54 protein-coding genes and 1 other RNA gene (2 of these 55 running past the window's edge) are annotated in these 56,836 nt (G+C 56.6%); 21 read left to right on the top strand and 34 right to left on the bottom strand.

The genetic code is table 11. From position 1 onward, the window contains the following. On the bottom strand, positions 1 to 1,997 hold the 5' portion of the coding sequence (locus F8562_RS13090) for a penicillin-binding protein activator (protein ID WP_014226965.1). Its footprint begins 85 nt before the window's first position; only the first 1,997 of its 2,082 coding nucleotides appear in the window; its start codon is at positions 1,995 to 1,997; its stop codon lies beyond the left edge, outside the window. 63 nt (positions 1,998 to 2,060) lie between these two features. On the opposite strand from F8562_RS13090, the gene rsmI reads away from it, so the two are divergent. Further along, positions 2,061 to 2,924: a 16S rRNA (cytidine(1402)-2'-O)-methyltransferase gene (rsmI, locus tag F8562_RS13085; RefSeq protein ID WP_014226964.1), complete on the top strand. Its 864-nt coding sequence runs from the start codon at positions 2,061 to 2,063 to the stop codon at positions 2,922 to 2,924. 4 nt (positions 2,925 to 2,928) lie between these two features. After that, positions 2,929 to 3,918, top strand: a complete 990-nt coding sequence (locus F8562_RS13080) for a Fic family protein (RefSeq protein ID WP_014226963.1) — start codon at positions 2,929 to 2,931, stop codon at positions 3,916 to 3,918. A gap of 64 nt (positions 3,919 to 3,982) precedes the next feature. Here the strand turns inward: F8562_RS13080 and F8562_RS13075 are convergent, their stop codons facing one another. The 10 genes from F8562_RS13075 to F8562_RS13030 all read right to left on the bottom strand — a co-directional run bounded on the left by F8562_RS13075 (position 3,983) and on the right by F8562_RS13030 (position 13,618). Continuing rightward, on the bottom strand, positions 3,983 to 4,756 hold the full coding sequence (locus F8562_RS13075) for a DeoR/GlpR family DNA-binding transcription regulator (protein WP_014226962.1): 774 nt from the start codon (positions 4,754 to 4,756) through the stop codon (positions 3,983 to 3,985). A 110-nt stretch (positions 4,757 to 4,866) separates the two neighbouring features. After that, the gene (gatD, locus tag F8562_RS13070; protein ID WP_014226961.1) at positions 4,867 to 5,910 is read right to left on the bottom strand and encodes a galactitol-1-phosphate 5-dehydrogenase; all 1,044 of its coding nucleotides are present in this window, start codon (positions 5,908 to 5,910) and stop codon (positions 4,867 to 4,869) included. Positions 5,911 to 5,955: 45 nt separating this feature from the next. Further along, positions 5,956 to 7,329 (bottom strand): galactitol-specific PTS transporter subunit IIC, encoded by a 1,374-nt coding sequence (locus tag F8562_RS13065; RefSeq protein ID WP_014226960.1) that lies wholly within the window; start codon positions 7,327 to 7,329, stop codon positions 5,956 to 5,958. A 5-nt stretch (positions 7,330 to 7,334) separates the two neighbouring features. Then, positions 7,335 to 7,619 (bottom strand): PTS galactitol transporter subunit IIB, encoded by a 285-nt coding sequence (gene gatB / locus F8562_RS13060; protein WP_004106023.1) that lies wholly within the window; start codon positions 7,617 to 7,619, stop codon positions 7,335 to 7,337. A 26-nt stretch (positions 7,620 to 7,645) separates the two neighbouring features. After that, complete coding sequence (gene gatA / locus F8562_RS13055; RefSeq protein ID WP_014226959.1) at positions 7,646 to 8,113, bottom strand: PTS galactitol transporter subunit IIA; 468 nt, start codon at positions 8,111 to 8,113, stop codon at positions 7,646 to 7,648. 14 nt (positions 8,114 to 8,127) lie between these two features. Next, positions 8,128 to 9,399 carry a tagatose-bisphosphate aldolase subunit GatZ gene (gene gatZ / locus F8562_RS13050; RefSeq protein WP_014226958.1) on the bottom strand — a complete coding sequence of 424 codons (1,272 nt, stop codon included), beginning with the start codon at positions 9,397 to 9,399 and terminating at the stop codon, positions 8,128 to 8,130. 176 nt (positions 9,400 to 9,575) lie between these two features. Then, positions 9,576 to 10,391: an HPr family phosphocarrier protein gene (locus F8562_RS13045; protein WP_014226957.1), complete on the bottom strand. Its 816-nt coding sequence runs from the start codon at positions 10,389 to 10,391 to the stop codon at positions 9,576 to 9,578. Between the two features lie 10 nt (positions 10,392 to 10,401). After that, complete coding sequence (locus F8562_RS13040; protein WP_014226956.1) at positions 10,402 to 11,814, bottom strand: PTS fructose transporter subunit IIC; 1,413 nt, start codon at positions 11,812 to 11,814, stop codon at positions 10,402 to 10,404. Between the two features lie 10 nt (positions 11,815 to 11,824). Next, the gene (pfkB, locus tag F8562_RS13035) at positions 11,825 to 12,739 is read right to left on the bottom strand and encodes a 1-phosphofructokinase (protein ID WP_014226955.1); all 915 of its coding nucleotides are present in this window, start codon (positions 12,737 to 12,739) and stop codon (positions 11,825 to 11,827) included. A 24-nt stretch (positions 12,740 to 12,763) separates the two neighbouring features. Continuing rightward, positions 12,764 to 13,618 (bottom strand): tagatose bisphosphate family class II aldolase, encoded by an 855-nt coding sequence (locus tag F8562_RS13030; RefSeq protein ID WP_014839619.1) that lies wholly within the window; start codon positions 13,616 to 13,618, stop codon positions 12,764 to 12,766. A gap of 352 nt (positions 13,619 to 13,970) precedes the next feature. Here F8562_RS13030 and F8562_RS13025 point away from each other — a divergent pair, with 352 nt between their 5' ends. Continuing rightward, positions 13,971 to 14,765, top strand: a complete 795-nt coding sequence (locus F8562_RS13025) for a DeoR/GlpR family DNA-binding transcription regulator (protein WP_162097181.1) — start codon at positions 13,971 to 13,973, stop codon at positions 14,763 to 14,765. Positions 14,766 to 14,775: 10 nt separating this feature from the next. After that, positions 14,776 to 15,723, top strand: coding sequence for a sugar kinase (locus F8562_RS13020; protein WP_014226952.1), 948 nt, complete (start codon positions 14,776 to 14,778; stop codon positions 15,721 to 15,723). Between the two features lie 50 nt (positions 15,724 to 15,773). Here F8562_RS13020 and garD read toward each other — a convergent pair whose 3' ends face one another. Further along, a complete protein-coding gene (gene garD, locus F8562_RS13015) occupies positions 15,774 to 17,345 on the bottom strand; it encodes a galactarate dehydratase (RefSeq protein ID WP_014226951.1) in 1,572 nt (523 codons plus the stop codon). Between the two features lie 518 nt (positions 17,346 to 17,863). Here garD and garP point away from each other — a divergent pair. The 6 genes from garP (at position 17,864) to F8562_RS12985 (ending at position 23,290) form a co-directional block, all read left to right on the top strand. After that, positions 17,864 to 19,198 carry a galactarate/glucarate/glycerate transporter GarP gene (gene garP, locus F8562_RS13010; protein ID WP_014839617.1) on the top strand — a complete coding sequence of 445 codons (1,335 nt, stop codon included), beginning with the start codon at positions 17,864 to 17,866 and terminating at the stop codon, positions 19,196 to 19,198. A gap of 28 nt (positions 19,199 to 19,226) precedes the next feature. Continuing rightward, positions 19,227 to 19,997 carry a 2-dehydro-3-deoxyglucarate aldolase gene (gene garL, locus F8562_RS13005; RefSeq protein WP_094909419.1) on the top strand — a complete coding sequence of 257 codons (771 nt, stop codon included), beginning with the start codon at positions 19,227 to 19,229 and terminating at the stop codon, positions 19,995 to 19,997. Between the two features lie 28 nt (positions 19,998 to 20,025). After that, positions 20,026 to 20,916, top strand: a complete 891-nt coding sequence (gene garR / locus F8562_RS13000) for a 2-hydroxy-3-oxopropionate reductase (RefSeq protein WP_004105999.1) — start codon at positions 20,026 to 20,028, stop codon at positions 20,914 to 20,916. Positions 20,917 to 20,981: 65 nt separating this feature from the next. Further along, entirely contained in the window at positions 20,982 to 22,127 is a 1,146-nt protein-coding gene (gene garK / locus F8562_RS12995) for a glycerate 2-kinase (protein ID WP_014226948.1), read from the top strand. Positions 22,128 to 22,159: 32 nt separating this feature from the next. Further along, positions 22,160 to 22,538, top strand: an RNA gene (gene rnpB / locus F8562_RS12990) — RNase P RNA component class A. Between the two features lie 341 nt (positions 22,539 to 22,879). Then, positions 22,880 to 23,290, top strand: coding sequence for a Spy/CpxP family protein refolding chaperone (locus F8562_RS12985; protein WP_014226947.1), 411 nt, complete (start codon positions 22,880 to 22,882; stop codon positions 23,288 to 23,290). A gap of 33 nt (positions 23,291 to 23,323) precedes the next feature. Here F8562_RS12985 and F8562_RS29280 read toward each other — a convergent pair whose 3' ends face one another. Both F8562_RS29280 and F8562_RS12980 read right to left on the bottom strand, forming a co-directional pair. Then, positions 23,324 to 23,485 (bottom strand): hypothetical protein, encoded by a 162-nt coding sequence (locus F8562_RS29280; protein ID WP_014226946.1) that lies wholly within the window; start codon positions 23,483 to 23,485, stop codon positions 23,324 to 23,326. A gap of 24 nt (positions 23,486 to 23,509) precedes the next feature. After that, entirely contained in the window at positions 23,510 to 24,211 is a 702-nt protein-coding gene (locus tag F8562_RS12980; RefSeq protein ID WP_014226945.1) for a pirin family protein, read from the bottom strand. Between the two features lie 104 nt (positions 24,212 to 24,315). On the opposite strand from F8562_RS12980, the gene F8562_RS12975 reads away from it, so the two are divergent. Beyond that, positions 24,316 to 25,212 carry a LysR family transcriptional regulator gene (locus F8562_RS12975; protein ID WP_014226944.1) on the top strand — a complete coding sequence of 299 codons (897 nt, stop codon included), beginning with the start codon at positions 24,316 to 24,318 and terminating at the stop codon, positions 25,210 to 25,212. Between the two features lie 36 nt (positions 25,213 to 25,248). Here F8562_RS12975 and F8562_RS12970 read toward each other — a convergent pair whose 3' ends face one another. The 11 genes from F8562_RS12970 to F8562_RS12920 form a co-directional block, all read right to left on the bottom strand. Then, positions 25,249 to 25,617 (bottom strand): DUF805 domain-containing protein, encoded by a 369-nt coding sequence (locus F8562_RS12970; RefSeq protein WP_004105984.1) that lies wholly within the window; start codon positions 25,615 to 25,617, stop codon positions 25,249 to 25,251. A 126-nt stretch (positions 25,618 to 25,743) separates the two neighbouring features. Beyond that, the gene (locus tag F8562_RS12965; RefSeq protein WP_014226943.1) at positions 25,744 to 26,730 is read right to left on the bottom strand and encodes a glutathione S-transferase family protein; all 987 of its coding nucleotides are present in this window, start codon (positions 26,728 to 26,730) and stop codon (positions 25,744 to 25,746) included. Positions 26,731 to 26,799: 69 nt separating this feature from the next. Beyond that, entirely contained in the window at positions 26,800 to 27,192 is a 393-nt protein-coding gene (locus F8562_RS12960; protein ID WP_004125512.1) for a DoxX family protein, read from the bottom strand. Positions 27,193 to 27,536: 344 nt separating this feature from the next. Then, the gene (locus tag F8562_RS12955) at positions 27,537 to 27,836 is read right to left on the bottom strand and encodes a YqjK-like family protein (RefSeq protein ID WP_014226942.1); all 300 of its coding nucleotides are present in this window, start codon (positions 27,834 to 27,836) and stop codon (positions 27,537 to 27,539) included. Further along, a complete protein-coding gene (locus F8562_RS12950) occupies positions 27,833 to 28,231 on the bottom strand; it encodes a phage holin family protein (protein WP_004854455.1) in 399 nt (132 codons plus the stop codon). The genes F8562_RS12955 and F8562_RS12950 overlap by 4 nt, the downstream gene beginning before the upstream one ends. A 2-nt stretch (positions 28,232 to 28,233) precedes the next feature. After that, entirely contained in the window at positions 28,234 to 28,539 is a 306-nt protein-coding gene (locus F8562_RS12945) for a DUF883 family protein (RefSeq protein ID WP_014226940.1), read from the bottom strand. 45 nt (positions 28,540 to 28,584) lie between these two features. Beyond that, the gene (locus F8562_RS12940) at positions 28,585 to 28,953 is read right to left on the bottom strand and encodes a DUF1090 domain-containing protein (protein ID WP_014226939.1); all 369 of its coding nucleotides are present in this window, start codon (positions 28,951 to 28,953) and stop codon (positions 28,585 to 28,587) included. A 149-nt stretch (positions 28,954 to 29,102) separates the two neighbouring features. Continuing rightward, positions 29,103 to 29,480: an EnvZ/OmpR regulon moderator MzrA gene (gene mzrA / locus F8562_RS12935; RefSeq protein ID WP_161506366.1), complete on the bottom strand. Its 378-nt coding sequence runs from the start codon at positions 29,478 to 29,480 to the stop codon at positions 29,103 to 29,105. A gap of 8 nt (positions 29,481 to 29,488) precedes the next feature. Continuing rightward, complete coding sequence (gene yqjA / locus F8562_RS12930) at positions 29,489 to 30,151, bottom strand: DedA family general envelope maintenance protein YqjA (protein ID WP_014226938.1); 663 nt, start codon at positions 30,149 to 30,151, stop codon at positions 29,489 to 29,491. Positions 30,152 to 30,487: 336 nt separating this feature from the next. Continuing rightward, positions 30,488 to 31,264 carry a transcriptional regulator ExuR gene (exuR, locus tag F8562_RS12925; RefSeq protein ID WP_004854448.1) on the bottom strand — a complete coding sequence of 259 codons (777 nt, stop codon included), beginning with the start codon at positions 31,262 to 31,264 and terminating at the stop codon, positions 30,488 to 30,490. Between the two features lie 127 nt (positions 31,265 to 31,391). After that, a complete protein-coding gene (locus F8562_RS12920; RefSeq protein WP_014226937.1) occupies positions 31,392 to 32,693 on the bottom strand; it encodes an MFS transporter in 1,302 nt (433 codons plus the stop codon). A 481-nt stretch (positions 32,694 to 33,174) separates the two neighbouring features. On the opposite strand from F8562_RS12920, the gene uxaC reads away from it, so the two are divergent. The 3 genes from uxaC to F8562_RS12905 all read left to right on the top strand — a co-directional run bounded on the left by uxaC (position 33,175) and on the right by F8562_RS12905 (position 36,892). Next, complete coding sequence (gene uxaC / locus F8562_RS12915; RefSeq protein ID WP_014226936.1) at positions 33,175 to 34,587, top strand: glucuronate isomerase; 1,413 nt, start codon at positions 33,175 to 33,177, stop codon at positions 34,585 to 34,587. Positions 34,588 to 34,605: 18 nt separating this feature from the next. Then, a complete protein-coding gene (locus tag F8562_RS12910) occupies positions 34,606 to 36,093 on the top strand; it encodes a UxaA family hydrolase (protein ID WP_014226935.1) in 1,488 nt (495 codons plus the stop codon). A gap of 244 nt (positions 36,094 to 36,337) precedes the next feature. After that, positions 36,338 to 36,892, top strand: coding sequence for a YgjV family protein (locus F8562_RS12905; RefSeq protein WP_014226934.1), 555 nt, complete (start codon positions 36,338 to 36,340; stop codon positions 36,890 to 36,892). A gap of 18 nt (positions 36,893 to 36,910) precedes the next feature. On the opposite strand, the gene sstT is transcribed toward F8562_RS12905, so the two are convergent. From sstT to F8562_RS12875, 6 genes are all read right to left on the bottom strand, one after another. Beyond that, positions 36,911 to 38,158 (bottom strand): serine/threonine transporter SstT, encoded by a 1,248-nt coding sequence (sstT, locus tag F8562_RS12900; RefSeq protein ID WP_014839615.1) that lies wholly within the window; start codon positions 38,156 to 38,158, stop codon positions 36,911 to 36,913. Between the two features lie 254 nt (positions 38,159 to 38,412). Beyond that, positions 38,413 to 39,381 (bottom strand): TerC family protein, encoded by a 969-nt coding sequence (locus tag F8562_RS12895; protein ID WP_014839614.1) that lies wholly within the window; start codon positions 39,379 to 39,381, stop codon positions 38,413 to 38,415. A 250-nt stretch (positions 39,382 to 39,631) separates the two neighbouring features. Continuing rightward, the gene (locus F8562_RS12890; RefSeq protein WP_014839613.1) at positions 39,632 to 40,621 is read right to left on the bottom strand and encodes a Gfo/Idh/MocA family protein; all 990 of its coding nucleotides are present in this window, start codon (positions 40,619 to 40,621) and stop codon (positions 39,632 to 39,634) included. 69 nt (positions 40,622 to 40,690) lie between these two features. Then, the gene (locus tag F8562_RS12885; RefSeq protein ID WP_014839612.1) at positions 40,691 to 41,194 is read right to left on the bottom strand and encodes a M48 family metallopeptidase; all 504 of its coding nucleotides are present in this window, start codon (positions 41,192 to 41,194) and stop codon (positions 40,691 to 40,693) included. Positions 41,195 to 41,272: 78 nt separating this feature from the next. Then, positions 41,273 to 42,916: a glycoside hydrolase family 43 protein gene (locus F8562_RS12880; protein WP_014839611.1), complete on the bottom strand. Its 1,644-nt coding sequence runs from the start codon at positions 42,914 to 42,916 to the stop codon at positions 41,273 to 41,275. A 128-nt stretch (positions 42,917 to 43,044) separates the two neighbouring features. Beyond that, positions 43,045 to 43,911, bottom strand: coding sequence for a helix-turn-helix domain-containing protein (locus tag F8562_RS12875; protein ID WP_038423701.1), 867 nt, complete (start codon positions 43,909 to 43,911; stop codon positions 43,045 to 43,047). A gap of 107 nt (positions 43,912 to 44,018) precedes the next feature. Here F8562_RS12875 and F8562_RS12870 point away from each other — a divergent pair, with 107 nt between their 5' ends. Continuing rightward, complete coding sequence (locus F8562_RS12870; protein WP_094909420.1) at positions 44,019 to 45,347, top strand: glycoside-pentoside-hexuronide (GPH):cation symporter; 1,329 nt, start codon at positions 44,019 to 44,021, stop codon at positions 45,345 to 45,347. A gap of 104 nt (positions 45,348 to 45,451) precedes the next feature. Continuing rightward, a complete protein-coding gene (gene rlmG, locus F8562_RS12865; protein ID WP_014839608.1) occupies positions 45,452 to 46,582 on the top strand; it encodes a 23S rRNA (guanine(1835)-N(2))-methyltransferase RlmG in 1,131 nt (376 codons plus the stop codon). Between the two features lie 186 nt (positions 46,583 to 46,768). On the opposite strand, the gene F8562_RS12860 is transcribed toward rlmG, so the two are convergent. From F8562_RS12860 to lsrR, 3 genes are all read right to left on the bottom strand, one after another. Further along, positions 46,769 to 48,790 carry an NADPH-dependent 2,4-dienoyl-CoA reductase gene (locus tag F8562_RS12860; RefSeq protein ID WP_014839607.1) on the bottom strand — a complete coding sequence of 674 codons (2,022 nt, stop codon included), beginning with the start codon at positions 48,788 to 48,790 and terminating at the stop codon, positions 46,769 to 46,771. Positions 48,791 to 49,013: 223 nt separating this feature from the next. Further along, on the bottom strand, positions 49,014 to 50,606 hold the full coding sequence (lsrK, locus tag F8562_RS12855; protein ID WP_014839606.1) for an autoinducer-2 kinase: 1,593 nt from the start codon (positions 50,604 to 50,606) through the stop codon (positions 49,014 to 49,016). Between the two features lie 37 nt (positions 50,607 to 50,643). Next, entirely contained in the window at positions 50,644 to 51,615 is a 972-nt protein-coding gene (lsrR, locus tag F8562_RS12850; protein WP_004105944.1) for a transcriptional regulator LsrR, read from the bottom strand. A 219-nt stretch (positions 51,616 to 51,834) separates the two neighbouring features. On the opposite strand from lsrR, the gene lsrA reads away from it, so the two are divergent. The 5 genes in view from lsrA to lsrF are tightly spaced (at most 11 nt apart) and all read left to right on the top strand, a layout consistent with a single transcriptional unit that may run on beyond the window. Continuing rightward, on the top strand, positions 51,835 to 53,322 hold the full coding sequence (gene lsrA, locus F8562_RS12845) for an autoinducer 2 ABC transporter ATP-binding protein LsrA (protein ID WP_014839605.1): 1,488 nt from the start codon (positions 51,835 to 51,837) through the stop codon (positions 53,320 to 53,322). Next, positions 53,319 to 54,353, top strand: coding sequence for an autoinducer 2 ABC transporter permease LsrC (gene lsrC, locus F8562_RS12840; RefSeq protein ID WP_014226924.1), 1,035 nt, complete (start codon positions 53,319 to 53,321; stop codon positions 54,351 to 54,353). Before lsrA ends, lsrC begins: the two co-directional genes overlap by 4 nt. Continuing rightward, positions 54,354 to 55,346, top strand: coding sequence for an autoinducer 2 ABC transporter permease LsrD (lsrD, locus tag F8562_RS12835; protein WP_014226923.1), 993 nt, complete (start codon positions 54,354 to 54,356; stop codon positions 55,344 to 55,346). It abuts the gene before it with no gap. Between the two features lies 1 nt (position 55,347). Beyond that, the gene (lsrB, locus tag F8562_RS12830; protein WP_014839604.1) at positions 55,348 to 56,349 is read left to right on the top strand and encodes an autoinducer 2 ABC transporter substrate-binding protein LsrB; all 1,002 of its coding nucleotides are present in this window, start codon (positions 55,348 to 55,350) and stop codon (positions 56,347 to 56,349) included. A gap of 11 nt (positions 56,350 to 56,360) precedes the next feature. Then, on the top strand, positions 56,361 to 56,836 hold the 5' portion of the coding sequence (lsrF, locus tag F8562_RS12825; RefSeq protein WP_014839603.1) for a 3-hydroxy-5-phosphonooxypentane-2,4-dione thiolase. Its footprint extends 412 nt past the window's final position; 476 of the gene's 888 nt are visible here — the first part of the coding sequence; it begins with the start codon at positions 56,361 to 56,363; the stop codon falls past the right edge of the window.

Below are 56,836 nucleotides of genomic sequence, written 5' to 3'. Positions count from 1 at the left end.
TCGCCGGTATTGCCGTTCAGCTCAAAGCCGGGAACCTGGCGCATCTGCGAGAAATGGTTGGCAAGGGACCAGGCGTCGGCGCCCATGGCGTACAGGCGCGCCAGCGAGTAGTCGTTACGAACGGCGGCCAGCGCCTGCTGCTGCAGGGCAGGGTTACTTCCCGCCAGCATCGGGATCTCGCTATATTGCAGACCTTCCATCTCCAGACGGAAGTCCGGTCCGGAAGTCCCCTGGGCGCTGCGGGAGCTGGCGTAGAGCGTTACGCCGCTCTGGCTGCCGTTACGCAGGGCGATCATCGGTTTGATGTAAGCGATTTGTTCCGGCGTGGCCAGGATATACGCGGCGTCGACGCCGCCGGTGCTGCTGACCGGCACATCGCTCGGGCTACCCAGGGCGCTGTCCTGCGCTGACGGCAGGGTTGAGACCGGCGTACCGCTTAGCGAAATACCGCTGTTGACGCTGCCGCGCAGCTCGGCGGTGGAGCCCAGGCGCTGTTGCAGGACGGTACCGCCCCCCAGCTTCAGCCACTCGTTGGCGAAGGCGGTAACCACCCGATCGCCCAGGGCGCCGCGAGGCACCAGCAGCAGCGGAGTCTGTTTGCCCTGATCGTGAATGTGATGCGCCGCGTCGCGGGCTTCGTCTTCCGGCGAGAGGGCGAAATAGCAGATATTGGCCCGGCTTTCGACTTTTTCCGGCTGATTGAGCGCCAGCACGTTCAGCGAGGTATTGCTCTTGATGACATCTTCGACATTATCTTTCAGCAGCGGGCCGACGACGATGGTCGCGCCATCCTGCTGTACCTGGGCCAGCAGCTGGCTCATTGGCTGAGTGGTGGTGTCGTAGATTTTCAGTTCTGCGGAAGGGTTGGCTGGCGTTGCGGCGACTGCCTGAGCCTGCGGCGCTTCCGCCGGCTGGCTGGTGGCCTCCGGCGTCGGGGCTTGTACTGCCGCCGGCGCGGTGACCGGCGCCGCGGTTTGCGCCTGGTCGGCCGCTGGCGCCTGTACCGGGGTCTGAGCGTTATTGGTGGTCGTCAGATCGGTGACCTCCGCCTGCGATGGGCTGACTACGGCGCTTTCGGCAACGTTCGCCGCCTGGGCGACCTGGGCGGGTACTGCGCTTCCTGCAACGGCAGGCGCGCCGTTCTTCGCCGCTTCAAAGCCCTGCTGGATCGTGCGGCCAAAAATCGCCGCCTGGCCGTTTAACGGCAGCAGCAGGGCGATTTTATTGGTCGATGCGGCCTGGTAGTTCTGCATATTCACTAGCTGCGTCGGCAGCATTTTCGCCCCCGGGTTTTGCGGGTAGCGAGTCTGCCAGTCTTTCACTCCCGCCTTGAGCATCGTCGGATCGCTGCGGTTATCAAACCACATGCGCTGCAGATCCAGCCAGCCCTGCAGGACGTTCTCATCGGCGTTAATGACCAGCGCGTTGGCCTGATCTTTGGTCATGGCGGTGAGCGCTTTCCAGGTCGCGTCGATGTTTTTCTGCTTTTGCGCAGGCAGGCTTAACAGCGACTGTTGGGCAATCAGGGCCCGCAGCAGGTTCAGCGAGGGTTGACCCTGGCTGGCGTCAATTTGCGCCTGCCAGTAGCGGGGCAGTTGGTTCTCCTCAAGGCTTGCCGGGTCGAGCTTGCTGAGCAGTGTCTGCGCGCCCTGGAAATCGTTCTGCGCCAGCTTCACTTCCACCGCCAGCAGCGACCTTTCGCGGCTTTGCGCACCGTTGAGATTAGACGGTAGCTGGTTGAACAGGTCGATCGCCTGCGGTTTCTTACCTTCCTTCAGCAGTGCACGAATGGCGAGTAATTGCCAGTTGGTCTTGCTATCATTCGTGCTTTGCTGCATCTGTTGCAGATAGTAACTGGAGTCTGCCTGAGCCGTACCCTGCAAATACGCCGTACTTTGATCCGGAGTATGGGTACCGCAGCCGGCAAAGATCAGCGCGGCCAGCAGTACGGGCAGACAACGCACGGGTTTAGAACGAAGAAATGTTGACGGTACCATATGTGTCCAGTGATATTTTTTTGGCTCAATGCTCAATATTAATTCGGCAATACGGACGAGACAATGAAACAACACGAATCAGCAGATAATTCTCAGGGACAGCTCTATATTGTGCCCACTCCGATAGGGAATCTGTCTGATATCACGCAACGCGCGCTGGAAGTGTTGCAAGCCGTTGATTTAGTTGCAGCGGAAGATACCCGCCATACCGGTTTGCTGCTGCAGCATTTTGCGATCAACGCCCGTTTATTCGCGCTTCATGACCACAACGAGCAGCAAAAGGCGGAAACGCTGGTGGCGAAGCTTAAAGCGGGGCAAAACATCGCGCTGGTTTCCGACGCCGGAACGCCGCTGATTAACGATCCCGGCTATCATCTGGTGCGCACCTGCCGTGAAGCTAATATTCGCGTGGTGCCTCTGCCCGGCCCCTGTGCGGCGATTGCGGCGCTGAGCGCGGCGGGTCTGCCTTCGGATCGCTTCTGCTATGAAGGCTTTCTGCCTGCCAAATCCAAAGGGCGTCGTGACACGCTGAAGGCGCTGGAAGAAGAGCCGCGGACGATTATTTTTTATGAGTCTACCCACCGCCTGCTGGAAAGCCTGGAGGATATCTGCGCTGTGCTGGGGGAGTCCCGCTACGTGGTGCTGGCACGTGAGCTGACCAAAACCTGGGAATCGATTCACGGAGCGCCGATCGGCGAGCTGCTGGCATGGGTGAAAGAGGACGAAAATCGCCGTAAAGGCGAGATGGTGCTGATCGTAGAAGGTTTTAAAGCGCAGGAAGAGGCGCTGCCGGCGGTAGCGCTGCGTACGCTGGCCCTGCTGCAGGCTGAGCTGCCGCTGAAAAAAGCCGCCGCGCTGGCTGCGGAAATCCACGGCGTGAAGAAAAACGCCCTGTATAAGTATGCCCTGGAGCAGCAGGGAGACTAATCTCATGAGTCATTACCAGCCGCCGTTTAGCATTACTCCTGCCATTCTCAATCTGGTTGTTGAGATTGGTGAGCTGTTAGGGCACTGGTCAGCTCAAACGGGACGAGCCTCCCCCCTTCTGCGAAAAGAGAATCGTATTCGTACGATTCAGGCGTCTTTGGCGATAGAGCATAACAGCCTGAGTACCGATCAGGTCACTGCGCTAGTGGAGGGTAAACGTGTTCTTGCGCCAGCAAAAGATATTCAGGAAGTGAGAAACGCTCTTCTGGCATATGAAAAAATGCCTACATGGAAAAGCCACCGGTTAACCGATCTTTTGACCGCCCACCGGACGCTGATGATAGGGCTGGTTGATAACCCCGGCCAGCTGCGTGACGGTGATTTAGGGATCTTCCGGGATACCAGACTGGTTCATATGGCTCCCCCCGCCTCTCAGGTCGAGCGTTTGATAAACGAGTTGCTGCTATGGCTGAAAGTCACTGACATTCATCCGCTTATCGCTGGAGCTGTCTTCCACTACGAATTTGAGTTTATCCATCCATTTGCCGATGGTAATGGCCGAATGGGACGCCTGTGGCAAACCTTAATTCTTAGCCAATGGCGCGCGGAGCTTGCCTGGCTACCAGTTGAAACGTTGATGCATTATCAGCAGGAGCGCTATTACCAGGTTTTAGGGATGTGTGATAGCCAGAGTGACAGCACGCCGTTTATTGAATTTATGCTGGAAAATATGGTTATCGCGTTGAAAGATGGCATAGGACAAACAGCTTCTCTGTCGGAAGAAATGTCGGAAGAAAAAGTGGAAATGCTGGCGGCCGTTGAGGAACGGATCCTCAAGCTTTTGTCTAAAGAACCCACGCGCACCGCGAAAGACATGGCTCAGGAAATAGATGTTTCTGCCAGAACCGTTGAGCGGTATCTGAAGACGCTGCAGCAAAAGGGAAGATTACAGCGGACCGGCGCAAAAAAAAGGGGAGCCTGGCGCATTCTTTAGCGGGTTATCAGCGTACAAAACGTGATGGTCAATAGGGCAGATGTCACCGCATCTGCCTTATTTTCTATACGATGTGTAACTCAATCCCGGTACTTTTTAATGCCTTCCGATGTTCTTCATTTATTTCGCTGTCGGTAATCACGCAGTTTATTTTCTCCATCGGTAGAACTTGATTGAACCCGCGGCGATTGAATTTGCTGGCGTCCAGCACGGCAATGACCTTATGTGCCGCGGCGGCCATGACGCCGCTGATGGAGTAACCTTCGTTGAAGGTGGTGATGCCGTTGGTGGTATCGATGCCGTCTGCGCCGACGAACATCAGATCGGCGCTGATGCCCTGAAGAGAACGTTCGGCGATGGTACCGTGCATGGAGTGTGTTTTGTGGCGTACGGTGCCGCCGCAGACCACCAGGGTGATATCTTTGTTTTCGGATAGCGTAAACGCCGCGGGCAGGCTGTTGGTAATCACCGTGATATTGGTCATACGTACCAGCGCCTCGGCAATCAGTAGGGTAGTGCTGCCGCTATCCAGGATCACCGTCATGCCTTCGCTAATCATCGCCGCCGCGGCCTGGGCTATCCGTTTTTTCGGATCGCTGGCCAACTGATAACGATCTTCAAGCACCACTTCCAGATTATCTCCTTCGGTCAAATTGCTGCCGGGCCTTGCGGCACCGCCGTGAAAGCGGGTGAGTAACCCTTTTTCTTCCAGTAAACGGAGATCGGCCCGGATTGTCACTTCGGAGATGCCAAAGAGATTCGAAAGGTCCAGCACCAATACGCTACCCTGCGCATTGACCATTTCGACAATTTTATTCCTTCGCTCGAATGAGTTCATATTAATTTGCCTGATAATTAACTGATCTTAGTGTAATCGAAGGGTAATGAAAGTTGAACGATAATTTTCGAAAGGTTATGTGAGCCAGCTCTGATTGCTGGCTCAGTTGGTCAGGAGAGTTTAAGCAGGATTTTCCCCTGCATCGGCGCACCGTTGAGCGCCTGGACTTCGCGGGCAAAGCTTTCGGCATCGCCGATGTGGGTGATAAGCGGGGCAAGCTGAATGCGTTTTTCCGTCAGCAGGCGAACCGCCGTTTGCCACTCTTTTCCAGGCCACGGGCCCGAGTAGTTCATCCAGCTGCCGACAATAGTCAGCTCTTTTCGAAGAATCTGGCCAAAGGTGGCGAAAGGCAGCGTTAAGTCATGGTGCAAGGTACCCACCAGCGCCAGCTGCGCGCGCGGTCCGGCGACCTCAATGCCCAGCGCCACGGTTTGCGGCGTACCGGCGGTTTCCAGCACCAGCTGGTCGAACTGAATCTCTTCCAGCGCCGTTTGAATCTGTTTGCCGCTCATCTCCTTGCTGTTAAAGACGTGCGTTGCGCCGAGCGTTTTTGCCAGCGCCAGCTTCTGCGGGTTGATATCGATTGCCGTAATGCTTTTGGCGCCCAGTTCGCGGGCGCACTGCAACGCCAGCAAACCGATTGTGCCTGCGCCAATAATAATGACGTTTTTCCCTTCGCAGCCCTGAGCCAGATGGAAGGCGTGCAGGCCGACGGTCATCGGTTCAATAAACGCGCCGTCATCAATCGGCATCTGGTCCGGCAGACGGAACAGGTTGGCGCGTTTGACCACCACGTACTGCGCATTTCCGCCTTCGCTGCGCGAACCGACAAACTGGTACTGTTTGCAGAGAGAGAAGTATTCGCGCTGGCACTGGGGGCAGTTAAAGCAGGGGAGCAGAGGCACGCAGGCTACCGCGTCGCCCGGCTGCAGGTCGGTCACCGCTGAGCCGTAAGATTCAACATAGCCGCTGAACTCATGACCCAGGGTGATGGGATAGTAGTGGGCGCCTTTGGCGAAGATGCGCGGAATATCGGAACCGCACAATCCGGAGCTGACGACTTTGACCAGGACATCGTTTTCCGTTTGTAGAGTCGGTATCGGGCGTTCTTCAACGCGCACTGTCCCCTCAGCATGGATAACCACTGATTGCATAATATTCTCCAGAAATGTCCGGGGAGCGGATGCTCCCCCTTGAGATTAAGAAACGCCCGGGCTTTGTTGCGCGACGGCGGCTTTCTCTGCGGCGGCGAAGCTGCGCGCCCGACGCCACGTCAACAGCACGCCGGCAACATAGATGACGCCGATAACCACAAAACCCACCACGTTTTGCCAGGTGAAGAGCTGAATGAGCAGCCAGGTAACCGGTGAACCGCCCTGGTCCATAGAGGCCACAAGGCCGCCCGTCTTCAGAGCCCCGGCGTTAGCCGCCAGCTGGGTATGCAGGCCGATGGTCTGCGTGGCAATCCATAGCGTTATCCCCATCAGGATGATCCCGGAAATCAGCGTGCGGAACAGGTTCCCCTGGTGTACCGCCACCGCCATGGCGACAAAGAATCCAATGGTCGCGAGATCGCCGAACGGCAGGACCTGGTTGCCCGGCACCACAACCGCGATCAGAATAGTTAGCGGAATAAAGATCAGGCTGGCCGATACGACCGAGGTATGACCAAGCAGCAGCGCCGGATCGAGACCAATCAGGAAATCCTGGCCGCCAAACTTCGCCTGCAGACGTTTACGCGCCTGTTTGGCAATCGGGTTCAGGCCATCCATGATAGGTTTGATGACGCGCGGCATCAGCAGCATGACGGCCGCGGTTTTCACCGCCAGCTGGAGGATGCCCTTCAGGTCGTAGCCCGCCAGCGCGCCGATGACCAGACCCATTACAAAACCGACGGTGACCGGTTCGCCAAACGGACCGAAGCGTTTCTGGATGTCGTCAGCGCTGAAGTGGATGCGGTTCAGGCCGGGAATTTTTTCGATAATCGTATCGACCAGCACCGCTATCGGCCCTAAATACGCCGAGCTACCGTGCGGAATAGCAATACCATCGAGGCCGAAAAAGTCGCGGGTATCCTTCGCAAACCAGTCGCCGAGCTTGTAGACGAAAGCCGCATGCACCACTACGCCAAGAATCCCAATCCAGTAAGAACCGGTCGCGATATGCAGCATTGCGCCGGTAAAGGTCATATGCCAGATGTTCCAGATGTCGACGTTCACGACGCGAGTCATTCGGGTGACCAGCATGAAAATGTTGACCGCGATGGCGATGGGAATCGCCACCAGCGCGATTTGCGAGGCCCAGGTCATCGGCGACGACCCCGGCCAGCCAATATCAATCACGTGCAGGTTAATCTGGAAATGCTCCGCCATCGCTTTCGCCGCCGGGCCGATGGAGTCGAGCATCAGGCCGATAACCAGGCCGATACCGACGAAACCAATCCCGATGTGCAGGCCTGATTTAAAACAGTCCCCGAGCTTCATCCCCAGTATTTTGGAGAAGATGATGATCACGATCGGCAGCATCACCGTTGGACCAAGGTCGAGGATATAACGCATGATTTCGCTAAACATGGGCGTTACTCCGTCAGGATGTTCAGGATTTTTTGCTGCAGTTCTTCAATGCCTACGCCAGAAATGAAAGGCATACCGTGAACCACCGGAATGTCGCCAAAGGTTCTGTCAACCCGGGCGGTGGTGCAGATGAGGTGCGCGCCGTCCATATAGGTTTCGATTTCATTCACCCGACACTGCACCAGGTCCAGCTCGATGCTGTGGTCCGCGCACAGATCTTTGATCTCTTCTGCGGCCATGGTCGAGGTGGCGACAGCGCCGCCACAGGCGACGATTACTTTACGTTTCATAGGGTACCCCTTTTATTATCAGTCTGTTATAAAGCCTGAGCGCTGGGCTCTGACTCAAGGATAGAGTGCCGAAACAGCTCGGGCAGCTGCTCCTGTGAGGCAGCCAGCAATGCTTCAAGCGTGTTCGGGTTCTGTAGCTCACTAAATAACCGGCGCAGCAGCTGTAGCTGTGCAGTCGGATTTTCTACAATCAGCGCGATGATTAACGAAACGTCGATTTCGCCGTCGTCGTCAGCTCGCTGAAAAGGGACCGGGTTGTCCGGGCGAATCAGGTAGATAGCCGGAGACTTCGCATGTACCGCCTCGCAGTGGGGAATCGCGACCGCGTGCTGCTCCAGCGCAATGCCGGTGGGGAAAGTTGCTTCTCGTTCGAGCAGCGCCAGTGGATAGCTGTCGTGCACAACGCCGCGCGCCAGCATCTCTTCGCCAATGTGCTCCAGCGCCTGCCGGCTGGAACTAAAATGAATGCCGGTACGAACAAACAATTGACTCATAAATCCTCTTTACTTCAGGCGATTTCGGATGAACAGCCGTAACGGTAGGCACGCAGCACATCCTGAATTTTGTCGAGGATGAGGTCGTGCGGCACGGCGGCGAGTTCGTTTAACGACAGTCGTTCAAACTGCACGGGCATATACTGGCTGATAAGGCCCAGCGGCAGCTTAGTTTCGGTCAGGTTTGCAATTAACTTTTCCACGCTCTGGCGAATACGCGGATGCGGCCAGTAGTAGCGAATGCGATCGGACAGGCTGAAGTGGATATCCACCATTGCCTGGCTCCAGGTCGGGCGGTAGTACTTCTTCCAGTAGCCCGGCTCGTTAAGCATTACTTCATCAATCACTTCCATCACGCGGCTGCGGGATTCCGGAGCGATCAGCTCATTTTCCATTTGCGCGAGGGCAAAAATGGCTTCGCGCAGCGCGAAGGTTAGCGCCGGGCCAACTTTCAGGATGGCGTAATGGTCGCGCACCAGCGCCCGGTAGGCCTGACGAGACTGGTAATCAGTCGAGTGCGCTTCGTAGACCATCGGCGTGCCTTCGATCCACGCGGAGAGCGCTTTGGCGGCCTCTGGCTGGTAATGAATAATTTGCGTATGGTCGAACTCAACGCCGGGCTGTACCACGATAGCGATGACGCGTTCCAGCGCTGCGTTAAGACCCAGCTTGCGGAAAGCGGCTTCATGGGTTTCCAGCGTTGCCGCCGCATCCTGGGCGCGGGTTACGTGGACGCTGCCGATGGTGCTGGCTTCGCCGCCGGGAACCGGAACTTCGGTGCCGATGACGTAGGTCAGATGGCGTTTCTGCGCGTCGGTTGCCGTCTCTTCCGCGGCCTGGCACAGGCGAGCGGCACGTTCGGCGACGACGGCCGGGTCCAGCGGTACCGGATCGTCAGCGCAGGACATTGAGGCATCGAGATGGATTTTGCTGAAGCCCGCGGCGACGTAGGCTTTAATCAGATCGACCGATTTTTCCATCGCTTCGGCGGCGGGTTCGCCCTGCCAGCAGTTTGGCCCGAGATGGTCGCCGCCAAGGATGATGCGATCTGACGGGAAACCGACTTCGTGGGCAATTTTATTCACGAAATCACGGAAGTCCGCAGGCTGCATTCCGGTGTAGCCGCCAAACTGGTTAACCTGATTAGAGGTTGCTTCGATAAGAACCTTGTTGTTGGTATGCAGATCGAAACGTAACGCGGCTTCGATAACCAGCGGATGCGCGGAACAAACTGAGCAGATGCCGATGTGTTCGCCAGCTTTGTGGCGGGAAATAATATCTTTCATTTAAAACCTCCGTTTTCTTTCGAATATATTCGTTATGTTTTGTTTTGCCCGCAAACTCCTTTGTTTTGATTTGTGATCAATCTCGAAAAAAAGAAAGATAAAACGTAATGTTACGAAAGTTAAAGATAAAAAAACGCTCTGGCGATGACGGCAGAGCGTTTTTAATTTATTGAAATTTAACTAAATATTCGTGAAATCCAGCTCCGTTTAGGCTTTTCTGCTGGCTGAACGACCTGCTGCGGTTGAGCGGCAATTTCGCCTAATCCGGCATTAAAGGCCGTACCGATAGCCTCCAGCGCCTGATGGGCATCTTCCCCGCTGGCCATAAAGTGCAGCCGATGTCCCTGTTTTGCGCCGAGAGAAACCACCCGCATCAGATTTTTGGCGTCAACAATAGCGGAACGGGTGTCGAGATTTTCCACCCGAATTTGCGATCGCCACTGCTTCACCGCTTTCACCAGTACAGCGCTTGGCCGCGCGTGCAGTCCATGGGGATTGCGCAGGGTAAAAGTCGCCTCTTCATCGAACGCCGGGGGCGGTTCCATCTCTTCCCCTTCGGCCGGGAAGATATTGCCGGCCAGAATCTCCAGCACCGCCTGCGGACTCTCAGCGCGCGATAGCGCAGCAGGTACGCGTTCGTCGCTCAGGGCGTGGGTAAGCTGGCGAAGAATATCAAGGTGTTCGTTGTCCTGCGCGGCGATCCCCACAATCAGATAAGCCGCTTGTTCTTCTCCCCAATCCACCCCCTGCGGGCAAGCCAGTACTTTGACACCGGTTTTCAGTACCGCATCGCGGCTCTGCGGCGTGCCGTGAGGAATGGCAATACCGTTGCCAAGATACGTGCTGATTTGTCCTTCGCGTTCGCGCATGCCGTTCAGATAAGCGGGCGTGGTATGCCCGGCTTCGGTTAATCTGCCAACGACGCGTTGCAGCGCTTCATCTTTCGTTTTGATCGCGCGATCGAAATGGATATCTGCGCAAGTCAGTTGCATAAATAGCTCCTTATTTAATGGCACCGGCAAGCGTCGCTGCTTCCTGGGTCCGTTTTTGCCATAGCCTCCAGCATCCCAGCATGACCGCGCCGCAGGCGGAACCGGCGAGAATACACAGCACCCACATTAGCGGTTTACTTACCAGCGGCAGGATCAGGAAGCCGCCGTGCGGAGCAGGAACCTGGATTTGCAGGCTATAGCTGAGAATCGCAGAGATGGAAGAGGCGATCATCATCATGGGGATGACGCGTAAAGGATCTTTCGCGGCGAATGGAATAGCGCCTTCAGTAATATGGGTGCAGCCGAGGATATAGTTGACCATCCCGGCGGCGCGCTCTTCTTCACTGAAGCCTTTCGGGAAGAAGGTTGTCGCCAGCGCGATAACCAGCGGCGGCGTAATACAGGCGGCGGAAACCCCGGCCATAAAGAAGTAGTTCCCCTGGCCAAGCAGCAGCGTACCGGTGACGTAGGCGGCTTTATTCACCGGACCGCCGAAGTCGAAGGAGCACATCGCGCCTACCACAATGCCCAGCAGAATCGGGTTTGCTTCCTGTAATGAACTCAGCCAGTTCATCATCGCGTTGTTGATGGCGGCGACAGGTTGACCCAGCAGCACCATCATCACGCCTATTACCAGCACGCCAACGAGCGGCATAATGAAGATCGATTTCAGCCCTTCATACTGACGCGGCAGGCCGTTGAGCATATTGCGGATCAGCAACATAAAATAACCGGCGGCGAAACCAGCGATAATCCCGCCGAGAAAGCCTGCGCCGGTCGCGTTGGCCAGTAAGCCGCCGACGAAGCCCGCAACCATACCGGGGCGGCCGGAAATAGACCAGGCGATATAAGCGGTAAAAATCGGCACCATGATTGAGAAGGCCTGCTGGCCTACTTTCATCAGCGTCGCGGCAATAACGTTATACTGCGGCGAGTTCGGATCGGCTGAGTAGATACCCCACAGGAAGGAGATGGCAATTAAAATCCCCCCGGCAACCACAAACGGCAGCATGTTGGACACGCCGCTCATCAGGTGCTTATAAACCTGGCGTCCGAAAGACTCTTGCGCGTATTTCTCCGGTGACTCCGGCGAGGAAGAAATACCCTGACGGCGCGACGCCTGGCCGCCGATCACTTTATTAATTAAATCGACCGGATGATGAATGGCTTCTTTAACCGGAACCTCAATGACCGGCAGACCATTAAATCGCTCGGCGTTAACGTCTTTATCGGCGGCAATAATTACACCATAAATATCTTCTAAATCCGCGGGGGTAATGGCATTTTCAACGCCGGAAGCCCCGTTGGTTTCCACTTTAATGTCGACATTTAATTTCTTCGCTGCGGTTTTTAAGGCTTCTTCAGCCATAAAAGTATGCGCAATACCCGTAGGGCAGCCGGTAACTGCAATAATTTTTTTCATAATCGGACCTTTATAATTGAACGACCTGAATTTGCTGTAATAATTCTTCTGTGCGTTGTAAATTTCCTAATCCGGCGGAACCGGCGACGTCGGCGCCGGTCGCGCTGGCTAGTGCCAGGGCGTGAGCGACATCGTCTTCGTTAATCCATTTACTGAGAAAGGCGCCCAGCGCGGCGTCGCCGGCGCAGGCGGAGCTGACCAGTTCAATTTTCGGTGCGGAGCAAAACCACACGCTTGCGCCATCGGAAAAGTAAAGGCCCTCCGCGCCCATCGTCAGCAGCACGTTGCGAGCGCCCAACTGATGCAGGGTACGCATAGCTTCGCGTACCTGCTGATGGTTGCTGACGTCGAGACCAAATATTTCCCGCAGCTCGTCATCGTTGGGTTTGATCAACAATGGCCGTAATTCCAGCAGCTGGCGCAGAACCGGATGGCTGATATCGAGGATAATCTCGCAGCCTTTCTGCTGACATAATTCAATGATCTCGCTATAGAACCGGCTTTCAATTCCCGGCGGCAGGCTGCCGCTGATCGCTAAATAATCCCCGGAGGTGACGCATTGCAGATGATGAATAACCTGCTGTTTACACTCGTCATCAATTTTTGCACCGGGGTTAACGAGCTTATATTCCTCTGCGCCGTCATTTATAAAAATATTAATTCGGGTTGGCTCAGATACCCATGTCGGCGTCACTTTAATTTTTTTCTGACGTAACTCTTCCACGATATAACGGCCAGTGAAACCACCGAAAATACCCATAATGTGAGTGGGTTGCTGATAGTGATTTAATATCAGCGAAACGTTCACTCCTTTGCCATTCGGGCAATATTCGGTGTGCCGGGTTCGGTTCACTGCCGACGGCTTCAGCGGATCGCAAAAGATATTCATATCGATTGCCGTATTGAGTGTCAGGGTATGGATCACGACATTGCTCCTTCGATCCGAAAATTACAGTTGTCCTTCACAGCCACAAACGTGAATGACTTTGCGTACGATATCCTTCATCGCCGCTTTGGCCGGTTTCATGTAATGACGCGGATCGTTAGCGTCCGGATTTTCCTCGAAGTACTGCTTCAGGGCATCGGAGAACGCGATTTTCAGCTCGGTAGCGACGTTGACTTTGCACACGCCCAGAGAGATTGCCCGGCGGATATCGCTATCGGCCAGCCCGGATGCGCCATGAAGAACCAGAGGGACGTCAACGCGATCGCGAATGGCGGCGAGGCGCTCAAAATCGAGTTTGGGTTCTGCGGCGTACATGCCGTGCGCCGTACCGATAGCCACCGCCAGCGAGTCGATGCCGGTGCGGGTGACAAATTCGCGCGCCTGTTCCGGGTTGGTATACAGCGCATCTTTTGCATCGACCACCAAATCATCCTCCACGCCGCCCAGACGGCCGAGTTCGGCTTCAACGCTGGCATCATAGCGATGGCTCAGTTCAACCACGCTCTTGACTAACGCGACGTTTTCTTCAAAAGGCGAGTGTGAACCGTCGATCATGACCGAGCGGATACCGGCCTGCACTTTATGCGTGATATCGGTCAGATCTTCATGGTGATCGAGGTGGACCGCTAAGGGAAGATCCCAGTATTTAGCCAGATCGCGAGCGATCGCCACCACGTTCCCGGTTCCTGCATAGCTATAAGTTCCCGGGGTGCCGGCAAGGATCAGCGGAGAACGCAGTTCGGCGGCGGTTTCTACCACCACCTGCATCGTTTCCAGGTTGTGGATATTAAAGGCGGGAACGGCATAGCCGTGGCGCTGAGCTTTCAACAGCATGTTTTTACTCGAAATAATGTACATTCGTTCTCCTTTACTTTCATGTTGTAAGTACTTTTGTGTTTTGAATCTTCATTTTGAAAGTAATGTAGCGATCGTCTCGGCGTATTGTTGTGATCAATCGCACACAACAGTGATGTAATTTTAAAAATGAAAGTTATATAGTCTTGTTTGTTTTCTTTTTTAAAAGTATCTTAAATGACAATGTTTTATGTAACTTACTGAATTAAATGTTTTTAAATCGACGTGAAACAGGTATGGAAGGCCTTGCGTTTGACAATGCAGCGGGGAAATTTAAAAATGAAAGTTATTCTGGGAGAAAATAAGAAGGCACAACACTGTGGCAAAACCGTCTACAAGTCTGCTGAAAAGGCGCCTGGACATCGCGGAGATCGTGCGCAAGAACGGAGAGATCAAAGTCGACGATCTGGCTGAAATGCTGGCTGTATCTGGGGTAACGATCCGTAATGACCTGAACTACCTTGAACAGCAGGGCTACCTTAAGCGCTCGTTTGGCGGCGCAATTTACACTTCCCAGGCCGGCGCTCCGGTCGCCCTGGCTCAGGAAGCCCCGGTTGCCACGGACAAAGCGCTGGAGACCGAAATGGCGCGCCAGATCGCTGCGCAGATCGAAGATAGCGAAACGCTGTTCCTGGGGCAGGGATCAATCTTACGCAAAGTGATCCCTTTCCTTGCCGGTTATGACGAGCTCTGCCTGCTATTAAACGACCTGGCGCATGTGCCGCTGGCGCAGGAGTTCCTGAATGGAGAAACCGTGCTGCTCGGCGGTGTGTTGGGGAGTAGCGGCAAAATAGTCGAAGGCGATCTGGCGCTGAGCGCGCTGGGTCATTATCGTCCCTCGCGAGCGCTGATCGCTGTCGACCACATTGCTGAAGATGGCACCTTAAGCGTCAGACAGGAAGCCAGCGCCCGCCTGCTGAGCGAAGCGGTGGCGCAAAGTGAGAGGGCGATTGCGGTCGTCGCGCATCGTCCGGTGTATGGCGACAAGCGCTACCCGATTGGCGATTTGCAGCAAATTAGCGGCATCGTGACGCCGCAGATTGTCGCCGCGGAGTATCATGCCCGCCTTCTCGCCGCTGGCCTGACTAACAGCTATACCAATAACGAGTGCCTGACATGGCTCAACCCTGCTTTGCAAAAGGCAAAGTAAAGGAGCGATGATGAATGTGACCATTTGCACCATCGGCGAACTACTGGTGGAGTTTCTGGCAAAAGAAGAGAACCAGGGCTTTTCGCGCCCGGGAGAGTTTTGGGGGCCATATCCCAGCGGCGCGCCGGCAATTTTCGCCGATCAGGTGGCAAAGCTGGGGTTAGGGTCGGTGCTTTTTAGCTGCGTTGGCAACGATGCGTTTGGTGAAATGAATATCGCGCGGCTGGAAAGCGACGGCGTGAATATTAATGGCATCGCCATACTGCAAAAGGCGACCACCGGCAGCGCATTTGTGAGCTACCGCAGCCAGGCGCAGCGCGATTTTATTTTTAATATGCCGAACAGCGCCTGCGGCCTGCTAACCGCTGACCATATTGACGATACTCTGCTTAGCCAGTGCAACCATTTTCACATTATGGGCTCTTCGCTGTTTTCGTTTCGCATGATCGACGCGATGCGTAAAGCGATTGAAAATATCAAAGCGCGCAACGGCACGGTTTCGTTCGATCCGAATATCCGTAAAGAGATGCTTAATATCCCTGAAATGTCGCAGGCCTTTGAGTATATCCTTGATTACACCGATATCTTTTTGCCCAGCGATGGCGAACTGGATTACTTTGGCCTCAACCCGGGGCGCGATGAACAGGTGCTGGTGGATAAGCTTTTAAAGCGCGGCGTTAAGCACGTGGTGATTAAACGCGGCCCGCGCGGAGCGAGCTATTTCAGCGCCCGGGAAATGCATCATGTTGCCGGTTTTCATGTCCCGGTCGTGGACCCAACGGGAGCTGGCGACTGCTTCGGTGCGACCTTTGTCAGCCTGTTCCTGTCCGGCGCATCGCCGCAGGAGGCACTGAGATGGGCCAACGCCAGCGGCTCTCTGGCGATTTCCCGCCGTGGCCCGATGGAGGGAACGTCCACGAAGGCGCAGATAGAGGCCTTTCTTAACGCGCATCAATAGCAGAGGTATCCCGCCCGAAGCATCACGAGCGGGATAAATTGCTGATTCGATCACGTCACCGGCGCCGGGTTAAACACCGCCAGCTGATTGTGCAATCCCCACTGATCCGAGAAGGTCTTCTTGCGGCCGCTGGCGACATCAAGAATAAATTCAAACAGCTTCAGCCCTACCTCTTCGATGGTTTCTTCTCCGGTGGCGATGGTTCCCGCGTTGATATCCATTAAGTCATACCAGCGGTTTGCCAGCTCGGTACGCGTCGCCATTTTTATGACCGGCACGGCGACCAGGCCGTACGGCGTACCGCGACCGGTAGTAAAGACCTGCACCGTGATCCCGGAAGCCACCTGCTGAGTACCGCAGACAAAGTCGCTCGCCGGCGTCGCGGCGTAAATCAGCCCGCGTTTGGTCGGGCGCTGCCCCGGAGAGAGCACTTCGGCAATCGCGCTCTTCCCGGATTTAGCGATAGAGCCCAGCGCTTTCTCGACGACGTTCGCCAGGCCGCCTTTCTTGTTGCCCGGGGAGGGGTTGGCGCTGCGGTCGGTTTTGCCCATATCGAGATAGTTATCGTACCAGGCCATCTCCTCCAGCAGGCGTTTTCCGACTTCTTCGTTGATGGCGCGCGGCGTCAGCAAGTGGATCGCATCGCGCACTTCGGTGACTTCCGAGAACATAACGGTCGCCCCGCAGCGCACCAGCAGATCGGATGCGTAGCCCACCGCCGGGTTGGCGGTGACGCCAGAAAACGCATCGCTGCCGCCGCACTGCATACCGACAACCAGCTCGGAGGCCGGGCAGGTTTCACGCTGGCGCTGGTTCAGCTTCTCCAGGTGGCGCTCGGCGACCTGCAGAATGTCATCCACCATTGATTTAAAACCAACGTGCTTCTCATCCTGCAGGCTGACGATGCTGGCGCTATCCACGGGGATACTTTTCACATCGTCGGTGCCTTCCAGCAGGCGCTCCGGCTGCAGTTTTTCGCAGCCAAGGCCAATCACCATCACTTCGCCGCCGAAGTTTGGATTGAGCGCCAGGTTATGAATGGTGCGGATCGGGACGACCGCCGCCGGGGCGTTAATCGCCACGCCGCAGCCATACAGGTGGTTCAGACCCACAACGCCATCGACGTTGGGATACTTCGGCAGCAGATCGCGTTCGATAATTTTCACCACGTAATCGACGACGCCCGCCACGCAGTGCACGCTGGTGCTAATGCCGAGCAGGTTTTTGGTGCCCACGCTACCGTCGGCGTTGCGATAGCCTTCGAAGGTATAGCCTTCCAGCGGCGGCAGCGGCGCCGGGACTTTGGTCGCCAGCGGTAGGGTATGCAGCGGCGGCGCTTTCGGTAGTTCGACCAGCGATTCGTCAATCCAGCTGCCCTGCGGAATATCGCGTACCGCATAGCCAATCACTTCGCCATAGCGGATGATTTCACCGTGGACGGGAATATCGACCAGCGCGACTTTATGGCCTTGCGGGATATGTTCAACGAGCGTGAGCCCGTCAGGGAAACGCGTTCCGGCCTTTAAACCTCGATCGTTAACAATAATCGCCACGTTATCCGTTTCGTCTACTTTTATATAAAACGCCGTTGGCGATTCTTGTCTAATTTCAATGTCAGCCATTGTCCAGTATTCTCCAGCAAGGTGCGAATAATAAAATAAAACGTTTATATCCGTCATATTTCAAGCTGCATGTGCGCTGGCTTTCCTCGCTCACCCCAGTCACTTACTTTAGTAAGCTCATGGGGATTCCCTGCGCTGCCGCCTTCATGCAACTCGAAATATTTAGGGTATATTCAATTTCTGATGTGCAGATTTGTGAAATAGAGAATGTCAGGTGTTTGAATCTGAAAATGTGATCTAAATCACCCATTGCTGCGCGGGCGAATACGTTAAAGAGGGAAATCGCTGGAACTGTGGAACAGCGCCCACTGATTATTGCATTTGCACAACAATAACGATAATTAAACGCCATTTACAGGTTATGTGCACAGTGTTTAACGCTCGCAAGCTGATTATACTGAGTCATGCTTGCAATGCGCCGGATAAGTAAATCGATACCTTCTGATATTGATTTCTGAATAATAAAGAATCACACCAAAATAAATAATGGAAGGTGTGTTGTACCTGAGGAATATTAGATGAGTCTGGATGCAACGATAGAACAGAAAAGGGAAGTGCCAACTCGATATTTAATTCTGTTGATCATTTTCATTGTTACCGCCGTTAACTATGCCGACCGGGCGACGCTCTCGATCGCCGGTACAGAGGTGGCGAAAGAGCTGCAGCTGAGCGCGGTCTCGATGGGCTATATTTTCTCTGCTTTCGGCTGGGCCTACCTGCTGATGCAGATCCCCGGCGGCTGGCTGCTCGATAAATTTGGCTCGAAGAAAGTCTACTCTTACAGCCTGTTCTTCTGGTCGCTGTTTACCTTCCTGCAAGGCTTTGTGGATATGTTTCCACTGGCGTGGGCGGGTATCTCAATGTTTTTTATGCGCTTTATGCTGGGTTTCTCTGAAGCGCCATCTTTCCCGGCAAACGCCCGTATCGTCGCGGCGTGGTTTCCGACGAAAGAGCGCGGGACCGCATCGGCGATCTTTAACTCCGCGCAGTATTTCTCCCTGGCGCTGTTCTCGCCGCTGCTGGGCTGGCTGACCTTCGCCTGGGGTTGGGAGCATGTCTTCACCGTCATGGGCGTGATTGGCTTTGTGCTGACCGGTCTGTGGATAAAACTGATCCACAACCCCACCGACCACCCGCGCATGACGCAGGAGGAGCTGAAGTTTATCTCCGAGAACGGCGCCGTCGTTGATATGGACCATAAAAAGCCCGGCAGCACGGCGGCCAGCGGACCTAAACTGCACTATATCAAGCAGCTGTTGACCAACCGCATGATGCTGGGCGTATTCTTCGGCCAATATTTTATCAATACCATCACCTGGTTCTTCCTCACCTGGTTCCCGATTTATCTGGTGCAGGAAAAGGGCATGTCGATTCTGAAAGTGGGTCTGGTCGCATCGATTCCGGCGCTGTGCGGTTTTGCCGGCGGCGTGCTGGGCGGGGTGTTCTCCGACTATCTGATTAAACGCGGTTTTTCCATCACCGTGGCGCGTAAGCTGCCGATCGTCCTTGGAATGCTGCTGGCTTCCACCATCATTCTGTGTAACTACACCGATAACACCGCGCTGGTGGTGACCCTGATGGCGCTGGCTTTCTTCGGTAAAGGGTTCGGCGCGCTGGGCTGGCCGGTGATTTCCGATACCGCGCCGAAAGAGATTGTCGGCCTGTGCGGCGGCGTCTTTAACGTATTTGGTAACGTCGCTTCCATCGTAACCCCGCTGGTTATCGGTTACCTGGTGAGCGAGCTGCACTCATTCAACGCAGCGCTGGTCTTCGTCGGATGCTCAGCCCTGATGGCGATGGTTTGCTATCTGTTTGTGGTTGGCGACATCAAACGCATGGAACTGCAGAAATAATTAACGGTTAAGTGACAAGGTATAAACGATGAACAACGATATCTTCCCGAACAAATTTAAGGCGGCCCTGGCGGCGCATCAGGTTCAGATTGGCTGCTGGTCCGCGCTGGCGAGCCCAATTAGCACCGAAGTTTTAGGTCTGGCAGGTTTCGACTGGCTGGTACTGGACGGCGAACATGCGCCGAACGACATCTCAACCTTTATCCCGCAGCTGATGGCGCTGAAAGGCAGCGCCAGCGCGCCGGTCGTTCGCGTACCGACCAATGAGCCGGTGATTATTAAGCGTCTGCTGGATATCGGTTTTTATAACTTCCTGATTCCGTTTGTCGAAACGGAAGAGCAGGCGGTTAACGCCGTCGCCTCAACCCGCTATCCGCCAGAAGGCATTCGCGGTGTATCCGTCTCGCACCGCGCCAATATGTTTGGCACCGTGCCGGATTACTTCGCGCAGTCGAACAACAACATCACCATCCTCGTGCAAATCGAGAGCCAGCAGGGCGTGGATAACGTTGATGCTGTAGCCGCCACGACGGGCGTTGACGGTATTTTTGTTGGCCCAAGCGATCTGGCCGCTGCGCTGGGCCATCTGGGCAATGCTTCCCATCCGGAAGTGCAGAAAGCTATCCAGCACATTTTTGCCAGCGCGAAAAAGCACGGTAAGCCGAGCGGCATTCTGGCGCCGGTTGAAGCCGACGCGCGCCGCTATCTGGAATGGGGCGCAACCTTTGTTGCCGTCGGCAGCGACCTGGGCGTTTTCCGTTCTGCCACGCAGAAGCTGGCTGACTCCTTTAAGAAATAACCACCACCGAAACTAGAGAGATAAAGACATGACAATGAAAGTTGGTTTTATTGGCCTCGGTATCATGGGTAAACCAATGAGTAAAAACCTCCTCAAGGCAGGTTACTCGTTGGTGGTTGCTGACCGTAACCCGGAAGCGATTGCCGAAGTGATTGCCGCAGGCGCAGAAACCGCCGCGTCAGCGAAAGCGATTGCCGAGCAGTGCGATGTGATCATCACCATGCTGCCGAACTCCCCGCACGTGAAAGAGGTGGCGCTGGGTGAAGGCGGCATTATTGAAGGCGCGAAGCCGGGCACCGTGCTGATCGATATGAGCTCCATCGCGCCGCTGGCGAGCCGCGAAATCAGCGAAGCGCTGAAAGCGAAAGGCGTCGATATGCTGGATGCGCCGGTCAGCGGCGGCGAACCGAAGGCCATCGACGGTACGCTGTCGGTGATGGTGGGCGGTGATAAAGCGATTTTCGACAAATATTACGATCTGCTGAAAGCGATGGCGGGTTCGGTGGTGCATACCGGCGAGATCGGCGCGGGCAACGTGACCAAGCTGGCCAACCAGGTGATCGTGGCGCTGAACATTGCGGCGATGTCCGAAGCGCTGACGCTGGCGACCAAAGCGGGCGTGAACCCGGATCTGGTATATCAGGCCATCCGCGGCGGGCTGGCCGGGAGTACCGTACTGGATGCCAAAGCGCCAATGGTGATGGACCGCAACTTCAAGCCGGGTTTCCGTATCGATCTGCATATCAAAGATCTGGCGAATGCGCTGGACACTTCTCACGGCGTGGGCGCCCAGCTGCCGCTGACCGCCGCGGTGATGGAGATGATGCAGGCGCTGCGCGCCGACGGTTTGGGTACCGCCGACCACAGCGCGCTTGCATGCTACTACGAAAAACTGGCGAAAGTGGAAGTCACTCGCTAACAAGAAGGGCGCGGATGCGCGCCCTGTAATTCTTGCCTCGCGCGGCACTGTCAGGCTACATAACTATGAAAATCGTAATCGCCCCAGACTCTTATAAAGAAAGCCTCTCGGCCACCGAGGTTGCTCAGGCTATAGAAAAAGGTTTTCGGGAAATTTTCCCCGATGCGCTCTACGTGAAGGTTCCTCTCGCCGATGGCGGAGAAGGTACCGTTGAGGCGATGATTGCCGCGACGCAGGGAACCGAAATGAGCGCCTGCGTGACGGGGCCGCTGGGTGTTCCGGTTAATGCCTGCTGGGGGCTCTCCGGCGACGGCAAAACCGCGTTTATCGAAATGGCTGCGGCCAGCGGGCTGGGGCTGGTGCCGCCCGCTCAGCGTAACCCGCTATTGACGACGTCGCGCGGTACCGGCGAGCTGATTTTGCAGGCGCTGGATCATGGGGCGAAAAATATCATCATTGGCATTGGCGGCAGCGCCACCAATGACGGCGGCGCGGGGATGGTTCAGGCGCTGGGCGCGCGTCTCTGCGATGCCAACGGCGTGGAGATTGGCAACGGCGGCGGTAGTCTGTGTAGCCTCAATTCGATAGATCTCTCCGGTCTTGATGCGCGACTGCATGATTGCGCTATTCGGGTCGCCTGCGATGTCACCAATCCGCTGACTGGCGATACTGGCGCATCAAGGATATTTGGTCCGCAGAAAGGGGCTACCGAAGCGATGATCCGCGAGCTGGACAGCAACCTGGCGCACTATGCGGACGTTATTAAGGCCGATCTGCATGTCGATGTGAAGCAGGTTGCCGGCGCGGGCGCGGCGGGCGGTATGGGCGCAGCGCTGATGGCGTTCCTGAACGCTGAATTACGCAGCGGGATTGAAATCGTGACCCAGGCGCTGAATCTGGAAGAGCATATCCTCGATTGTTCGCTGGTGGTGACCGGTGAAGGCCGGCTGGATAGCCAGAGTATTAACGGTAAAGTGCCGGTTGGCGTGGCGAACGTGGCGAAAAAGTATCATAAGCCGGTAATTGGCATTGCCGGTAGTCTGACCCGGGACGTCGGCGTGGTTCACCAGTATGGGATTGATGCGGTGTTTAGCGTACTGACCAGCGTAACGACGCTCGAAGAGGCGTTTCGCGGCGCGGCGGACAATATTTATCATGCGTCGCGTAATATTGCGGCGACATTGCAGGTTGGGATGGCGACGGAAGGATGACAACCGTCGGTAAACCCTCTATACTGCGCGCCGAAGCTGACCAGACAGTCGCCGCTTCGTCGTCGTCCTCTTCGGGGGAGACGGGCGGAGGGGAGGAAAGTCCGGGCTCCATAGGGCAGGGTGCCAGGTAACGCCTGGGGGGCGCAAGCCCACGACCAGTGCAACAGAGAGCAAACCGCCGATGGCCCACGCAAGTGGGATCAGGTAAGGGTGAAAGGGTGCGGTAAGAGCGCACCGCGCGTCTGGTAACAGTTCGCGGCACGGTAAACTCCACCCGGAGCAAGGCCAAATAGGGGTTCATAAGGTACGGCCCGTACTGAACCCGGGTAGGCTGCTTGAGCCAGTGAGCGATTGCTGGCCTAGATGAATGACTGTCCACGACAGAACCCGGCTTAACGGTCAGCTTCCTCATTCAAAGAAAACCCTCGTCAGAAATGGCGGGGGTTTTTGTTTTCGGCTAAAGGTTGAAACAGAGGGCAGATGAATGACTGTCCACGACGCTATACCCAAAAGAAAGCGGCACAATGGAGGAAACAGGTCTGCCATCAACCGCATTATGACTCATGCGGTTATGCGTCCTTCTTGCTTAATTAATATATTTAAAATAAATGAATTCAATTATGGCATTTATGTTTATTATGTATCTCCTGATTTAACTACATTTATGCGAACTATTTTTTACATTTCGTCATCGGCTTATGAAAAATAATAGCCAGCCACATCGGTGATAATTAATCAGGATAAAACAAAAAATGAAATTAATGACTCGCATTGCAGTGACAACCGTCCTCGCTACGGGCTTCTCAATGGCGGCACAGGCTGCGGATGTTAACGCTGCGCCAGCCCCGGCGCAGGATCCGATTGTCCAACACTTAAAATTGACCCAGGATCAGGTAACGAAAATTAAAAGCCTGCACCAGCAGCTGGAAAAAAACGTTCAGCAGATCTCCCAGAAGGATATTAAAGACGGCGTATTATTTGATGTGATTGATTCCGGAAAATGGAATGAAAAAGCGGTCAAAGATCAGCTGGCGGCGTTTAGTAAAGTCGAACAGCAGGTCCGCTATTATCGCGTGAAGTACTATTTTGATGTGAATCAGGTCCTGACGCCAGAACAGCGTAAGCAGGTCCAAAAAGATTTAGCTCAGGCGCTGAGTGAGTAAATCTATCGGCCCCGGCCGGGGCCGATATTGACGTCAGGCGACGCTTTCTTCTTCCTGGAGCCGTATCTCCGCTTCTGCGACGATCGCCTCCAGTTCGCTCAACATCTCTTCATAACCAAAGCTAACCGTTGTCATGGTTTCTGGCTGCGGCTGCGATGCTGCCAGCACCGCTTTTTTTGTTTTCTTCTTGCCCACTGACACACTCCCTTACTGCCGTTGTTACACAGGTAAATCTATCAGCAAAGCGCGCAGCGGCGTATCGGCAACGAGGGTAATGTTAGCTTCGTCACGAATAAACGCTCCGTCGCCGCAGGTCAAAGCCTGTTTCTCTTCTTCCTGCACTCGCGCATGTACCGTGCCGTGAATCGACTGCAGGTAGGCGCGCGGGCCGTGGAGCTGCACGTTAAGCTGCTCGCCTTTCGCCAGATTGATATGGTGGATCCATACCTGCTGGCGCAGCTGGAGACTGTTCTGGCTGCCGTCCGGCGAAGCCAGCAGCTGCTGCGCTCCCTCGGCGATAGCGATTTTTTGCACCAGCGGGTTTTCATGCTGCGGGCAGGCGTCCAGCCACAGCTGGATTCGCGTCAGCGAGCTCTCTTTGCTCAGGTTGTGCTCGCTGTAGCTCACGCCGGGCTGGGTGGATATCAGCAGCGCTTCGCCAGCTTTAGCCTGGATATGGTTGCCATCGCTGTCGCGGTATTCCGCTTCACCTTCCAGTATCAGGTTCAGAATGTCGACTTTCGGATAGGTACGCGGCTGGAACGACGCGCCGGGCGCCAGGACTTCCTGGTTGAGCACGCGCAGCGACGCGTAACCTAGCAATTTCGGGTCGAAGTAGTGGCCAAAGGAAAAGGTGTAGCGGGCCTGCAGCCAGCCGAAGTCGGCTTGACCGCACTGTTTGGCTGTTCGGGTTGTAATCATCTTCTTGACCTCTCTTTACACTAAATCAATGGTAAAGGTATGGACGCTGTATTGTTAGCCAGATATTCTGCCCGGTATGTTCAAATTTCCTGAATGAGAGAACGATGGCTAAAGAGAGAGCATTAACGCTGGAAGCGTTACGCGTTATGGATGCGATTGACCGGCGCGGAAGCTTTGCGGCGGCGGCTGATGAGCTTGGTCGGGTGCCTTCAGCGCTCAGCTATACCATGCAAAAGCTGGAAGAAGAGCTGGATGTCGTTCTGTTTGACCGTTCAGGTCATCGAACAAAATTCACCAACGTTGGCCGAATGCTGCTCGAGCGCGGGCGCGTTCTGCTGGAAGCGGCGGATAAGCTGACAACCGATGCCGAAGCGCTATCGCGCGGCTGGGAAACGCACCTGACCATCGTCACCGAGGCGCTGGTACCTACCACCGACCTGTTTCCGCTAATTGAAAAGCTCGCGACCAAATCGAACACCCAGCTGTCGATTATTACCGAAGTGCTGGCCGGAGCATGGGAGCGTCTTGAGCAGGGGCGGGCGGATATTGTCGTTGCGCCGGATATGCATTTCCGTTCCTCCTCGGAAATTAACTCCCGTAAGCTCTACTCGGTTATGAGCGTCTACGTTGCCGCCCCCGACCATCCCATTCACCTCGAGCCTGAGCCGCTTTCTGAAGTCACGCGCGTGAAGTATCGCGGCGTGGCGGTGGCGGACACCGCCCGCGAACGTCCGGTGCTGACGGTGCAGCTGCTTGATAAACAGCCGCGATTAACCGTGAGCTCGATCGAAGATAAACGCCAGGCGCTGCTGGCAGGGTTGGGCGTCGCCACGATGCCCTATCCGCTGGTTGAGCGGGATATTGCCGAAGGGCGCCTGCGGGTGGTCAGCCCGGAATACAGCAACGAGATCGACATTATTATGGCCTGGCGCCGGGACAGCATGGGTGAGGCAAAATCATGGTGTCTGCGGGAAATCCCGAAGCTATTTATGGCCAGATAAAACAAAATGCGCCCCTTTTTGACGAGGGGCGCATGGTCAGTAAGAGGTCGGTTTCGGGTCCGGCCCGAAGCGGTTATTGCCGGGAGTGCCGTTCTGGCAATTGAAGACCAGGATCACCAGCCAGCCGATCACGGGGATCAGCAGCAATAACAGCCACCATGCCGAGCGGTCGGTGTCGTGCAATCGACGAAACTGCACCGCCCACCACGGTAAGAATATCAGCACGCCATAGATGGTCGTCAGAATGCCTTCCCCTCCGGCGCGCTGCCATCCGAGCATTTTATCAATAATGCTGAGTACGCCGGTCAGGATGATGTTGACCAGAATAAACATCCAGTACTCTTTGCGCCGGGCGCGGCCGCCAAATCCAATGTAGTTTTTTAATACTTTAAGATACCAGTCCATTTTTACGCCTCGATTAACCGTCAATCACTTGTTTTTAAAGCGATCGAAATAAGAATAGACGTGAATGAAATGCTGGTAAATATTTGTTTTGTGAATTATTGGGCGCGGTAAATGGCGCCCAACGGATTAGCGGAAGCGAAGATCGCGGCCGTGCGGTTCGTTAAGATCCTGCTGCGGGCCGACGGAGATAATCCCGGTTGGGTTGATCGTCTTATGGCTACGGTAGTAATGGTTGCGAATATGGGCAAAATCCACCGTTTCCGCCATGCCCGGCATCTGGTAGATATCGCGCAGGAAGCCATAAAGATTGAGATAATCGCTGATGCGGCGTTTGTCGCATTTAAAGTGGGTCACATACACCGGGTCGAAACGAACCAGGGTGGTCCACAGACGAATATCGGCCTCCGTCAGCTGGTTACCGGTCAGGAAGCGGTGTTGACCAAGGATTTGTTCCAGACGCTCCAGAGACGTAAATACCCCATCGACCGCTTCGTCATAGGCCTGCTGGCTGGTGGCGAATCCGGCTTTATAGACCCCGTTGTTGACGTTGTCATAGATCCAGCCGTTCAGCTCATCAATTTGCGCGCGCAGCTCAGGCGGGTAGTAATCTCCAGCGCGGGCACCCAGTCCGTCAAATGCGGTATTCAACATGCGGATGATTTCCGCCGACTCATTGCTGACGATGGTTTGCTGCTTTTTGTCCCACAATACCGGCACCGTGACGCGCCCGCTGTAGTGGGGATCGGCATGCAGATAAAGCTGATAAAGAAATTCGTGCTGGTAGAGGGTATCGCCCGTCGCTGCCGGGAAGCTATCGTCGAAAGTCCAGCCGTTCTCGAACATCAGGGGGTTGACCACGGAGACGGAGATAAACGGCTCCAGTCCTTTCAGGCTGCGCAGGATCAGGGTGCGATGCGCCCATGGGCAGGCCAGAGAAACGTACAGATGGTAACGGTCTTTTTCCGCAGCGAACCCGGCTTCGCCGCTTGGGCCCGGCGCGCCGTCGGCGGTTAGCCAGTTGCGAAAGGCGGACACAGAACGCTTAAATCGCCCTCCGGTGGATTTGGTGTCATACCAGGTATCGTGCCAGACGCCGTCAACTAATTGTCCCATTATTTCCTCCTTCAGATAGCAAAAGCGAGGAGAAGTCCCCTCGCTTTTTTATTTACTAGTATAGTGCGCTTACCACTTTTTATTCAGGACGCGGTCAATACTAAAGGCGCCTGGACCGGTGATAGCCAGCAGCAGGAAGCCGCCTGCGATGCTCAGGTTTTTCATGAACATCAGCGAGTTCACGCCCTCAGCAAAGTTGCTGTGGAACAGAAACGCGGTCAGCACGGTGAAGCCTGCGGTGAACAGCGCGGTGGTGCGGGTCAGGAAACCGAACAGAATCGCCAGACCGCCGCCGAATTCAAGCAGGATAACCAGCGGCAGCATAAACCCAGGGACGCCCATGGCTTCCATATATTGTTGAGTACCCGCATAACCGGTGATTTTTCCCCAACCTGCGGTGATAAACAGAATGGGCATCAGAATGCGCGCTACCAGTACACCAACATCTTCTAATTTTTTCATTTCTTACTCCAGAAAACCCAAAGGGCGGCGATTTTTTTTTTTGGTGCAATCCTGCGTAGTTACGCGGGCTTGCTGTCGATGGAGAGGATATTAGCGAGGATGAGATGTGATTGTTAGCAAGGAAAACTGTAGATCTTCTTCAAAGTTTCTGAGTAATTATTGATAAAGGACATGAATGTAAGTGGGGCTGTAGCGGGTCGTACAGGCGGTGCTGCGCAAAATGACGGCAGACGCTGAAAGGCGAAAGCGGTCTGCTGGTGAGCAAGAAGAGGGGCAAACCTGACGGGGACAGTGGGGATTGAGGGATGCCGGGCGGCGGCTGGCGCCGGACCCGGTCATTAGCCTTAGCGCGAGGTGGCCTGACGCAGCAGATTGCGTGCCATCCGCCAGGTGCTCCAGATACCGAGGCTGCGCTTTGCCCAGCGCATCAAAAAGCGCGGATGGCGAACGGACCATATTGCTACGATGCCGCTGCCGACCATCGCCCATGAACGCAGATTGAGGAAGGTGTTCCAGCCGCGATCAATGGGCGCGGTCGCTTCAATCCAGTGGCGGTGGCTGGCGCTAAGGTCCAGCCGCTGCTGTTGGATCAGGCGCAGCAAAAGCGCTTTTTGTCGTTCGCGTTCCTGCTGTTCGCGGCTCATGGCTTATCGTCCTCCAGCAATGCGCGGTCGTTAGCCAGCTCCTGACGCGTGAAGCGCAGGAACGTTGAACGTCGGGCTTTGCGTAAGGTCCAGATACCGCCAATGAGCGCTGCCAGCAGCAGGATAGCGGTGGTGGCGATCATCACGTTGAGCCGATACTGCGCATCGACGGCCCAGATGATGAGCACCAGCATGCTCATCAGCCCGAACGCGGCAAACAGCAGCGTCAGCCCGAGCATCAGGAACAGCTGGAAGAGATTGGCTTTCTCCTCTTCCAGCTCCACGACGACCAGGCGCAGGCGCGTTTCCACCATCTCGACCAGCAAAGTGACTATTCGCTGACCGATGCCGAAAACGCTTTGCCCAGGTCCTTGCGTGCTTTTAGAGTTCGCCATAATTAACGACGCGTCAGCAGGACACCCAGTACCAGCCCGACGGCAGCACCAATTCCCACGCCGGTCCAGGGGTTTTCACGGACGTATTCATCTGCACGCGCAGCGGTTTCTCGCGTTTGCTTCAGGAGAGCATCGCTGGTTTCACCCAGTCGAGCACGGCTTTCCTTCAGCGCGCTTTCGGCTTTACTGCGCAGCTTACCAATCTCTTCTTTCGACTTATCCGTGGAGGAGTTCAGCACTTCTTCCAGGGTATCAGCCAGCGTCTTCAGTTCCGCACGCAGGTCTTCTGCAACGTTATCTTTAGCCATGTTTATCTCCTGTTAAAGTGGTCCATATTGGTCTTGCTTAATCGATTAGTACTCGCGAGACTGCAGCTCTTTCAGTTCCTGCTGCGCTTCATCAAGTTTACGTTGACGCTTGCTGATTTTGTCAGCATCGCCTTTCTGTTCGGCTTCGCGCAGGTCGTTCCGACGTTCGGTAATTTCTTCCTGCTGTTTGGCGATTTTTTTCTGGTGATCGGCTTTGAGCTGGCTGTCGCTGCAGTGCGCTTTTACTTCGCTCAGCGCCTTTTTCAGACCGTCAATACGGTGCTGGTTATGATGCTTTTCTGCGTAGCTGATCTCCCGCTGGATATCCTGCTCTTTTTCCTGGCAAGGGGAGATGGCAAAGGCGCTGGCGCTCAGTGATGACAGAACCAGGATCAAAGCGATGCGGTGTTTCATGGATACGACCTTCCATTGTGTGGGGGAATATCTCAGGATATCCCCTATCCAGTTGAGTAACGTGAGTCTGGTGACGCCCGCAAACTTAATGATAGTAAGTAAACCGGGAAATCACCAAACAGGGTGAATATATTCGGAATTTTCGTGGATTACCCGAATCTGTGCGGCGTATCGCGCAGGCGCGAAATCCAGGCGGTAGGCGAATCATCGTCTTCCACTAAAGCGATAATATAACCATGCGGTAGAGCGCGGCCCAAAACTTCTTTTGCCGCAGCGCCCTGAGCGCTGGAGTCAAACTTGATAAGCAAACCGTCATTCTGCGGCGTAATGCTTTTAAAACGGATACCGTTAGCGTCGAGATGGTGCCAGACGGAAAAACCGTCCGGCATGCTGATACCCTGACTAACGGGACGAATAGCCAGCGTGGATTCCTGCTGTTGCACGGTGAGCCAGAGCCAGAACAGGCCGCACAGGAGTAGCGAACCGCCCAGCACCCAGCTTATCTGACGCAGAGAGGAGCGTGTCATCTCCATTGTTAGCCCCGGCTTCTGTATTTTTTCTTCCACAGGACAATCAGCGAACCTATCAGGCCAAACACCAGCAGCGCGACGGGCAGCAGCATCAGGCAGGACATCAGCTGATCTTCATACTTCAGGAATACCGGCGTTTTCCCCAGCAGGTATCCCAGCGAGGTCAGAATCAGAACCCACAGCAGCCCGCTCATCCAGTTAAAAAACTGGAAGCGTGTGCTGCTCAGGCCTGATAGCCCGGCGATGGTCGGCAGCAGCGTACGAACGAAAGCAATAAAGCGGCCAATCAGCAGTGCGGAAAGCCCGTGCTTATGGAACAGGTGATGCGCGCGCTGATGATAGTGCGAAGGGAGGTGCGATAGCCAGTTTTGTACGATTCGCGTATTGCCCAGCCATCGGCCCTGAATATAGCTCAGCCAGCAGCCGAGACTTGCCGCCGCGGTGAGCAGCAGCAGCGTTTCCGGAAAGCCCATCGCGCCTTTAGCTATCAGGACGCCGACCAGCACAAGCAGGCTATCGCCGGGCAAAAAGGCGGCGGGCAGCAAACCGTTCTCAAGGAACAAAATCATAAATAAGACAAAGTACAGCATGCCAATCATGGAGGGATTAGCGAGAGTTTCGTAATCCTGAGCCCACAAGGCGTTCAATAATTGGGTTAATAGTTCCATTCACGATTCCTGGTACATCGGTTAACGGCACGTCTGAACGCGGTATATGCACGGCGACATAGCTTTTTATTAGATTATGGTCGCTACTGCGCTCTGAACGGTTCCCTGTTTAAAAGTGAAGTAAGCCAAAGCTTACTCTCAGAACGACAAAATGCATCTAATTGTAACAAACCCGCTGACTTTACGTCATAGAAATTGCAGTTTGTTGCATTCTGATTTTGCTGATTGCGAAGGAGGGTGGCGAGTGTATTTACACAGGCTGACACTATATATGCTTTGCTTACCCTGAGGCTTTGCGGGCAGCGGAGGAATCGCTGCCCTGCAGAAGGAGAACGTCTATTTTACGCCGTTGGCGGCCGTATCGAGATGAACCACGGGATTATCGGCAAACAGGTAGCGATCGGCATTGAATTCAAAGTCGTCGCTGGTTTCGTTGAACAACATCAGCTTGGTATTTTCCAGATGCTGCCACATCGCCAGCTTAGCCGCATGCGGATCTTTGCGAATCAGCGCTTTAAGAATTTGGTCATGATCGTCGCACCAGTTATCGACGGTACGTGAGTCGATATGGTCGTGCAGTTTTTTCCAGTACGGGTTATGCACGCGCTGGGTCCACATTTTTTCGACGATAGCGGCTAACGCCGTATTTTGCGTCGCCAGCGCGACCTGGACATGGAACTGAAGATCCCATTCGGAATCGCGGAAGCACTTCTCTTTACGCGCTTTTTCCTGGATTTCCATCAGCTTCATGATGTCCTGCTTGGTCACCTGAGTCGCCGCGAATTCGGCAATATTGCTTTCTATCAGCTGACGGGCCTGCAACAGCTCAAAAGGACCATAATTGGCAAATTCCAGCGATTCGTCGGCAATTTGCTGATGTTTTGGATGATTAGAGATGACGTGGATGCCGGAGCCTTTGCGGACCTCAACGTAGCCTTCAACTTCCAGCATAATGATGGCTTCGCGAACCACGGTACGACTTACGCTTTTTTCATCCGCGATAAACCGCTCTGCGGGTAGCTTATCGCCCACAAGGTAGACACCTTGTTCAATGCGCGTTTTAAGCTCAGCAGCAAGCTGCTGATACAGACGACGCGATTCAGTGATTTCCATATTCGCTCCCGGGAGATGGCGACAATATTGGATTTGTTATACCACTTTTACGCGCTTCTCACCATAAGAAGAGACGAAAAAGCCGCCTTAATCAAGGCGGCTTTCGGAGAGGATAACTCGCGTGCGTCTAACTTTGCGTGGCGGGTTTACTCGTTTCCAGCGGCGTCGTGTCGTCATCCGCCGGTTTATTTTTCAGCACGGTCCAGATAACCACGGCGCCCAGCACATCGAAAACCGCCAGCACGGCGAACAGCGGGCTAAAGCCGATAGTGTCCGCCAGCGCGCCAACCACTAGGGCAAACATCGTGCTCGCCAGCCAGGCGGCCATACCGGTCATGCCGTTCGCCGTCGCTACTTCGTTACGCCCAAACACGTCGGAAGAGAGGGTAATTAACGCACCGGACAGCGCCTGGTGAGCAAAGCCGCCGACGCACAGCAGGGCGATAGCGACAAACGGGCTGGTGAACAGACCGATCATCCCCGGGCCAATCATCAGCACCGCGCCCAGGGTGACGACCATTTTGCGCGAAACGATGAGGTTAACGCCAAACCAGCGCTGGAACAGCGGCGGCAGATAGCCCCCAACGATACAGCCAAGATCGGCAAACAGCATCGGCATCCACGCAAACATCGCGATCTCTTTCAGGTTAAAGCCGTAGACTTTAAACATGAACAGCGGGATCCAGGCGTTGAAGGTCCCCCACGCCGGCTCGGCAAGGAAACGCGGCAGGGCGATACCCCAGAACTGACGGTTGCGCAGAATCTGCCACGGCGACATTTTCTTGCCGTTGTTGGTCTGATGCTGAGATTCCTGGCCGCCGATAATGTAGTCGCGTTCTTCTTCAGTTAATTTTTTCTGATCGCGCGGGTGTTTGTAGAAAATCAGCCACGCCATCGCCCAGGCAAAGCTCAGAACGCCGGAGATAATAAACGCCATCTGCCAGCTGTGCATCACGATGGCCCAAACCACCAGCGGTGGGGCAATCATGGCGCCGATCGAGGAGCCGACGTTGAAGTAGCCGACGGCGATTGAACGCTCTTTTGCCGGGAACCATTCGGAGCTGGCTTTCAGGCCCGCAGGGATCATTGCCGCTTCGGCGGCACCCACCGCGCCGCGCGCCAGCGCCAGACCGCCCCAGCTTCCCGCCAGCGCCGTAGAGCCGCAGAACACCGCCCATGCGATAGCAAAGAAGGCATAGCCGATTTTAGTGCCTAAAACATCCAGCACGTAGCCGGCAACGGGTTGCATAACGGTGTAGGCAGCGGAATAGGCCGCGATGATATAGGAATACTGTTGGGTGGAGATGTGTAACTCTTCCATCAGAGTCGGCGCAGCTGCCGCCACAGTGTTACGCGTTAGGTACCCCAGCACGGTACCTAACGTCACCAGTGCGATCATGTACCAACGTAACCCTTTAATTTTACGCATGTAAACCTCATCGTTTGTTATATATCCGCAGCGGGTGCGGCTATCTTCCAGCCCTGTAACTGAGGCGAAGAAGGTGAAACGGAGGGTTCAGGAGAGGAAACCTCGTATGGCCCGAACCTTGCCATTAACTGTTGTGTCTAATTCGGTGTCCATACCGGTAAATCCGACGTGATAGTTCGTCGGTAATGCATTCCGTCGGTTTATATGTTTCGACGGCAGCAAGATAACTTGTCATACAACTTCAAAAGTTGAGTGACGTCACAAAAGTGGGAAAGTTTGTGTGGGCATTCGTTCATGCGAAAAAGGCCAGAGCTGGCGCGCTCTGGCGGGGCGTTTACTCCTTTGATGGTACTTTTTTTGTCATCGTTTATTGATCTAACTCACGAAAAATACTTCGGCCTGTGGAAATTGGTGTGATAACTTTGTCAGCATTATAGTCAATCATCTGATGGGCTCCCCAGGGGGCGAAGAGGACACGAAAATGACACCGTTTATGACCGAAGATTTTCTGCTTGATACCGAGTTTTCCCGCCGCCTGTACCACGATTACGCGAAAGACCAGCCGATTTTTGACTATCACTGCCACCTGCCGCCGCAGCAGATCGCGGAGAATTATCGTTTCAAAAATCTGTATGACATCTGGCTGAAAGGCGATCACTATAAATGGCGCGCGATGCGTACTAACGGCGTAGCCGAGCGTTTGTGCACCGGCGATGCTTCCGATCGCGAGAAATTTGACGCCTGGGCGGCCACCGTACCGCATACCATCGGTAACCCGTTATACCACTGGACGCATCTTGAGCTGCGCCGTCCTTTTGGTATTACAGGTAAGGTTCTCTCTCCGGCGACGGCGGATGAAATCTGGAATCAGTGCAACGATCTGCTGGCGCAGGATAGCTTTTCCGCTCGCGGCATCATGCAGCAGATGAACGTGAAAATGGTCGGCACCACCGACGATCCGGTCGATTCGCTGGAACATCACGCCTCCGTCGCTAAAGACAGTTCATTCTCCGTGAAAGTACTGCCGAGCTGGCGCCCGGACAAAGCCTTCAACATCGAACAGGCCACCTTCAACGACTACATGGCGAAGCTGGGCGAAGTGTCTGACACCGACATTCGCCGCTTTGCCGACCTCCAGTCCGCGCTGACCAAACGTCTGGATCACTTCGCCGCTCACGGTTGTAAAGTTTCTGACCACGCGCTCGACGTGGTGCTGTTCGCCGAAGCCAACGAAAGCGAACTGGATAGCATCCTGGCGCGTCGTCTGGCGGGTGAAGCCCTCAGCGAGCATGAAGTCGCGCAGTTCAAAACGGCGGTTCTGGTCTTCCTCGGCGCGGAATACGCCCGCCGCGGCTGGGTGCAGCAGTACCACATCGGCGCGCTGCGCAACAACAACCTGCGCCAGTTCAAACTGTTAGGGCCGGATGTAGGGTTTGACTCCATTAACGACCGCCCGATGGCGGAAGAGCTGTCCAAACTGCTCAGCAAACAGAACGAAGAAAACCTGCTGCCGAAAACGATCCTCTACTGCCTGAACCCGCGCGACAACGAAGTGCTGGGTACCATGATCGGCAACTTCCAGGGTGAAGGCATGCCGGGCAAGATGCAGTTCGGTTCCGGCTGGTGGTTCAACGATCAGAAAGACGGTATGGAACGTCAGATGACCCAGCTGGCGCAGCTTGGCCTGCTGAGCCGCTTTGTCGGGATGCTGACCGATAGCCGCAGCTTCCTCTCCTACACCCGTCATGAATACTTCCGCCGCATCCTGTGCCAGATGATTGGCCGCTGGGTTGAAGCGGGAGAAGCGCCGGCGGATATTCAGCTGCTGGGCGAGATGGTGAAAAACATTTGCTTTAACAATGCGCGTGACTACTTCGCCATTGAACTGAACTAAGACCAGAGGTCGGTTGATATGCAATACATTAAAATCCATTCGCACGATAACGTCGCGGTAGCGTTGGCGGATATGGCGGCAGGCACGGTAGTCACCATTGACGGCGATACGGTCACGTTGGCGCAGGATATTGCGCGCGGGCATAAGTTTACGCTGCGCGGCATTGCGAAGGGAGACAACGTCATTAAGTATGGTCTGCCGATAGGGCATGCGCTGGCGGATATTGCGCCGGGGGAACATATCCACTCCCATAATACGCGTACTAACTTAAGCGATCTCGACGCGTACAGCTATCAACCGGATCTGATCGAACCCGCCGCGCAGCCGGCGGATCGCGACATCCAGATTTATCGTCGCGCCAACGGTGAAGTCGGGGTGCGCAACGAGCTGTGGATCCTGCCGACCGTCGGCTGCGTTAACGCCATGGCGCGCCAGATGCAGAACCGTTTTCTGAAGGAAACCAACGACGCGGAAGGTATCGACGGCGTTCATCTCTTCAGCCATACCTACGGCTGCTCACAGCTCGGTGACGATCACATCAACACCCGTACCATGCTGCAAAATATGGTGCGCCACCCGAACGCCGGGGCGGTACTGGTGGTCGGCCTGGGCTGCGAAAACAATCAGGTTGATGCCTTCCGCGAAACGCTGGGCGAGTTCGACCCTGACCGCGTCCACTTTATGATCTGCCAGCACCAGGATGACGAAGTGGAAGCCGGGCTGGAGCATCTGCGCCAGCTATATGAAGTGATGCGCCACGACAAGCGCGAGCCGGGTAAGCTGAGCGAACTGAAGTTTGGTCTTGAGTGCGGCGGCTCTGACGGTTTGTCCGGCATCACCGCAAACCCGATGCTGGGCCGCTTCTCGGATTATCTGATTGCCAACGGCGGCACCACCGTGCTGACCGAAGTGCCGGAAATGTTCGGCGCCGAGCAGCTGCTGATGAGCCACTGTCGCGATGAAGAGACGTTTGGCAAGCTGGTGACGATGGTTAATGATTTCAAACAGTACTTTATCGCTCATGACCAGCCGATTTATGAGAATCCATCGCCGGGCAACAAAGCGGGCGGTATCACGACGCTGGAGGATAAGTCGCTGGGCTGCACGCAGAAAGCGGGCTCCAGCCAGGTGGTCGACGTCCTGCGCTATGGAGAGCGGCTAAAAGTGCACGGCCTGAACCTGCTGAGCGCCCCGGGCAACGATGCGGTTGCGACCAGCGCCCTGGCCGGCGCGGGCTGCCATATGGTGCTCTTCAGCACCGGTCGCGGCACGCCGTACGGCGGTTTTGTGCCAACGGTGAAAATTGCCACCAACAGTGAACTGGCGGCGAAGAAAAAACACTGGATCGACTTCGATGCCGGTCAGCTGATTCACGGTAAAGCGATGCCGCAGCTGCTGGAGGAGTTTGTCGATACCATTGTGGCCTTTGCGAACGGTAAGCAGACCTGCAATGAGCGTAATGATTTCCGCGAACTGGCGATATTCAAAAGCGGCGTCACCCTTTAATTACTCGTCATCTTTCGCACCACCGCTGCGGCGTGAAATCTTATTGAGTAATAAATGGAGTCGTTTCAAAAGCGGCGTTTCAGAGTATGATGCGCCGTTTTGTCTTATACCCTAAATAATTCGAGTTGCAGGAAGGCGGCAAGTGAGCGAATCCCCGGGAGCTTACTGAAGTAAGTGACCGGGGTGAACGAACGCGGCTAACGCACATGCAACTTGAAGTATGACGGGTATATAAGGACTTTTCATGACCGCGTATTGGCTTGCCCAGGGCGTCGGCGTTATCGCCTTTCTGATCGGGATTACGACCTTTTTCAACCGCGATGAGCGTCGCTTTAAGCTACAGCTGGCCGTCTATAGCGCCACCATTGGCGTGCATTTCTTTTTGATGGGCGCCTGGCCGGCGGGAATGAGCGCCGAGCTGAATACCGTCCGCACCCTGATCTCCATGCGCACTCGCAGGCTGTGGGTGATGGCTCTGTTTATCGTGCTCACCCTGGTGCTGGGGCTGGCGAAGCTGCAGCACGCCATGGAGCTGCTGCCGATTATTGGCACCCTGGCCAGTACCTGGGCGCTCTTTCGCTGCTCGGGTCTAACCGTCCGCTGCGTCATGTGGTGTTCGACCGCCTGCTGGGTGATCCACAACTTTTGGCTGGGCTCGATCGGCGGCACCCTGATTGAAGGCAGCTTCCTGTTGATGAACGGTCTGAATATCATCCGATTCCGGCGGATGCAAAAGCGCGGTATCGATCCGTTTAAAGCGGAAAAGGCGGGGCAGAAAGAGAACCCCTCCGCGCGTTAGCGGAGGGGAGAGGAGAGATTAACTGCGCAGGGCGTTTTTTGCCAGCTGTTCGTCTTCAGCGATACAGGCGGCGGCGGTGAACAGCGCATCGGTCGAGGAGTTCAGCGCGGTTTCGCAGGAGTCCTGCAGAACGCCGATGATGAAGCCCACGGCGACCACCTGCATGGCGATATCGTTCGGGATACCAAACATATTACAGGCCAGCGGGATCAGCAGCAGCGACCCGCCCGCCACGCCGGAAGCGCCGCAGGCGCACAGCGAGGCGACCACGCTCAGCAGCAGCGCGGTCGGCAGATCGACCGGAACATTAAGCGTGTGTACGGCCGCCAGGGTCAGAACCGTGATGGTAATAGCCGCGCCGGCCATGTTAATGGTCGCGCCCAGCGGAATAGAGACCGAATAGGTATCGCGATCCAGATTCAGCTTTTCGCACAGGGCCATATTCACCGGAATGTTGGCGGCGGAGCTGCGGGTAAAGAAGGCGTATACGCCGCTTTCGCGCAGGCAGGTCATCACCAGCGGATACGGGTTGCGGCGGATTTTCCAGAACACCAGCAGCGGGTTAATCACCAGCGCCACCAGCAGCATACAGCCAACCAGCACCAGCAGCAGCTGGGCGTAGCCCCACAGGGTTTCAAAACCGGTCGTCGCCAGCGTGGAAGCGACCAGGCCGAAGATACCCAGCGGCGCAAAGCGAATCACCACTTTAACGATAAAGGTGACCGCGTGGGACATGTCGTTAATCAGATTTTTGGTGGTTTCATTGCCGTGGCGCAGCGCGAATCCTAAACCGACGGCCCATACCAGAATCCCGATATAGTTGGCGTTCAGCAGCGCGTCAATGGGGTTAGAAACCATGCTCATCAGCAGCCCGCGCAGGACTTCGACGATACCCGACGGTGGGGTGATGCTCTCTGCCGCCGCGTTCAGGTGCAGCGTTGACGGAAAGAGGAAGCTGAACAGCACCGCGGTTAACGCGGCGGCAAAAGTCCCCAGCAGATAGAGGAACAGAATCGGGCGGATGCTGGTTTTCTGCCCCTGCTGATGGTTGGCGATAGAGGCCATGACCAGCATCAGTACCAGCACCGGCGCCACCGCTTTCAGCGCGCCGACGAACAGCGTCCCCAGCAGCCCAACCGCCACGGCGGCCGGTTTTGAGACCGTCGCCAGCAGCACGCCGAGTATCAGACCAATTAAAATTTGTTTGACCAGACTGCCCTGAGCCAGTCGCCGTAGCAGGGTCGATCGGGGTGATGGGGTTGCCATAATTCATTCCTTCCAGTGATGTCGCTGTTCGTCCCGGCTACGTGTTATTTGTAACGTTTATGTCCGGATGTAAATAGATGTTTGCCTGGTTGAGTATACGGAAAGAACGCTTCTGGGGAAGGGTAAAATGCTGTTTATCGCGCTGGGATCTTATTTTTTAACTATGTATTAACTATTTTGTGACATGAGTAAGAATAATGCGCGGCAAACGTTGCCGACCGGGTGAAACGGGTCTTCACCCGGCCGTTTACGTCTTACTGCAGCTGTTTTTTCCGATCGTTCTGCTTATTGACCCAGGCGTTGATCAGCAGCGTCAGCACCAGAATACCGCCGACCACGCCCAGCGAAATGCCGATGGGAATATGGTAAAAATCGACAATCAGCATCTTGATGCCGATAAACACCAGAATCACCGACAGGCCGTACTTCAGCATGGAGAAACGCTCCGCGACGCCCGCCAGCAGGAAATACATCGCGCGCAGGCCGAGAATCGCGAACAGGTTTGAGGTCAGCACGATAAACGGATCGGTGGTCACGGCGAAGATGGCCGGAATGCTGTCGACGGCAAAGATAACGTCGCTCAGCTCGACCAGGATCAGCACCAGCAGCAGCGGCGTGGCGTAGATAACGCCGTTTTTGCGGGTAAAGAAGCGTTCACCCTCGATTTTATCCGTCATGCGCAGATGATTGCGGATCCAGCGTACCAGCGGTTTATCGCCGATCCCGGAATCGTCCTCTTTCGCCAGCGCCATCTTCACGCCGGTAAACAGCAGGAATGCGCCGAAGACGTAGAGCAGCCACTCAAACTGAGAAATCAGCCAGCTGCCGGCGAAGATCATGATCGTACGCAGCACGATCGCGCCCAGTACGCCGTAAACCAGCACTCTGCGCTGTAGCGCAGGCGGAACGGCAAAGTAGCTGAACAGCATCAGCCAGACGAAGACGTTATCCACGGCCAGCGCTTTCTCGATCAGGTAGCCGGTGAGGAACGCCAGCGCTTGCGGGTCGGCCACGGCGCGACCTTCGGTCTGCACCAGATACCACCAGAAAGCGGCGTTAAACAGCAGCGAGAGGGTAACCCAGAGAATGGACCAGCCAGCGGCCTGCTTCATGGTCATGCTATGCGCACCACGCCGTCCCTGCAGCAGCAGATCGATAGCCAGCATGATGACCACTACCACTGCGAATCCGCCCCATAACAACGGTGTGCCGACAGTATTCATTACTATTTTCCTTACATAAAAACAAAACGGCTGACGTCGGAAGACGGCAGCCGCTGCGCTTTTATGCATAGACCTCGCCTTCCGGCAAGGTCTCACTTACAACAAGAATCTGTTGCCCGGCGACCGGATGCGGTTTTTCACGCATCGTAATGACGATCGGCCGGCAAGGAAGTTACTCCCCTTTGCGCGTAACAAAGTATTACAGGTTATAAATGGCGTCAATGGAGGCCGACGGACCATTTACACAGCTTTACGCCACCGGTTGACTATCCGCCGGGAAGACCACGCCGGTCTGGCGACGAATTTCGCTCAGCAGCTTCGCCGTGATGCGGCTCACTTCCAGACCCGGATGAACCACCTCGTTGGCTTCGACCAGACGCGCGAACTCCTCCGCTTCATACAGCATCGTATTGATATGCTGCGGCAGGGTGAGATCCTGAGGCTTGCCGCCGCGCGGCACGAAGCACACTTTCTGGCATTCGGAGATTTTTTCGATTACCAGCGCGCCGGCTTCGCCCTGAATTTCGCTGGGGATGGCGGAATCGCTGACCTTCGAGTGGTGCAGGGTGACATCGAAATCCCCGTAGCTGAGAACGACCGTGCCCTGGCCATCGACGCCGCTCTCCAGCAGGCTGGCGGTTGCGTGCACCGCGCGAGGCTCGCCCCACAGCGCCACCGCGGAGGCCAGACAGTAAAAGCCGATATCCATGATCGAGCCGTTAGAGAAGGCCGGATTGAAGGTGTTGGGATTTTCGCCGTCGAGATAGCGCTGATAGCGGGAAGAGTACTGGCAGTAGTTAATAAAGGCTTTGCGCAGCTTGCCGATCTTGTCGAACGACTGTTTAAGCAGCAGGAAGTTTGGCAGGCTGGCGGTTTTGAACGCTTCGAAGAGCACCACGTTATTTTCCCGCGCCGTTTTGATCGCGGCTTCGACTTCCTGCAGGTTCGAGGCCAGCGGTTTTTCGCAAATCACGTGTTTTTTATGGCGCAGGAACAGGCGGGTTTGCGGGAAGTGCAGCGAGTTTGGGCTGGCGATATAGACCGCGTCAACGTCAGGGCTTTGCGCTAAATCTTCCAGCGAAGTGAACAGATGTTCGACGGGATAGTCGCTGGCGAAGGTCTGGGCTTGCTCAAGGCTGCGGGAGTAGATGGCGGTGAGTTTATATTTGCCGGTTTCATGGGCGGCATCGACAAACTGCTTGGTTATCCAGTTTGTGCCAACAACTGCGAAACGTATCATAAACGTTGACGAACTCCGTAAAAGGGACCTTTCGTCACTGTAGCACGCCATCATGACAAAACCAGTGCGCTATGGCGCAGAACGCTCTAACGAAAGCTGGGTCAGCCACAGGCGGGTATCAAACTCCAGCTGATGGTACTGCGGCTCCATATGGCAGCACAGCTGATAGAACGCTTTGTTGTGCTCTTTTTCCTTCAGGTGCGCCAGCTCGTGCACCACGATCATCCGCAGAAAATCCTCCGGCGCATCGCGAAAGACGGTGGCGACGCGAATTTCGGCTTTCGCCTTCAGCTTGCCGCCCTGAACGCGGGAGATGGCGGTATGCAGGCCGAGCGCGTTGTTGAGCACGTGGATCTTGTTGTCGTACATCACCTTATTGATCGGCGCCGCACCGCGCAGATAACGGGACTTCAGATCCTGGGTATACTGGTACAGCGCTTTATCGTTGTTGATATCGTGACCCTGCGGATAGCGCTTTTTCAGCACCTCGCCGAGACGGTTCTGTTCGATTAACGCGGTGACCTGCGCCAGCAGGGATTCAGGGTAGCCCTGGAGATAGGTTAAAGTGCTCATGCAGCCTGTTTGGGTCATTCAGCGACAACAGCCGGGGATTCTAGCACCCCGCGTGGGCAGGATGCCAGAAAGGCGGCGTTACTCGATTATCGCGTCTTCTACCGCCCGGTAGCTAAAGAAGTCAAACAGCGCCTCTTTACGATGCAGCATGCTATCCACGCAGGCCATGCCGACAAACGCGCCGGTAAACTCGCCGTAGCGGCTGTATTCATCGGAAAAACGCGAGGTGTCGTAGACCGCGCCGATGTTTTGGTATTTTGCGCCATCCGCGGACCACGAGCACCGTATCTCCCGGCCGTTAATCGCCATCGCCAGATAGACTTCTCCCTCCGCAAGGCGGATTTTCTGCGGGTCGTCGTGACGCTCGCCGTTATCCATATAAATGATGGCCAGCTGCGCTGCGCCGGAGGCTTCATCCCAGGTTTTATGCAAAAACAGATAGTTCATGTTGTCGTAATAGAGCGTCAGGCCGGCGCTGTGCTGATAAATCTCCGGGCTGAACTCCATCTTCGTGACGATGGTGGCGTATACCGAGGTGAGCTTTTTCGCCAGCAGACTGACTTTATTGAGCGAGCTCAGCGACTCCTGGCCGCGTAAGGCAAGGTAGCCTGCTTTACGTTCAAGGCTGGTAAAGCGCTGAAAGCGGATCCGCGGCGCATAGAAGGCGTTATCCAGCGTCTGCCCATCAAAATCATCCCTGTCTGGTTTAGCCGGAAACGGCTGAGAAGGCAGATTAGACTCTTCCACCTGGTGCTGAGCGAGGTTCCCCCCGGCCGCCATGCGCAGCCAGCCATCGTCGCTCCATACCATCTTTTGTATCGCCGTCTCGCGGCCCAGCGGGCAGCGCAGCGCCTGGCGGAAGGGTCTGCAGCAAAGATGGGTTAACCAGACTTCGCCCGTCGGGGTCTCGACGTAGCTGCCGTGCCCGGCTTTTTGCAGATAGGTTTGCGGATTGAAGTAGTGTGGTTTGAGATGGTCTGCGTCGTGGCGCGCGTTAAAGTTCTCCGGCCAGGAGGTGACGATGGGGTTTTGCGGATCGCCTTCATAGGGGCCGGCGACCTGCGTTGCGCGCGCCATGGTGACCGCATGGCCGTAGCCGGTGCCGCCTTCGGCGACCATCAGGTAGTAATAGTCGCCGCGGCGCGTCAAATGCGGTGCTTCAATACAGCCGCGATCGGTACCGCCGCGCCAGATCCGCTGCGGATAGCCGACAACGCTTCGCGTTTGCGGCGAATACTCCACCAGGCAAATGGCGCCCGGTTTTTCGTAACCTTCGCGGGTTTCCCACTCCAGGGAAACGATCCATTTTTTTCCGTCGGTGTCGTGCAAAATGGAGGCATCGAACCCGGCAGAGTGGAGATAAACCGGCTCACTCCACGGGCCGGTGATTTCACTGGCGGTAATAAGATAGTTATCTACATCGAAATAACGTGAATTCATGGAATTCATCACGCCATAAATAACGTAGAACAGCCTTTCCTCTTCACACCAGGTCAGGCTCGGTGCCCAAATGCCTTTGGCGGAGGGCAGCTTTTTTAAATCCGGATTATTATCATCGGTAAGAACGTGGGTAAGTAGTTGCCAATGTTTTAAATCCCTCGAATGATAAACCGGCAGGCCGGGAAACCATTCAAAGGAAGAGACCGCCACATAATAATCATCGCCGCGCCGACAGATACTGGGGTCAGGATTAAAACCTTTAAAAACAGGATTCTGAATCATCGTATTTACCCTTAATGCGCAAAATATAGCGATGATTGTAAATAGGCGATGGCGACGGGGATATATAGACTCTGGCTATTTATATAATAAACGTCTACTTATCCGGTGATGCGGCTCACAAAAACGCGTTATTTCTCTGCCCGACGCCCTACGGCATCGGTGCTTCTGACTTTGTGACGGAAGGCCAGCGGGGTGTCGTTCATCATCTCTTTAAACTTGAGGCAGAAGTAGGCGCTGTCGGTGAAGCCGGCGCTTTGCGAGATATCGCTAATCTTCAGGTCGGTGTTGGTCAGTAGATTGATAGCGATATTCAGTTTGCGCAGCAGCATAAATTTTTTGAAGCTGATGCCGAAGGCGGATTTAAAGGTGCGGGAAAACCAGGATTTCGACCACCGGCAGCGGCGGGCGGCTTCTTCGGTTGTCATCTCAAAATTTTCATTTTCATCAATAGATTGCAGAAGTTCGATCAGCTCGCTCAGATAGCGGTGGTTGGTGCGTTCGGTAATGGGGACGGAATCTTTCAGGCTATTAAAGGCGTGCAGCAGTACGCTCTGCATCAGGGAGCGAAACAGCGAATCGGTAAAGTCGCTGAACTCGCCGCACCAGCTCAGCAGCAGCTCCAGGCGCTCGGCTTCCTCGCCGGAAAGGTAAGCGACCGCGCCGCAGTGGGCGGCGGGGAGCGACAGGTCGTATCCCTCGAGCCACTCTTTTTCGAATTGCATAAGATAACGCTTGTGGCTGGCGGCGGCCGGGAGCGTCATTTCATGGATCAGTAAGGCGGGGACGAAAATCAGAGTATTGTTTTTTATCGTAAATTTCTCATCACCAATCGAATAGCTGCCCTCCGACTCTCGGAACCACATCAGTTCGTCCATCATATGAAAATGCGGGACTACGTTTATGCCATTGAAATCGTTTATGTTATCTACCCGCAGGGTAAATAGCTCGCCGGCGCCCACGGGGATCTTTTCGAAAACGGGAGATTCATCACTCATCGGGTACACTCTTCTTATATTTAACAGGATGATTTATACATAATCGGTAAGCCCTAAGCAATAACGTACAGAGGACAAATATTAACGATCTTTCTGGCGGAGGCGCGATGAACACTGCCCGTATCAGTATTAAAGAAAAATTTAGCTATGGGTTAGGGGATACCGGCTGTAATTTAGTCTGGCAGACGGTGATGCTGTTTATGGCCTGGTTTTATACCGACGTATTTGGTTTAAGTCCGGCGCATATGGGGACCATGTTTCTCGCAGTCAGGGTATTAGACGCGGTCACCGATGTATTAATGGGGGCGGTGGCGGATCGTACCCGGACTAAATATGGGCAATTCCGCCCTTATATTTTATGGTTCGCGATTCCTTTTGGCGTACTTTGCTGCTTAACGTTTTATACGCCGGATTTCGGCTATACCGGCAAGCTGATTTACGCCTATGTTTCTTATACCTTATTATCGCTGGTCTATACGGCGATTAACGTTCCGTATTGCGCGATGATCAATAATATCTCTAACGATTCCCGCGAGCGCGTTTCGCTTCAGTCCTGGCGCTTTGCGCTCAGTACGCTCGGCGGTCTGATTGTCTCGCTGACCGCGCTGCCGCTGGTGGCCTGGCTGGGTCAGGGTAATGTGCAAAACGGCTATTTTTACACCATGATTGTGATGGGGTGCCTGAGCATCATTCTGTTCTTTATCTGCTTCGGCCTGACGAAAGAGCGCTACACCACGGATATCGCGGTCAACAATCAAAGCAGCATTCTTGACGATCTGAAAACCCTGCTCGCCAACAAGGACTGGCGCATTCTCTTCGCGCTCAACGTCGTTAACCTGATTGCGGTGCTGTTTAAAGGCGGGACCACGCTCTATTACGTCAACAACATTATGGGGCGGGCGGATCTGGGCAGTCTGCTGCTGACCACCACCCTGGCTTCCGGCGTGCTGGGGGCGATGCTCTCCCCGTTTATCTTTAAAAATATTGATAAAGTGAAAGGGTTTAAAATCTCGATGGCCATCGAGGCGGCGCTGCTGATAGGCATGTACTTCGTCCCGGCGGGGAACGTGGCCGCTATCTTTGCGCTGGTGATTATCATCAATATTATTCAGCTGGCCGCCACGCCGCTGCAGTGGAGCATGCTGTCCGATATTATCGATGCGGAAGAGAAACGCAGCGGTAAAAAACTCAGCGGGATCGTTTTTTCAACAAACCTGTTTGCCATCAAGCTGGGGATCGCCATCGGCGGCGCGCTGGTGGGCTATATGCTGGCATGGGGCGACTACGTTGGCGGCGCAGCGCAGCAAACCGACTCCGCGCTGCTGTTCACCGTCTTCCCCGGGGTACTGGTGGCGCTGCTGATTGTTATCATGAGCAAGTACAGCCTGGACGATAAACGCCTGTCGCGCCTGGCGCAGGACGACCTCCCGGCGTAACGGACCGTCGCCCGGCAGATGGAGATAATCGGCGCATCTCTATTCTACTGGGCGAAGTTTGCGTATAAACTCGCGGGTTTTAGAGTTCCGGAGGCACAAAGGCGATGAGCCAGGTAGAGTTAAACGGTGAGTTATTCACATTAGAGCGGTTCCCGCCGAATGCTGAAGAGGAAGCGCTTCAGGCGTGGGAAGCGGCGGATGAATATCTGCTGCAACAGGTGAATGACGTCGACGGCCTGACGCTCATTTTCAATGACAGCTTTGGCGCGCTGGGCTGCGCGCTGGCGGAACGCAACCCGGTCAGCATCAACGATTCCTACGTATCTGAGCTGGCGACCCGCTACAACCTGCGGATGAACGGCATTGATGAAGAGAGCGTACGTTTTCAGGATCCCCTGAGCGAACTGCCTGCCGCGCCGGCGCTGGTGCTCATTAAGGTTCCGAAGCAGCTGGCGCTGCTGGAGCAGCAGCTGCGCGCGCTGCGCGAGGTTGTCACGCCGGAAACCCGTATCATCGCCGCCGCGAAAGCGCGGGATGTCCACAATTCCACCCTGGCGCTGTTTGAGAAGATCCTCGGCACCACCACCACATCGCTGGCATGGAAAAAGGCGCGGCTGATTTTCTGTACCTTTACCGCGCCTGAGGTGGCCGATGCGCCGCAAACCTACAGCTGGCCGCTGGACGGTACGCCGTGGACGATTCACAACCACGCCAACGTGTTCGCCCGCAGCGGCCTGGATATTGGCGCGCGCTTCTTCCTGGAGCATCTGCCGGCAAATATTGAAGGCGAGATCGCCGATCTTGGCTGCGGCAACGGCGTGATTGGCCTGAAAGCGCTGGCTTTAAACCCGGACGCCCGGGTGATGTTTACCGATGAGTCCTATATGGCGGTCGCTTCCAGCCGGCTGAACGTCGAAACCAATATGCCGGATGACCTCGAGCGCTGCGAGTTTGTGGTGAATAACGCGCTGTCCGATATTGAGCCGGACCGCTTCGCCGCCATCCTCTGCAACCCGCCGTTTCATCAGCAGCATGCGATCACCGATCATATTGCCTGGCAGATGTTTAACGACGCCCGCCGCAGCCTGAAGTACGGCGGCGAGCTGTATGTCGTCGGCAACCGCCATCTCGATTATTTCCGCAAGCTGAAACGCGCGTTCGGTAACTGCACGACGATCGCCACCAATAATAAATTTGTGGTGTTGAAAGCGACAAAGGTGCGCAAACAGCGCTGAGCGTTATCGGCTTTCCCGGTTTCCCCGGTTTCCCCGGCTTGCGGCTGACGCCTTAGCCGGGCTACCGGCTTGCGGCTGACGCCTTAGCCGGGCTACCGGCTGACGCCTTAGTCGGGCTACCGGCTGACGCCTTAGCCGGGCTACCGGCTGATACCTTAGTCGGACTACCGGCCGGGTTTTCTTTCCCTAAATCGACAGCGCCAGCCGGGTGCCCTGAGCGATTGCCCGCCGGGCGTCCAGCTCCATCGCTACGTCGCAGCCGCCAATCAAATGCACCGTTTTACCCGCCGTCTGCAGCGGATCGGCAAGCTCGCGGCGGGGATCCTGACCGGCGCAGATAATCACATGATCAACGTTAAGCACCTGAGATTCGCCGCCGATCGTCACATGAAGGCCGGCATCATCGATCCGTTGATAGCTGACGCCGGGGATCATTTTGACGCCGCGGGCCAGCAGGGTAGCGCGATGGATCCAGCCGGTGGTTTTCCCCAGCCCGTCGCCGGGCTTGCTGGTTTTGCGCTGCAGCATCACGATCTGGCGTGGGCTTTTAGCCAGCTGCATCCCTTCCGGGCGTAATCCGCCCGCGCTCTGCAGGCTGGTATCGATCCCCCATTCCGCACAGAACTCGTCGATATTCTGGCTGGTGGCGACGCCGGACTGGCTGAGGTACATGGCGGTATCAAAGCCGATCCCGCCGCAGCCGATAATCGCCACCTTCTCGCCGACCGGCGCTTTATCACGCAGGACATCGAGGTAGCTCAGCACCTTCGGATGATCGATCCCGGCGATATCCGGCATCCGCGGGGCGATCCCGGTGGCGAGGATAATCTCATCAAATGCCCGCAGATCGTCGGCCGTCACCCGGGTTTTAAGCCGCAGCGCGACGCCGGTAAGATCCAGCATCCGGCGGTAATAACGCAGAGTCTCATGGAACTCCTCTTTGCCGGGGATCTGTTTGGCGATAGTAAACTGGCCGCCAATCTCATGGTGCCCGTCAAAGAGCGTCACCTGATGCCCGCGCGAGGCGGCGTTAACGGCAAAGGCCAGGCCGGCAGGACCGGCGCCGACTACCGCCAGCCGCTTCGGTGCGGTCGCGGGCGCTATCGGCATCAGGGTTTCATGGCAGGCGCGCGGGTTGACCAGACACGAGGTGACTTTACCGGCGAAGATCCGATCGAGGCAGGCCTGGTTGCAGCCAATACAGGTATTGATCTCATCCGCCCGCCCGCTCTGTGCTTTAGAGAGAAATTCGCTGTCGGCGAGGAAAGGGCGGGCCATCGATACCATGTCGGCGTCTCCGCGGGCCAGGATCGCCTCCGCCACGGCGGGATCGTTAATCCGGTTGGTGGTGACCAGCGGGATCGACACCGCGCCTTTCAGCTTGCGGGTGACCCAGCTAAACGCGCCACGCGGTACCGGAGTGGCGATGGTGGGAATGCGCGCCTCGTGCCAGCCGATGCCGGTATTGATAATCGTGGCCCCGGCGGCCTCAATCGCTTTCGCCAGCGCGGTGACCTCCGCCAGGGTGCTGCCGCCGCTGACCAGGTCGAGCATCGACAGGCGGTAGACAATAATAAAATCGCTGCCCGCGCGCTCCCGCACGGCTCTGACCACCTCTACGGCAAAACGCATGCGTCGGGCGTAGTCGCCGCCCCACTGGTCGTCGCGCAGGTTGGTGCGCGCGGCAAGAAATTCGTTAATCAGATAGCCTTCCGAGCCCATCACTTCGACGCCGTCGTACCCGGCTTCCCGCGCCAGCTGGGCGCAGCGGGCAAAATCATCGATCAGCTGTAAGATCTCTTCGTGGCTCAGTTCGTGAGGCGTAAAGGGGTTGATCGGCGCCTGCAGCGCGGAAGGAGCCACCAGCTGCGGCTGGTAGCTGTAGCGCCCGGTATGCAGGATCTGCAGCGCGATTTTGCCGCCCTCCTCGTGTACCGCATCGGTGATATGGCGGTGATGAGCGAGATGGCTGGCGTCGTTAAGCACCGCGCCGCCCGCCATGGTGACGCCGGAAGGCGCCGGGGCAATCCCGCCGGTGACGATCAGCGCCACCCCGTGGCGGGCGCGCTCGGCGTAAAACGCCGCCAGCCGCTGTGCGCCGTCCGGCAGCTCCTCCAGGCCAGTGTGCATCGAGCCCATCAACACGCGGTTTTTGAGCGTTGTGAACCCCAGGTCAAGCGGGGCGAAAAGCGACGGGTAGCGGCTCATAATCTCTTCCAGTGTAAAATTATTGTTATGTGGTCGGATGAGTTACTAATTTAGCCGCCGCGGGCGAAAAGGGAAAAGGGGAGTGCGGCGATTGTGATGGGATTCAAAGAACGGCGGAAGGTTCTCCCTTACCCCGGCCCTCTCCCTCCGGGAGAGGGAGAAGGGCGGAATGGCGCCGGGGCCAGTTATGCCCGGACGGTTTCTTCTCCTGTAGGGGAGAGGCTTAGGGTGAGGGGGCAACAGGGGCACGGCGCGTCAGCCCCGGCGCCTGCCACATCGAGGTCGTTAATCCGCTGTCCACCAGACCGAGCTGCTCGGCGTACACCGACTGCCATTTGATCATCATCTCGTGATACAGCTCGCGATGCGCCGGATTGGGCGTAAATTCCCGGTGCCAGCTCACCAGCTTCTCGCCCGTCGCCGCCATATCGCCGTACAGCCCGGCGCCGGTGCCGGCGGCGATCGCGCAGCCCAGCGCCGTCGCCTCGCGGACCTCCGGCACCCGCACCGGGAGGCCGGTGACATCGCTGAGGATCTGGCTCCACAGCGCGCCTTTTGAGCCCCCGCCCGCAAAGACCAGGCTGTCAAACTGCACGCCGGAAAACTGCGAAATTTGCGCCAGATTACAGGCAGAGACAATCGCCGCGTTCTCTTCCAGCGCGCGGAAGAGGGTGGCCTTATTGCATTTTTCCGGGTCGATGGAGAGGTTAATAAACGACGGCGCGGCGTGGTACCACTGCTTAAAGTGCATGGCGTCAGAGAAGATCGGCATCACCCCGTGGGAACCCGCCGGCACGCGGCTGGCCATCTCTTCGAGCAGGCTGTAGGCGTCGACGCCGAGGCGCCCGGCAATCAGCTTCTCCTCCGCGCAGAACGCGTCGCGGAACCAACGCATGGTCAGGCCGGTGAAGAAGCTGATGGACTCCGCCTGCGCCATGCCGGGAATGACGTGCGGGTTAACGCGAATATTCATCTCCGGGTCAGTTCGGACTTCCGGCAGATTAACCACCTGCTGCCAGAAAGTGCCGCCGAGCACCGCCGTCTGCCCGGCGCGCACCACGCCGAGGCCCAGGCAGCCGAGCTGGACGTCGCCGCCGCCCATCACCACCGGCGTGCCCGCGCGCAGCCCGCTTTGCGCCGCTGCCGCGTCGGTCACCGCTCCCAGTACGCTGCCGGTCTCTTTGACCGGCGAGAGAATATCGGCCCGCAGCCCGGCCATATCCAGCAGCGCCGGGCGCCAGTCGCGGCTGAAGAGATCGAGCATGCCGGTCGTTCCGGCGTTAGAAGGGTCAACCGCCAGTTCGCCGGAAAGCTTTGCCGCCAGCCAGTCGCTGATCATGGTGATGGTCGCCGCTTTGCGGTAGATATCCGGGCGATGATGGGCCAGCCACAGCAGGCGCGGCATGGCGCTCAGCGCCAGGGTCTGCCCGGACACGCCGTACACTTCGGATTCAAAACGGTCGTCGTGGATCTCTTTGAGCTCCGCCACCTCGCGGCTGGCGCGGGCGTCAACGTTGGCGCAGGCCCAGATGGCCTCGCCGTTGCGGTCGTAAAGCACGATGCCTTCACGCATCGAGCAGCAGGCCACGGACTGAATATCGGTCGCAGAGAGATGGGTGGCGGCCAGCGCCTGACGGATACACTGGCAGGCCAGCTGCCAGTTGGTGCCAAGGTCGAACTCCATCGAGCCGGGGACATTGTCCACGCTCAGGTGCTTCCATTCGGCCTGGCCGACCGCCATCTGGCGGCCCTGGAGATCGAATACGACCGCCCGAATGCTGCCGGTCCCGGCATCTAACGCTAACAGGTAACTCATGACATGCGCCTCGCTCGTGTTGCGCGGCGCAGGGCCGTTATGAGGCCAGCGTCAGCACCGCGCGTGCTGTTGTCTCTTCCGTTACCAGGCCATTAATCCGCTTGCCGATAAGGGCCGCGTAAATCGCCTGCGCTTTTTCTGTGCCCCCGGCGACGCCCACGATGGTCGGCAGCTGCGCCAGTTCATCAAGGGTGACGCCGAGCAGTTCCCGATGGATCTCCAGCCCTTCAACCGGTTTGCCGTCGGCCTGCAGGAAATAACCTAAAATGTCGCCGACCGCGCCTTTGCGGGCGTACATTAGCTGTTCGCCTTCGCTGATATAGCCGGAGCGCAGGATGGTGGCGTCCCGGCGCTGGTCAATGGCGCCGATACCTACCACCGCCGCATCCGCCGCCGTCGCGGCCAGGATCACGTCGCGGACGCTCGATTCCCGGCGCAGGATCTCTGCCACATCCGCCGATGACACCCGCAGCGGCGCGGGGATCATGCTGACGCTACAGGCGGCATCCAGCTGGCCAATGCCGGTCATATACGGGCCCACGCCGCCGGAAAGCGTCACCAGCCGAACCTGCTGGGAGCCGATAAACCCGCTCAGGTGCTGCAGGCAGCTCATGGTGGCTTCGCCAAAGCCCACCGCCAGCAGCTGTCCCGGCTCCAGCACGCCCATTAACGATTGCGCCGCGCCAATCCCCAGGCGGGTGTTCATCGGCGGGGTATTCAGCGCCGGCAGCACGCGGGCAATTTTCAGACCGAAACGCTGCTGAAGTTCGGTTTCCAGCGCCAGGCAGCCCTCATAGCGCGAATTAATCTGGACGCGGATCACCCCCGACTGGCGGCCCTTCTCCAGCAGGCGGGAGATCTTTAACCGCGGCAGCCCTAAACGCTCGCCGATGTCGTTCTGCGTCAGGCCGTCGTGGTAGTAACACCACGCCACCCGCGCCACCAGCTCCTCCTCGGCTAACGCCAGCCCGGCGTAGCGGCTCTCTTCCGTAATGCGTTTTTCGCTCATAAATTGAACTCTTATAAAAATTTAGATCATATGTTCGTTATTGCGCGGTCGGAAAATGTGAGCCGACTGGCAAAACGGATCTTTCGTTGTCCGCTGGTTTTCTTCAAACGATCGAAAGCATAAAACTGTGATCGTTGCACGGTTGTAAATATAGTTCACCGTCTACGCTTTTGAACATTATTAATTTAAAAAATCTTTTGTTCAAAATGAGGCGCGATGATGAAGCCACTGCTTGAAGCTCGCCAAATCGGCAAACAGTTCTCCGGCGTCACCGTGCTGAAGCAGATTGATTTCACGCTGCTTTCCGGCCAGGTGCACGCGCTGATGGGCGGTAACGGCGCCGGAAAATCGACGCTGATGAAGATTATCGCCGGGGTAGAGACCCCCGACAGCGGTGAGCTCATCCTCGGCGAACGTACATTTGCGCGCCTTACTCCCGCCCAGGCCCATCAGCAGGGCGTGTATCTGGTGCCGCAGGAACCGATGTTATTCCCCAATCTGACGGTGCGGGAAAATATTCTTTTTCGTCTGCCAAAGCGGGCGGATACCGAGGCCCGCCTGCAGGAAAAGCTTCAGCAGCTTAGCTGCCAGCTTAACCTTGAGGCGGCGGCCAGCACCCTGGAAGTCGCCGACCAACAAATGGTGGAGATCCTGCGCGGGCTGATGCGCGACGCGCAGATCCTGATCCTCGATGAACCCACCGCCTCATTGACGCCGGGGGAAACCGAGCGCCTGTTTCGCCAGATCCGCTCTTTGCAGGCGCTCGGCGTCGGGAGCGTGTTTATCTCGCACAAGCTGCCGGAGATCCGCCAGGTCGCCAGCCACGTCTCGGTGATGCGCGACGGCGCGGTGGTGCTGAGCGGGGAAACCACGCACTACGGCGACAATCAGCTGATCGGCGCAATGACGCCCGTCAGCCGCGATCGTGCGCTGAGCGACACGCAAAAGCTGTGGCTGGCGCTGCCGGGCAATCGCCGCACTCAGGCGCAGGATTTCCCGGTCCTTAGGGTTGAAGATCTGACCGGAGAAGGTTTTATCGATCTCAACCTGGAGATCCGCGCCGGGGAGATCGTCGGCCTCGCCGGGCTGGTCGGATCCGGGCGCACCGAATTTGCCGAAACGCTCTACGGTCTGCGACCGGCGCGCGCCGGGCGGGTATGGCTGGAAAACCGCGATATCAGCCGCGACAGTACGCGCGCCAGGCTGGCCTGCGGGCTGGTCTATCTGCCGGAGGACAGGCAGGTTTCCGGGCTGTTTCTCGATGCGCCGGTGCGCTGGAACACGGTGATGTTTAACCAGCCGTCGCTGTGGCAGCAGAACAGGCGCGAAGCGGCGGTGGTGGAGCGCTATCACCGGGCGCTGGGGATCAAAATGGCCGATGGCGATCGCCCGGTGCGCACGCTCTCCGGCGGTAACCAGCAGAAGGTACTGCTGGCGCGCTGCCTGGAGGCTAACCCGCTGCTGCTGATCGTCGATGAGCCGACCCGCGGCGTGGACGTTTCCGCCCGCGCCGACATCTATCAGCTGTTGAAAAGCGTCGCCGCGCAAAACGTGGCGGTATTGATGATCTCCAGCGATCTCGACGAGTTCGTTGGCCTGGCCGATCGGGTGCTGGTGATGCATCAGGGCAGGCAGAGCGGCGAGCTGGCGCAGCAGGCGGTCAGCGTTGACCGGATGATGACCCTGGCCTTCGGAGGACAGGCATGAAAACGTTATTAAAGAATCGTGAACTGAGCGCCTTTCTCGCCATCGTGGTGCTGTTTGCCGGGCTGGTGGCGCTCAACCCGGCTTATTTCAGTTTACAAACCCTGGCCATGATCTTTGCCAGCGCGCAGATCCTTTGCCTGCTGGCGCTGGGGGCAACGCTGGTGATGCTCACTCGCAATATCGACGTTTCGGTAGGCTCCACCGTCGGCCTGAGCGCTATCGCGACAGGCGTGGCGCTGAATAGCGGGTATGGCCTGATGACCGCCATCGCCTTCGCGCTGGCGATCGGCGCGCTGGCCGGCGCCTTTAACGGCCTGCTGGTGGTGGGGCTGCGCATCCCGGCGATTGTCGCCACCCTCGGCACCCTCGGGCTTTATCGCGGGGTGATGCTGCTGTGGACCGGCGGTAAGTGGATTGAAGGCTTGCCGAACAGCCTGAAGGCGCTGTCGGAACCGGCGTTCATCGGTATTTCGCCGCTGGGCTGGCTGGTGCTGGCGCTGCTGCTGGCGGGCGGCTGGATACTGTCGCGCACCGCCTTTGGCCGTGATTTTTACGCCGTCGGCGATAACCTCGCCGCGGCCCGCCAGCTCGGGGTGGCGGTGAACCGCACGCGGATGCTGGCATTTACCCTTAACGGCATGCTGGCGGCCTGCGCCGGGATTGTGTTCGCCGCGCAGATTGGCTTTGTGCCCAATCAGACCGGCAGCGGCCTGGAGATGAAGGCCATCGCCGCCTGCGTGCTCGGCGGGATTTCGCTGCTTGGCGGTACCGGCACGCTGCTGGGCGCTTTTCTCGGCGCCTTCTTCCTCACCCAAATTGACACCGTGCTGGTGCTGTTCCGTCTCCCGGCGTGGTGGAACGACTTCATCGCCGGCCTGGTGCTGCTCGGCGTACTGGTGCTCGACGGGCGTCTGCGTCAGGCGCTGGCCCGCCATCAGCGGGCGCTGAAGTACAGCCGCTTTCAGCCCGGTAATAAAGGGGGCAAGCGCGTGGCCCCGTTTCCCGAACGCAAAAACAAAGAGGTGGCGTAAATGAAGCTCAACTGGGAAAGCGCGCTGCTGGCGCTACTGGTGCTGGAGATCCTGCTGTTTGGCGCCCTGAATCCGCGCATGCTGGATCTCAATATGCTGCTGTTCAGCACCAGCGACTTTATCTGCATTGGCATCGTGGCGCTGCCGCTGACGCTGGTAATTATCAGCGGCGGGATTGATATTTCGCTCGGTTCCACCATCGGCCTGTGCGCCATCGCGCTGGGGGTGATGATGCAGGCGGGCTGGCCCATGAGCCTCGCAATCCCCCTGACGCTGCTGCTCGGCCTGCTGTGCGGGTTGCTGAACGCGGCGCTGATTCATTACACCGGCATTAGCCCGCTGGTGATTACGCTCGGCACCCTGTACCTCTACGGAGGCGGCGCGCTGCTGCTTTCTGGTATGGCCGGGGCAACCGGCTACGAAGGCATCGGTGGATTCCCGGATAGCTTTACCGCCTTCGCCAACCTGACCCTGTTCGGCCTGCCGATACCGCTGGTGCTGTTCGCCGTTATCACCTTTTTCTTCTGGCTGCTGGCCCACCGCGGGCGCTTTGGGCGGCACCTTTTTCTGCTCGGGCAGAACCCGCGCGCCGCGCGCTACGCCGCGCTTTCCGTTAACGGGATGCCCTACGCGCTGTATGGCCTGGTGGGCGTGGCGTCGGCGGTAGCGGCGCTGGTGATGGTCTCCTATTTCGGCTCGGCGCGCTCGGACTTAGGCCGCGACCTGCTGATGCCGGCGCTGACCGCCGCGGTGCTCGGCGGGGCCAATATCTACGGCGGTTCCGGCTCGATCGTCGGCACGGCGCTGGCCGCGCTGCTGGTGGGCTATTTACAACAAGGTTTGCAAATGGTCGGCATCCCCAACCAGGTGTCGAGCGCGCTGTCAGGGGCGCTGTTGGTTGTGGTGGTGATGGGGCGTTCGCTGAGCCTGCACCGTGAATGGGTGCGGATGAGCTGGCGGCGTCTTTTCTCGCGTAAAACAATCGGAGCATAAAATGAAAACAAAACTGATCGTGCTGGCGATGGCGCTGGGTATGGCATCGGCCCAGGCGGCGGACCGCATCGCTTTTATTCCTAAGCTGGTTGGCGTCGGCTTCTTTACCAGCGGCGGTAACGGCGCGAAAGAGGCGGGCAAAGCGCTCGGCGTGGACGTCACCTACGACGGCCCGACCGAACCGAGCGTCTCCGGCCAGGTGCAGCTGATCAACAACTTCGTCAACCAGGGCTACAACGCGATTATCGTCTCCGCCGTATCGCCGGACGGGCTGTGCCCGGCGCTGAAGCGGGCGATGCAGCGCGGGGTGAAGGTCCTGACCTGGGACTCCGATACCAAACCAGAGTGCCGTAGCATCTATATCAACCAGGGTACGCCGCAGCAGCTCGGCGGCCTGCTGGTGGAGATGGCGGAAAAGCAGGTGACGAAGCCTGGCGCCAAAGTGGCGTTTTTCTACTCCAGCCCGACGGTGACCGACCAGAACCAGTGGGTAAAAGAGGCGAAGGCCAAAATCGAAAAAGCTCATCCGCAGTGGGAAGTGGTGACCACGCAGTTTGGCTATAACGACGCCACCAAATCGCTGCAAACCGCCGAGGGGATCTTAAAAGCGTACCCGGATCTCGACGCCATTATCGCCCCGGACGCCAACGCGCTTCCGGCGGCTGCCCAGGCGGCAGAGAATCTCAAGCGCCAGGGCGTGGCGATTGTCGGCTTTAGTACCCCGAACGTGATGCGCCCCTACGTGGAGCGCGGCACGGTAAAAGCCTTCGGCCTGTGGGACGTGGTGCAGCAGGGCAAGATCGCGGTTAACGTCGCCGATCGTCTGCTGAAAAAGGGCGATCTTAACGTCGGCGACAGCGTTGATGTGAAAGATCTCGGCGCCCTGAAAGTCGAGCCCAACAGCGTGCAGGGCTATCAGTATGAAGCGAAAGGTAACGGCATCGTGCTGCTGCCGGAGCGGGTGGTGTTCACCAAAGAGAATATCAATAACTACGATTTCTGATGGAGGATGAGATGGCTGATTTAGACGATATCAAAGAGGGAAAAAACTTCGGCTTAGACCGTCCGCAGCAGAATACGCTCTATACGCTGAAGGGCTGCGGGTCGCTGGAGTGGGGGATGCAGTCGCGGCTGGCGCGTATCTTCAACCCGCAGAGCAACCGCACGGTGATGCTGGCGTTCGACCATGGCTATTTTCAGGGGCCGACCACCGGGCTGGAGCGTATCGATCTCTCTATTGCGCCGCTGTTCGAAGAGACCGACGTGCTGATGTGCACCCGCGGCGTGCTGCGCAGTCAGGTGCCGGCGGCGACCAACAAACCGGTGGTGCTGCGCGCTTCCGGCGGCAACTCGATCCTCAGAGAACTTTCCAACGAGTGCGTGGCGGTGGCGATGGAGGACGCGCTGCGACTGAACGTCTGCGCGGTGGCGGCGCAGGTCTATATCGGCAGCGAGCATGAGCATCAGTCGATCAACAACATTATCAAGCT

It is taken from the genome of Klebsiella sp. RCJ4, from assembly GCF_009025755.1.
In the GTDB taxonomy this organism is placed as follows: Bacteria; Pseudomonadota; Gammaproteobacteria; order Enterobacterales; family Enterobacteriaceae; genus Klebsiella; species Klebsiella michiganensis.
Note: the sequence above shows the minus strand (reverse complement) of the source record. Positions and strands in the feature narration are given on the sequence as shown.

Bases quoted from the DNA above. Each gene is read 5' to 3' on its own strand.
- F8562_RS13045 (WP_014226957.1), bottom strand. From the start codon at position 10,391: ATGCAACTGACTTGCGCAGATATCCATTTCGATCGCGCGATCAAAACG.
- F8562_RS12905 (WP_014226934.1), top strand. From the start codon at position 36,338: ATGACCGCGTATTGGCTTGCCCAGGGCGTCGGCGTTATCGCCTTTCTG.
- lsrC (WP_014226924.1), top strand. From the start codon at position 53,319: ATGAAAACGTTATTAAAGAATCGTGAACTGAGCGCCTTTCTCGCCATC.
- F8562_RS12885 (WP_014839612.1), bottom strand. From the start codon at position 41,194: ATGAGCACTTTAACCTATCTCCAGGGCTACCCTGAATCCCTGCTGGCG.
- F8562_RS12950 (WP_004854455.1), bottom strand. From the start codon at position 28,231: ATGGCGAACTCTAAAAGCACGCAAGGACCTGGGCAAAGCGTTTTCGGC.
- exuR (WP_004854448.1), bottom strand. From the start codon at position 31,264: ATGGAAATCACTGAATCGCGTCGTCTGTATCAGCAGCTTGCTGCTGAG.
- yqjA (WP_014226938.1), bottom strand. From the start codon at position 30,151: ATGGAACTATTAACCCAATTATTGAACGCCTTGTGGGCTCAGGATTAC.
- F8562_RS12875 (WP_038423701.1), bottom strand. From the start codon at position 43,911: ATGAGTGATGAATCTCCCGTTTTCGAAAAGATCCCCGTGGGCGCCGGC.
- F8562_RS12860 (WP_014839607.1), bottom strand. From the start codon at position 48,790: ATGAGCCGCTACCCGTCGCTTTTCGCCCCGCTTGACCTGGGGTTCACA.
- garP (WP_014839617.1), top strand. From the start codon at position 17,864: ATGAGTCTGGATGCAACGATAGAACAGAAAAGGGAAGTGCCAACTCGA.
- F8562_RS13020 (WP_014226952.1), top strand. From the start codon at position 14,776: ATGAATGTGACCATTTGCACCATCGGCGAACTACTGGTGGAGTTTCTG.
- gatZ (WP_014226958.1), bottom strand. From the start codon at position 9,399: ATGAAAGATATTATTTCCCGCCACAAAGCTGGCGAACACATCGGCATC.
- F8562_RS12970 (WP_004105984.1), bottom strand. From the start codon at position 25,617: ATGGACTGGTATCTTAAAGTATTAAAAAACTACATTGGATTTGGCGGC.
- F8562_RS12980 (WP_014226945.1), bottom strand. From the start codon at position 24,211: ATGATTACAACCCGAACAGCCAAACAGTGCGGTCAAGCCGACTTCGGC.
- F8562_RS13030 (WP_014839619.1), bottom strand. From the start codon at position 13,618: ATGTACATTATTTCGAGTAAAAACATGCTGTTGAAAGCTCAGCGCCAC.
- lsrK (WP_014839606.1), bottom strand. From the start codon at position 50,606: ATGAGTTACCTGTTAGCGTTAGATGCCGGGACCGGCAGCATTCGGGCG.
- F8562_RS12985 (WP_014226947.1), top strand. From the start codon at position 22,880: ATGAAATTAATGACTCGCATTGCAGTGACAACCGTCCTCGCTACGGGC.
- F8562_RS12910 (WP_014226935.1), top strand. From the start codon at position 34,606: ATGCAATACATTAAAATCCATTCGCACGATAACGTCGCGGTAGCGTTG.
- F8562_RS12870 (WP_094909420.1), top strand. From the start codon at position 44,019: ATGAACACTGCCCGTATCAGTATTAAAGAAAAATTTAGCTATGGGTTA.
- F8562_RS12975 (WP_014226944.1), top strand. From the start codon at position 24,316: ATGGCTAAAGAGAGAGCATTAACGCTGGAAGCGTTACGCGTTATGGAT.
- F8562_RS12920 (WP_014226937.1), bottom strand. From the start codon at position 32,693: ATGCGTAAAATTAAAGGGTTACGTTGGTACATGATCGCACTGGTGACG.
- garR (WP_004105999.1), top strand. From the start codon at position 20,026: ATGACAATGAAAGTTGGTTTTATTGGCCTCGGTATCATGGGTAAACCA.
- F8562_RS12940 (WP_014226939.1), bottom strand. From the start codon at position 28,953: ATGAAACACCGCATCGCTTTGATCCTGGTTCTGTCATCACTGAGCGCC.
- F8562_RS13075 (WP_014226962.1), bottom strand. From the start codon at position 4,756: ATGAACTCATTCGAGCGAAGGAATAAAATTGTCGAAATGGTCAATGCG.
- uxaC (WP_014226936.1), top strand. From the start codon at position 33,175: ATGACACCGTTTATGACCGAAGATTTTCTGCTTGATACCGAGTTTTCC.
- lsrA (WP_014839605.1), top strand. From the start codon at position 51,835: ATGAAGCCACTGCTTGAAGCTCGCCAAATCGGCAAACAGTTCTCCGGC.
- garL (WP_094909419.1), top strand. From the start codon at position 19,227: ATGAACAACGATATCTTCCCGAACAAATTTAAGGCGGCCCTGGCGGCG.
- sstT (WP_014839615.1), bottom strand. From the start codon at position 38,158: ATGGCAACCCCATCACCCCGATCGACCCTGCTACGGCGACTGGCTCAG.
- F8562_RS12895 (WP_014839614.1), bottom strand. From the start codon at position 39,381: ATGAATACTGTCGGCACACCGTTGTTATGGGGCGGATTCGCAGTGGTA.
- garD (WP_014226951.1), bottom strand. From the start codon at position 17,345: ATGGCTGACATTGAAATTAGACAAGAATCGCCAACGGCGTTTTATATA.
- F8562_RS13065 (WP_014226960.1), bottom strand. From the start codon at position 7,329: ATGTTTAGCGAAATCATGCGTTATATCCTCGACCTTGGTCCAACGGTG.
- rlmG (WP_014839608.1), top strand. From the start codon at position 45,452: ATGAGCCAGGTAGAGTTAAACGGTGAGTTATTCACATTAGAGCGGTTC.
- mzrA (WP_161506366.1), bottom strand. From the start codon at position 29,480: ATGACACGCTCCTCTCTGCGTCAGATAAGCTGGGTGCTGGGCGGTTCG.
- F8562_RS13040 (WP_014226956.1), bottom strand. From the start codon at position 11,814: ATGAAAAAAATTATTGCAGTTACCGGCTGCCCTACGGGTATTGCGCAT.
- gatD (WP_014226961.1), bottom strand. From the start codon at position 5,910: ATGCAATCAGTGGTTATCCATGCTGAGGGGACAGTGCGCGTTGAAGAA.
- gatB (WP_004106023.1), bottom strand. From the start codon at position 7,619: ATGAAACGTAAAGTAATCGTCGCCTGTGGCGGCGCTGTCGCCACCTCG.
- lsrR (WP_004105944.1), bottom strand. From the start codon at position 51,615: ATGAGCGAAAAACGCATTACGGAAGAGAGCCGCTACGCCGGGCTGGCG.
- garK (WP_014226948.1), top strand. From the start codon at position 20,982: ATGAAAATCGTAATCGCCCCAGACTCTTATAAAGAAAGCCTCTCGGCC.
- F8562_RS12955 (WP_014226942.1), bottom strand. From the start codon at position 27,836: ATGAGCCGCGAACAGCAGGAACGCGAACGACAAAAAGCGCTTTTGCTG.
- F8562_RS12965 (WP_014226943.1), bottom strand. From the start codon at position 26,730: ATGGGACAATTAGTTGACGGCGTCTGGCACGATACCTGGTATGACACC.
- F8562_RS12960 (WP_004125512.1), bottom strand. From the start codon at position 27,192: ATGAAAAAATTAGAAGATGTTGGTGTACTGGTAGCGCGCATTCTGATG.
- F8562_RS13080 (WP_014226963.1), top strand. From the start codon at position 2,929: ATGAGTCATTACCAGCCGCCGTTTAGCATTACTCCTGCCATTCTCAAT.
- gatA (WP_014226959.1), bottom strand. From the start codon at position 8,113: ATGAGTCAATTGTTTGTTCGTACCGGCATTCATTTTAGTTCCAGCCGG.
- lsrD (WP_014226923.1), top strand. From the start codon at position 54,354: ATGAAGCTCAACTGGGAAAGCGCGCTGCTGGCGCTACTGGTGCTGGAG.
- F8562_RS12880 (WP_014839611.1), bottom strand. From the start codon at position 42,916: ATGATTCAGAATCCTGTTTTTAAAGGTTTTAATCCTGACCCCAGTATC.
- F8562_RS12890 (WP_014839613.1), bottom strand. From the start codon at position 40,621: ATGATACGTTTCGCAGTTGTTGGCACAAACTGGATAACCAAGCAGTTT.
- lsrB (WP_014839604.1), top strand. From the start codon at position 55,348: ATGAAAACAAAACTGATCGTGCTGGCGATGGCGCTGGGTATGGCATCG.
- rsmI (WP_014226964.1), top strand. From the start codon at position 2,061: ATGAAACAACACGAATCAGCAGATAATTCTCAGGGACAGCTCTATATT.
- F8562_RS12945 (WP_014226940.1), bottom strand. From the start codon at position 28,539: ATGGCTAAAGATAACGTTGCAGAAGACCTGCGTGCGGAACTGAAGACG.